The 55,342-nt window shown below is 62.0% G+C and carries 60 protein-coding genes (1 of these 60 running past the window's edge); 13 read left to right on the top strand and 47 right to left on the bottom strand.

The genetic code is table 11. The features are described from left to right. The 3 genes from D1227_RS01385 to rpsO all read right to left on the bottom strand — a co-directional run. Positions 1-111 carry the start of a CAP domain-containing protein gene (locus tag D1227_RS01385; protein WP_119403518.1) on the bottom strand. 717 nt of this gene lie to the left of the window's left edge, so the window shows 111 of its 828 coding nt (coding positions 1-111); its start codon is at positions 109-111; the stop codon falls past the left edge of the window. Between the two features lie 250 nt (positions 112-361). Beyond that, positions 362-2,500: a polyribonucleotide nucleotidyltransferase gene (pnp, locus tag D1227_RS01380; RefSeq protein WP_119375419.1), complete on the bottom strand. Its 2,139-nt coding sequence runs from the start codon at positions 2,498-2,500 to the stop codon at positions 362-364. Between the two features lie 72 nt (positions 2,501-2,572). After that, positions 2,573-2,842: a 30S ribosomal protein S15 gene (rpsO, locus tag D1227_RS01375; protein WP_119375418.1), complete on the bottom strand. Its 270-nt coding sequence runs from the start codon at positions 2,840-2,842 to the stop codon at positions 2,573-2,575. Positions 2,843-3,220: 378 nt separating this feature from the next. Here rpsO and D1227_RS01370 point away from each other — a divergent pair, with 378 nt between their 5' ends. After that, positions 3,221-3,928, top strand: coding sequence for a polyamine aminopropyltransferase (locus tag D1227_RS01370; RefSeq protein WP_119403517.1), 708 nt, complete (start codon positions 3,221-3,223; stop codon positions 3,926-3,928). A 101-nt stretch (positions 3,929-4,029) separates the two neighbouring features. On the opposite strand, the gene D1227_RS01365 is transcribed toward D1227_RS01370, so the two are convergent. Then, positions 4,030-4,371 (bottom strand): P-II family nitrogen regulator, encoded by a 342-nt coding sequence (locus D1227_RS01365; protein ID WP_119376044.1) that lies wholly within the window; start codon positions 4,369-4,371, stop codon positions 4,030-4,032. A gap of 387 nt (positions 4,372-4,758) precedes the next feature. Between D1227_RS01365 and D1227_RS01360 the strand changes: the two genes are divergently transcribed. After that, a complete protein-coding gene (locus D1227_RS01360) occupies positions 4,759-4,941 on the top strand; it encodes a hypothetical protein (RefSeq protein ID WP_119403516.1) in 183 nt (60 codons plus the stop codon). Between the two features lie 118 nt (positions 4,942-5,059). On the opposite strand, the gene truB is transcribed toward D1227_RS01360, so the two are convergent. After that, positions 5,060-5,998: a tRNA pseudouridine(55) synthase TruB gene (gene truB / locus D1227_RS01355; protein ID WP_119403515.1), complete on the bottom strand. Its 939-nt coding sequence runs from the start codon at positions 5,996-5,998 to the stop codon at positions 5,060-5,062. 100 nt (positions 5,999-6,098) lie between these two features. Further along, the gene (locus D1227_RS01350; RefSeq protein WP_119403514.1) at positions 6,099-6,701 is read right to left on the bottom strand and encodes a manganese efflux pump MntP; all 603 of its coding nucleotides are present in this window, start codon (positions 6,699-6,701) and stop codon (positions 6,099-6,101) included. Between the two features lie 96 nt (positions 6,702-6,797). On the opposite strand from D1227_RS01350, the gene D1227_RS01345 reads away from it, so the two are divergent. After that, positions 6,798-8,147: a mechanosensitive ion channel family protein gene (locus tag D1227_RS01345; RefSeq protein WP_119403513.1), complete on the top strand. Its 1,350-nt coding sequence runs from the start codon at positions 6,798-6,800 to the stop codon at positions 8,145-8,147. A gap of 113 nt (positions 8,148-8,260) precedes the next feature. Continuing rightward, positions 8,261-8,743, top strand: a complete 483-nt coding sequence (locus D1227_RS01340; protein ID WP_119403512.1) for a hypothetical protein — start codon at positions 8,261-8,263, stop codon at positions 8,741-8,743. A gap of 183 nt (positions 8,744-8,926) precedes the next feature. Here the strand turns inward: D1227_RS01340 and D1227_RS01335 are convergent, their stop codons facing one another. Further along, positions 8,927-9,886, bottom strand: a complete 960-nt coding sequence (locus D1227_RS01335) for a hypothetical protein (RefSeq protein WP_147373244.1) — start codon at positions 9,884-9,886, stop codon at positions 8,927-8,929. Further along, entirely contained in the window at positions 9,829-10,008 is a 180-nt protein-coding gene (locus tag D1227_RS20435) for a DUF6471 domain-containing protein (protein WP_411710414.1), read from the bottom strand. The genes D1227_RS01335 and D1227_RS20435 overlap by 58 nt, the downstream gene beginning before the upstream one ends. A gap of 176 nt (positions 10,009-10,184) precedes the next feature. Between D1227_RS20435 and D1227_RS01325 the strand changes: the two genes are divergently transcribed. Beyond that, the gene (locus D1227_RS01325; RefSeq protein ID WP_119403509.1) at positions 10,185-10,931 is read left to right on the top strand and encodes a hypothetical protein; all 747 of its coding nucleotides are present in this window, start codon (positions 10,185-10,187) and stop codon (positions 10,929-10,931) included. Between the two features lie 52 nt (positions 10,932-10,983). Here the strand turns inward: D1227_RS01325 and rbfA are convergent, their stop codons facing one another. From rbfA to D1227_RS01155, 34 genes are all read right to left on the bottom strand, one after another. Beyond that, positions 10,984-11,394 (bottom strand): 30S ribosome-binding factor RbfA, encoded by a 411-nt coding sequence (rbfA, locus tag D1227_RS01320; RefSeq protein WP_119375408.1) that lies wholly within the window; start codon positions 11,392-11,394, stop codon positions 10,984-10,986. Further along, entirely contained in the window at positions 11,354-11,944 is a 591-nt protein-coding gene (locus D1227_RS01315; RefSeq protein WP_119403508.1) for a YcxB family protein, read from the bottom strand. Before D1227_RS01315 ends, rbfA begins: the two co-directional genes overlap by 41 nt. 112 nt (positions 11,945-12,056) lie before the next feature. Continuing rightward, on the bottom strand, positions 12,057-14,621 hold the full coding sequence (gene infB, locus D1227_RS01310; protein WP_119375406.1) for a translation initiation factor IF-2: 2,565 nt from the start codon (positions 14,619-14,621) through the stop codon (positions 12,057-12,059). Positions 14,622-14,675: 54 nt separating this feature from the next. Then, positions 14,676-15,347 (bottom strand): RNA-binding protein, encoded by a 672-nt coding sequence (locus tag D1227_RS01305; RefSeq protein ID WP_233349505.1) that lies wholly within the window; start codon positions 15,345-15,347, stop codon positions 14,676-14,678. Next, positions 15,328-17,112, bottom strand: coding sequence for a transcription termination factor NusA (gene nusA / locus D1227_RS01300; RefSeq protein WP_119375404.1), 1,785 nt, complete (start codon positions 17,110-17,112; stop codon positions 15,328-15,330). The genes D1227_RS01305 and nusA overlap by 20 nt, the downstream gene beginning before the upstream one ends. After that, complete coding sequence (gene rimP, locus D1227_RS01295; protein ID WP_119375403.1) at positions 17,109-17,708, bottom strand: ribosome maturation factor RimP; 600 nt, start codon at positions 17,706-17,708, stop codon at positions 17,109-17,111. Before rimP ends, nusA begins: the two co-directional genes overlap by 4 nt. 104 nt (positions 17,709-17,812) lie before the next feature. Next, positions 17,813-18,022 (bottom strand): cold-shock protein, encoded by a 210-nt coding sequence (locus D1227_RS01290; RefSeq protein WP_119375402.1) that lies wholly within the window; start codon positions 18,020-18,022, stop codon positions 17,813-17,815. A 193-nt stretch (positions 18,023-18,215) separates the two neighbouring features. After that, positions 18,216-19,394, bottom strand: coding sequence for an energy transducer TonB (locus D1227_RS01285; protein WP_119403506.1), 1,179 nt, complete (start codon positions 19,392-19,394; stop codon positions 18,216-18,218). Between the two features lie 68 nt (positions 19,395-19,462). Beyond that, on the bottom strand, positions 19,463-19,975 hold the full coding sequence (gene trmB, locus D1227_RS01280; protein ID WP_233349561.1) for a tRNA (guanosine(46)-N7)-methyltransferase TrmB: 513 nt from the start codon (positions 19,973-19,975) through the stop codon (positions 19,463-19,465). Positions 19,976-20,176: 201 nt separating this feature from the next. Next, the gene (locus D1227_RS01275; RefSeq protein WP_119403504.1) at positions 20,177-21,829 is read right to left on the bottom strand and encodes a hypothetical protein; all 1,653 of its coding nucleotides are present in this window, start codon (positions 21,827-21,829) and stop codon (positions 20,177-20,179) included. Then, entirely contained in the window at positions 21,826-22,776 is a 951-nt protein-coding gene (locus D1227_RS01270; protein WP_119403503.1) for a hypothetical protein, read from the bottom strand. The genes D1227_RS01275 and D1227_RS01270 overlap by 4 nt, the downstream gene beginning before the upstream one ends. 14 nt (positions 22,777-22,790) lie before the next feature. Next, positions 22,791-23,435, bottom strand: a complete 645-nt coding sequence (locus D1227_RS01265) for a class I SAM-dependent methyltransferase (protein WP_119403502.1) — start codon at positions 23,433-23,435, stop codon at positions 22,791-22,793. Positions 23,436-23,440: 5 nt separating this feature from the next. Then, entirely contained in the window at positions 23,441-24,493 is a 1,053-nt protein-coding gene (locus D1227_RS01260; protein WP_199288297.1) for a glycosyltransferase family 2 protein, read from the bottom strand. Positions 24,494-24,678: 185 nt separating this feature from the next. Further along, positions 24,679-25,875: a methionine adenosyltransferase gene (gene metK, locus D1227_RS01255; RefSeq protein WP_119403501.1), complete on the bottom strand. Its 1,197-nt coding sequence runs from the start codon at positions 25,873-25,875 to the stop codon at positions 24,679-24,681. Between the two features lie 71 nt (positions 25,876-25,946). Further along, entirely contained in the window at positions 25,947-26,360 is a 414-nt protein-coding gene (locus D1227_RS01250) for a helix-turn-helix domain-containing protein (RefSeq protein ID WP_119375395.1), read from the bottom strand. A gap of 38 nt (positions 26,361-26,398) precedes the next feature. Beyond that, positions 26,399-28,039 carry an apolipoprotein N-acyltransferase gene (gene lnt, locus D1227_RS01245; RefSeq protein ID WP_119403500.1) on the bottom strand — a complete coding sequence of 547 codons (1,641 nt, stop codon included), beginning with the start codon at positions 28,037-28,039 and terminating at the stop codon, positions 26,399-26,401. Then, a complete protein-coding gene (locus tag D1227_RS01240) occupies positions 28,036-28,752 on the bottom strand; it encodes a hemolysin family protein (protein WP_233349506.1) in 717 nt (238 codons plus the stop codon). The genes lnt and D1227_RS01240 overlap by 4 nt, the downstream gene beginning before the upstream one ends. Before the next feature lie 137 nt (positions 28,753-28,889). Further along, a complete protein-coding gene (ybeY, locus tag D1227_RS01235; RefSeq protein WP_119375392.1) occupies positions 28,890-29,348 on the bottom strand; it encodes an rRNA maturation RNase YbeY in 459 nt (152 codons plus the stop codon). Further along, positions 29,345-30,304 (bottom strand): PhoH family protein, encoded by a 960-nt coding sequence (locus D1227_RS01230; RefSeq protein ID WP_119403499.1) that lies wholly within the window; start codon positions 30,302-30,304, stop codon positions 29,345-29,347. The genes ybeY and D1227_RS01230 overlap by 4 nt, the downstream gene beginning before the upstream one ends. A gap of 2 nt (positions 30,305-30,306) precedes the next feature. Next, the gene (gene miaB / locus D1227_RS01225) at positions 30,307-31,680 is read right to left on the bottom strand and encodes a tRNA (N6-isopentenyl adenosine(37)-C2)-methylthiotransferase MiaB (RefSeq protein ID WP_119403498.1); all 1,374 of its coding nucleotides are present in this window, start codon (positions 31,678-31,680) and stop codon (positions 30,307-30,309) included. 55 nt (positions 31,681-31,735) lie between these two features. Then, complete coding sequence (locus D1227_RS01220) at positions 31,736-32,146, bottom strand: Fur family transcriptional regulator (protein ID WP_119375389.1); 411 nt, start codon at positions 32,144-32,146, stop codon at positions 31,736-31,738. An 8-nt stretch (positions 32,147-32,154) separates the two neighbouring features. Then, a complete protein-coding gene (locus D1227_RS01215; RefSeq protein ID WP_158586534.1) occupies positions 32,155-32,637 on the bottom strand; it encodes a GNAT family N-acetyltransferase in 483 nt (160 codons plus the stop codon). After that, positions 32,634-33,281, bottom strand: a complete 648-nt coding sequence (gene tsaB / locus D1227_RS01210; protein ID WP_119403496.1) for a tRNA (adenosine(37)-N6)-threonylcarbamoyltransferase complex dimerization subunit type 1 TsaB — start codon at positions 33,279-33,281, stop codon at positions 32,634-32,636. The genes D1227_RS01215 and tsaB overlap by 4 nt, the downstream gene beginning before the upstream one ends. 9 nt (positions 33,282-33,290) lie before the next feature. Further along, complete coding sequence (locus D1227_RS01205; RefSeq protein ID WP_119375386.1) at positions 33,291-33,893, bottom strand: malonic semialdehyde reductase; 603 nt, start codon at positions 33,891-33,893, stop codon at positions 33,291-33,293. Positions 33,894-33,916: 23 nt separating this feature from the next. Further along, positions 33,917-34,504 carry a NifU family protein gene (locus D1227_RS20400; protein ID WP_119375385.1) on the bottom strand — a complete coding sequence of 196 codons (588 nt, stop codon included), beginning with the start codon at positions 34,502-34,504 and terminating at the stop codon, positions 33,917-33,919. Between the two features lie 70 nt (positions 34,505-34,574). Beyond that, positions 34,575-35,642 carry a hypothetical protein gene (locus tag D1227_RS01195; RefSeq protein WP_119375384.1) on the bottom strand — a complete coding sequence of 356 codons (1,068 nt, stop codon included), beginning with the start codon at positions 35,640-35,642 and terminating at the stop codon, positions 34,575-34,577. A 144-nt stretch (positions 35,643-35,786) separates the two neighbouring features. Continuing rightward, positions 35,787-36,950, bottom strand: a complete 1,164-nt coding sequence (locus D1227_RS01190; RefSeq protein ID WP_119403495.1) for a M23 family metallopeptidase — start codon at positions 36,948-36,950, stop codon at positions 35,787-35,789. Then, positions 36,950-37,609, bottom strand: coding sequence for a hypothetical protein (locus tag D1227_RS01185; protein WP_119375382.1), 660 nt, complete (start codon positions 37,607-37,609; stop codon positions 36,950-36,952). Before D1227_RS01185 ends, D1227_RS01190 begins: the two co-directional genes overlap by 1 nt. 6 nt (positions 37,610-37,615) lie before the next feature. Then, the gene (locus D1227_RS01180) at positions 37,616-38,146 is read right to left on the bottom strand and encodes a hypothetical protein (protein WP_119375381.1); all 531 of its coding nucleotides are present in this window, start codon (positions 38,144-38,146) and stop codon (positions 37,616-37,618) included. A gap of 19 nt (positions 38,147-38,165) precedes the next feature. Further along, positions 38,166-40,367: a S8 family peptidase gene (locus tag D1227_RS01175; protein ID WP_119403494.1), complete on the bottom strand. Its 2,202-nt coding sequence runs from the start codon at positions 40,365-40,367 to the stop codon at positions 38,166-38,168. A gap of 142 nt (positions 40,368-40,509) precedes the next feature. Further along, positions 40,510-41,463, bottom strand: a complete 954-nt coding sequence (locus D1227_RS01170) for an alpha/beta hydrolase (protein ID WP_119403493.1) — start codon at positions 41,461-41,463, stop codon at positions 40,510-40,512. A gap of 63 nt (positions 41,464-41,526) precedes the next feature. Continuing rightward, on the bottom strand, positions 41,527-42,426 hold the full coding sequence (locus tag D1227_RS01165) for a hypothetical protein (RefSeq protein ID WP_158586533.1): 900 nt from the start codon (positions 42,424-42,426) through the stop codon (positions 41,527-41,529). Positions 42,427-42,496: 70 nt separating this feature from the next. Continuing rightward, positions 42,497-44,353: an AMP-binding protein gene (locus D1227_RS01160; protein ID WP_119375377.1), complete on the bottom strand. Its 1,857-nt coding sequence runs from the start codon at positions 44,351-44,353 to the stop codon at positions 42,497-42,499. Between the two features lie 122 nt (positions 44,354-44,475). Next, a complete protein-coding gene (locus D1227_RS01155) occupies positions 44,476-46,044 on the bottom strand; it encodes a long-chain-fatty-acid--CoA ligase (RefSeq protein WP_119403491.1) in 1,569 nt (522 codons plus the stop codon). Positions 46,045-46,163: 119 nt separating this feature from the next. On the opposite strand from D1227_RS01155, the gene D1227_RS01150 reads away from it, so the two are divergent. After that, positions 46,164-47,114, top strand: a complete 951-nt coding sequence (locus tag D1227_RS01150; RefSeq protein ID WP_119375375.1) for a glutathione S-transferase — start codon at positions 46,164-46,166, stop codon at positions 47,112-47,114. A gap of 7 nt (positions 47,115-47,121) precedes the next feature. Here the strand turns inward: D1227_RS01150 and D1227_RS01145 are convergent, their stop codons facing one another. Together D1227_RS01145 and D1227_RS01140 are read right to left on the bottom strand one after the other, a co-directional pair. Further along, complete coding sequence (locus D1227_RS01145) at positions 47,122-48,063, bottom strand: ABC transporter ATP-binding protein (protein WP_119375374.1); 942 nt, start codon at positions 48,061-48,063, stop codon at positions 47,122-47,124. A gap of 46 nt (positions 48,064-48,109) precedes the next feature. After that, positions 48,110-48,751, bottom strand: coding sequence for a glutathione S-transferase family protein (locus tag D1227_RS01140; RefSeq protein ID WP_119375373.1), 642 nt, complete (start codon positions 48,749-48,751; stop codon positions 48,110-48,112). A gap of 120 nt (positions 48,752-48,871) precedes the next feature. Here D1227_RS01140 and D1227_RS01135 point away from each other — a divergent pair, with 120 nt between their 5' ends. Continuing rightward, positions 48,872-49,069 (top strand): zinc-finger domain-containing protein, encoded by a 198-nt coding sequence (locus tag D1227_RS01135; protein ID WP_119375372.1) that lies wholly within the window; start codon positions 48,872-48,874, stop codon positions 49,067-49,069. Positions 49,070-49,084: 15 nt separating this feature from the next. Here the strand turns inward: D1227_RS01135 and D1227_RS01130 are convergent, their stop codons facing one another. After that, positions 49,085-49,894 carry a WecB/TagA/CpsF family glycosyltransferase gene (locus tag D1227_RS01130; RefSeq protein WP_119375371.1) on the bottom strand — a complete coding sequence of 270 codons (810 nt, stop codon included), beginning with the start codon at positions 49,892-49,894 and terminating at the stop codon, positions 49,085-49,087. A 47-nt stretch (positions 49,895-49,941) separates the two neighbouring features. Beyond that, positions 49,942-50,988 (bottom strand): phage shock protein operon transcriptional activator, encoded by a 1,047-nt coding sequence (gene pspF, locus D1227_RS01125; protein WP_119375370.1) that lies wholly within the window; start codon positions 50,986-50,988, stop codon positions 49,942-49,944. A 209-nt stretch (positions 50,989-51,197) separates the two neighbouring features. Between pspF and D1227_RS20000 the strand changes: the two genes are divergently transcribed. The 5 genes from D1227_RS20000 (at position 51,198) to D1227_RS19750 (ending at position 53,209) form a co-directional block, all read left to right on the top strand. Then, the gene (locus D1227_RS20000; RefSeq protein WP_199288296.1) at positions 51,198-51,338 is read left to right on the top strand and encodes a hypothetical protein; all 141 of its coding nucleotides are present in this window, start codon (positions 51,198-51,200) and stop codon (positions 51,336-51,338) included. A 59-nt stretch (positions 51,339-51,397) separates the two neighbouring features. Continuing rightward, positions 51,398-52,093 (top strand): phage shock protein PspA, encoded by a 696-nt coding sequence (pspA, locus tag D1227_RS01120; RefSeq protein WP_119375369.1) that lies wholly within the window; start codon positions 51,398-51,400, stop codon positions 52,091-52,093. A 114-nt stretch (positions 52,094-52,207) separates the two neighbouring features. After that, positions 52,208-52,465, top strand: coding sequence for an envelope stress response membrane protein PspB (gene pspB / locus D1227_RS01115; RefSeq protein WP_119375368.1), 258 nt, complete (start codon positions 52,208-52,210; stop codon positions 52,463-52,465). A gap of 13 nt (positions 52,466-52,478) precedes the next feature. Next, on the top strand, positions 52,479-52,937 hold the full coding sequence (gene pspC / locus D1227_RS01110) for an envelope stress response membrane protein PspC (RefSeq protein ID WP_119375367.1): 459 nt from the start codon (positions 52,479-52,481) through the stop codon (positions 52,935-52,937). A 92-nt stretch (positions 52,938-53,029) separates the two neighbouring features. Then, on the top strand, positions 53,030-53,209 hold the full coding sequence (locus D1227_RS19750) for a hypothetical protein (RefSeq protein ID WP_147372686.1): 180 nt from the start codon (positions 53,030-53,032) through the stop codon (positions 53,207-53,209). 3 nt (positions 53,210-53,212) lie between these two features. Here the strand turns inward: D1227_RS19750 and mnmD are convergent, their stop codons facing one another. Beyond that, on the bottom strand, positions 53,213-55,042 hold the full coding sequence (gene mnmD, locus D1227_RS01105; RefSeq protein ID WP_119403490.1) for a tRNA (5-methylaminomethyl-2-thiouridine)(34)-methyltransferase MnmD: 1,830 nt from the start codon (positions 55,040-55,042) through the stop codon (positions 53,213-53,215). Between the two features lie 96 nt (positions 55,043-55,138). Here mnmD and D1227_RS01100 point away from each other — a divergent pair, with 96 nt between their 5' ends. After that, the gene (locus tag D1227_RS01100; protein WP_119375365.1) at positions 55,139-55,342 is read left to right on the top strand and encodes a CsbD family protein; all 204 of its coding nucleotides are present in this window, start codon (positions 55,139-55,141) and stop codon (positions 55,340-55,342) included.

Raw genomic sequence — 55,342 nt, 5'->3', positions numbered from 1 at the left:
AGAGAGATCGCAGCGGGTTTCGGCGGCGGCGGGCGCGGCCATGAAAGCGCCGCCTGCTACCGCAATGGCCAGCAGCGTCGAGGCGCGAAGAGTGTCATATTTCTGTAACATAACTGCATCATTTGAAATGTGACAGTTATGTGTCAACTAAAATCTTGCGCTGCAGCGCAGCATATTTTTCATGCGTATACGGAGCGAGTCCACCACTATTGGGGATCCGGCGAATTCCCGTTCCGGATGCGAAATGAAATTTCTGGCTGAATCCGTGTGCTGACGGGGCTTCGAAGCTCGTTCGCGGCCACAAAAAAAAGAGCCGCAGCATGTGCGGCCCTTTCGTGACGGTGTTTGTGGAAGGTGGAGCCTATTCGGCGTCCGCGTCAGCCGTTTCGGCTTCCTTGTCCTTGCCGGTCTCCTGGTCGACGGCCTTCATCGACAGGCGGACCTTGCCGCGATCGTCGAAGCCCATCAGCTTGACCCACACGGTGTCGCCTTCCTTGACGATGTCCTTGGGATGGCCGACGCGCTCGTCCGCCATCTGCGAGACGTGCACCAGGCCGTCCTTCGGACCGAAGAAGTTCACGAAGGCGCCGAAATCCTTGATGGAGACGATCTTGCCTTCATAGATCTCGCCGACTTCCGGCTCAGCGGTAAGTTCGCGGATGCGCTTCTTGGCGGCATCGATGGATTCGCGGTCGAGGGCCGAAATCTGGATCGTGCCGTCGTCTTCCACGTTGAGCTTGGCGCCCGTCGTGTCGACGATGTCGCGGATCGTTTTGCCGCCGGAACCGATCACGTCGCGGATCTTGTCGACCGGGATGTTCACGATTTCCATTTGCGGTGCGTTGGCCGAGAGCTCGCCGCGCGAAGCGGCCAGCGCCTTGTTCATCTCACTGAGGATATGGGCACGGCCACCTTTCGCCTGATCGAGAGCGGTTTCCATGATCTCCTTGGTGATGCCGGCGATCTTGATGTCCATCTGCAGCGAGGTGACACCTTTCTCGGTCCCGGCGACCTTGAAGTCCATGTCGCCGAGATGGTCCTCGTCACCGAGGATGTCGGAGAGGACGGCAACGCCTTCATCATCCTTGATCAGGCCCATTGCGATACCAGACACCGGGCGCGAAATCGGCACGCCTGCATCCATCATCGCCAGCGAGCAGCCGCACACCGTCGCCATGGAGGACGAGCCGTTCGACTCGGTGATCTCCGAAACAAGGCGGATGGTGTAGGGGAACTGATCGGCTTCCGGCAGGACGGCGCTCAGCGCACGCCAGGCAAGCTTGCCGTGGCCGATCTCGCGGCGGCCTGCGCCACCCATGCGGCCGGTCTCACCGACGGAATAGGGCGGGAAGTTGTAGTGCAGGAGGAATTTTTCCTTCCGCGTGCCACCGAGGCCGTCGATGAACTGCTCATCGTCGGAGGTGCCGAGCGTGGCAACGCAGATGGCCTGCGTCTCGCCGCGCGTGAACAGGGCAGAGCCATGCGTGCGCGGCAGGAAGCCGGCTTCGGCAACGATCGGGCGGACCTGGTCGAGCGAACGGCCATCGATACGCTTGCCGGTCTTGATGATGTCGCCGCGGACAACCTTGGCTTCGGCCTTCTTGAAGGCAGCCTTGAACACAGACTCGTCCATGCCGTCGGGCTTCTCTTCCGTCGCCACGAGAGCTTCAGCAGCCTTCTCGCGGGCCGCGCCGACAGCTTCCTGGCGGGCCAGCTTCTCGGTGATCTTGTAGGCGGCAGAGAGGTCTGCACCGACAAGGTCCTGAATCTGCTTGAGTTCGCCCGACAGGTCTTCGGCGTCAAACTCGAACGGTTCCTTCGCGGCCTTCTCGGCGAGCTTGATGATGGCGTCCATCACCGGCTGCATCGCTTCATGGCCGGCCATGACGGCGCCGAGCATCACGTCTTCCGGAAGCTCCTTGGCTTCGGACTCGACCATCATCACGGCATCGTTGGTGCCGGCGACGACGAGGTCCAGCTCTGACTCTTCAAGGTCCTGCTCGGTCGGGTTGATCAGGTACTGGCCGTCCTTGTAGCCGACGCGGGCCGCGCCGATCGGGCCCATGAACGGGGCCCCGGACAGGACGAGGGCGGCGGATGCGCCGATCATGCCGATAATGTCCGGATCGTTTTCCATGTCGTAGGAGATCGCCGTGATAACGACCTGGACTTCATTCTTGAAGCCATCGACGAAAAGCGGGCGGATCGGGCGGTCGATGAGGCGAGACGTCAGCGTCTCTTTCTCGGTCGGGCGGCCTTCACGCTTGAAGTAGCCGCCTGGGATGCGGCCCGATGCGTAGTATTTTTCCTGATAGTTGACCGTGAGCGGGAAGAAATCCTGCCCCGGCTTGGCTTCCTTGCGGAAGGTGGCTGTCGCGAGGACGGTGGTGTCCCCATAAGTGACGAGGACGGCCCCGTCAGCCTGACGAGCGACACGGCCCGTCTCGATCGTCAACGTGCGGCCGGCCCATTCCAGCGACACGGTTTGCTTGTCAAACATAAGTCTTCTTTCTCTTCATACGTAAAGCCCGCCAGGACCCCATGTCCGGCGGGCTTGAGATTGGCAGGGCGCCTAGCGGCGGATCCCCAGCTCTTCAATGAGCGCCTGATAGCGGCTCTCGTTCTTCCTCTTGAGATAGTCGAGGAGTTTCCGGCGCGTGGCGACCAGGTTGAGCAGGCCGCGGCGCGAATGGTGGTCTTTCTTGTTGGTCTGGAAGTGGTTGGTGAGGTTGTTGATCCGCTCAGTGAGGATCGCAACCTGCACTTCCGGAGACCCGGTATCGCCTTCGGTCTGGGCGAATTTCTTGATCAGTTCAGTTTTCTTTTCTGCCGTGATCGACATCGTCAATTACTTTCGTTTTCGCCTTGCGGCGGGTTGCACTGTCTCGCCTGTGATGGGCGGGGTTTCGTGAGACGGGTTGCGCCATTCAGCCAGGGCCGGGATGTCGTCCAGCCGGGCTAGAGAGCGGAACGCTCGCCTCAAGGGGGCGCACATCGCACAGAATGCCCCAAAAGGGAAGGGGCAGGGTGTGGTGAAAGGTGTGGTCCAGACCAGGCTTCACCCCACCCCAGCCCTCCCCGCAAGCGGGGAGGGTGCGCAGGCAGCAATCATCGCGCGAGGTTGCCGTCAGCGTTCCCTCCCCTCGGGGGAGGGTCAGGGAGGGGGCGATGTCTGGACACACGGTTTCCGTTCGCGCCGAAATCCCTTTACACCCGCACAATGTCCAAACTTTTCGAAGAACTCGACTATCAGGTCACCGATATAGGGGCCGTCAGCCTGCGCCGGCGGCGCATCCTGTCGCTCGATAAGGATGTCTGGGAAGTCCTGCTCGGTGACGAGCATCTGATGTCGAGCCTGTTTACCGCGTCCGAGGTGGCGCTGGCGCAGCTCGGTCTTGCGGCGCTAGGCGAGGCGCCGGCAGAGGGCTGGGATGTCGTGGTTGGCGGGCTCGGCCTTGGCTATACCGCAGCCACCGTGCTGGAGGATGCGCGCGTTGGTCGGCTGCAGGTGGTCGAGCTGCTCGCCCCTGTCATCGAGTGGCACGAGAAACGCCTCGTTCCGCTCGATCCGCCGCTCGCCGCCGACAGGAGGTGCCGCGTCGTTGAAGGCGACTTCTTTGCGCTGGCCGCCTCTGATGAAGGCTTCGGCGGGCCGCAGGATGCGATCCTGATCGACATCGACCACACGCCGGACTGGCTGCTCGATCAGCGCAGCGGCAGTTTCTACTCTGAAGAGGGCTTTGCGCGCCTCGCCCGCCACCTGAAGCCCGGCGGCCTGATGGGTCTGTGGTCCGATGCGCGTGCGGACGAGGCTTTCGTGGCCCGCATGGCGAAGGTTTTTAGCAACGCCTGGAGCGAGCCGGTCACCTTCCACAATCCGCTGCAGGACAAGCCCTTCACCCAGACCGTCTATCTGGCGCGCACATAGAGCCCCACCCCGACCCTCCCCAGGCGGGAGGGGGTGCAGACAGCTCAGCCGGGTGCAACCTCATCCCCCTCCCCGCTGGGGAGGGTCGGGGTGGAGCCAGCCTACCCGATTGCCAGTTCGTCCTTCTCGCCGGTGCGAATGCGCACAACCTGGTCGAGCGTGTGGACGAACAGCTTGCCGTCGCCGACCTTGCCGGTCGAGGCGACCGACTGGATGGTGTCGATCACCTGGTTCATGATCGCGCTGGAGACGGCGATTTCGAGCCGCAGCTTCGGCACTTCCGTCGTGGTGTACTCTGCCCCGCGATAGAATTCGGTCTGGCCGCGCTGGCGGCCGAAGCCCTTCACCTGTGTCACCGTGATGCCCTCGACGCCCAGCTGCAGCAGCGCCTCGCGCAGGTCGTCATATTTGTGCGGGCGGATGACGGCGGTGATCATGTGCATCGGGTGTTCCCTTTCATAGCGCAGGCCGAGATCGACCAGGCGGCGGATGGCTTCTGAACGCGATGGCAGGTCCGACTGGCCGCGGCGCCACTCATCGACGGTTTTCGAGAATTCACTGGAGGCGACAAGCTGGATTCGCTGGTCGAGTTTTTCCATCGGGACGGTCTCTTCTTGTCTACGCTTTTACGCTTGTCCGGGCCGGGGGATGGCCCTGCCGGGCGCGGCAAATCTGGGCGCCTGGAGCCCTCTCAATCCCACAGAATCGCAAGTTACGCAAATGCGTAAAATATACATGTTGACAAACTTACACATCTTACATATCTTCAGCGTAACAGACGAGGCGAACCGGCCCCGAAAGGCCGGCAAAAAAGCCGAAGGAGAGTGAAGATGACCAAGCTGATCTATCGCGGCCATGTAGTGAAAGACGCCCCTCAGGCCCGCCAGACGCTGGCAGACCAGATGCGCAAGCCGCACCTTGTATACCGCGGTGTCGCCCATGACGGCACGCACCCTGTGGAGATCGAGACCGGCACCCGCCATCTCGTCTACCGCGGACACCGTTTCGCCTGAGCCCATGGCGAAAACCCGAGGCTATCCTCGACCCCATCAGATAGCCCTGACACGGAAAAGGCTGCCCACGTGAGAAGGGGCAGCCTTTTTTGTTGCGTTGCGAGCGCGCGCCTGCGGCCTAAAGCTGGAAAACCCTGACCGGCTGGAAGCGGCCGGCGCGGATTTCGCCCATGGCGACGGCGGTCTCCCCGGCCATGGCGAGGGCGAGCCGGTCCTCCGGATCGGGGTTCTTCTCCGCCCGCCAGCGCTCGACGACATGCGGCATCAGCATCACCTCGCGGCCCTGGCGGATGGCGGCAGCGTCCTCGTCTGAAATCTCGACATCCGGCACATCCTCGAGCACTTCCTCAACCGGCAGCAGCAGCTCAAGCAAGGCCTCGCGGTCCATCGCCTCCAGCGCGTCCAGCGCAATCGCCTCATCCTCATGCATCACGCCGACCCGGATGCGGCGCAGCTTCGAGACGTGGCCGTCGCAGCCGAGCGCGGCGGCAAGGTCGCGGGCCAGCGCGCGGACATAGAAGCCCTTGCCGGACCGGATATGGAAGACGGCATGGTCGGCGTCCGGCATCTCGATCAGGCGCGCCTCATGCACGACGACCTGGCGGGACGGGATCTCGAAACTCTCCCCGTCGCGGGCGAGATCATAGGCGCGCTCGCCATCGACCTTTATGGCGGAATATTTCGGCGGGATCTGCGCGATCTCGCCCTCGAAACGCTCCAGCGCCTGCTCGATGGCCGCGCGCTCGGGGCGGGTATCGGAGGTCGAGATCACCTCGCCCTCGCCGTCCAGCGTATCGGTCGAGCGGCCCCATTCGATGGTGAAGACATATTCCTTGTCGGCGTCCATCGCCCACTGCACGGTCTTGGTCGCCTCGCCGAAGGCAATCGGCAGGATACCGTCCGCCAGCGGATCCAGCGTGCCGCCATGACCGGCCTTCTGGGCGTTGAACAGCCGCTTCAGGATGCCGACCACCTGGGTCGAGGTCACGTCCACGGGCTTGTCGACATTCAGCCAGCCATGAACGGGCAGGCCCTTCTTCTTGCGATTGCGTGCCAAGCTGGCCTCCTTTGCTGCCGCCGGCGGATCGAACGCCGGGCGAAGCGGATGAGAAAGATCAGGCGCCGGAGCTAGTGGCGCGCGGGTGCAGCGTCAACCGTCAAATCCCGTTCGACAGGTGCTGCCAGAGGATCAGCGCGCCAATGGTGATCAGCACCACACCGCCCACCGCTTCGGCATAGCGCCCGAGCCAGACACCCGCCTGCTTGCCGATCAGCGCGCCGAGAGCCGCCATGAGGGTGGTCACAACACCGATCACGATCACGGCGGTGATGATGTTCACGCCCATCATGGCGAGCGAGACCCCGACCACCAGCGCATCGATACTGGTCGCGAGCGCCGCCAGCACCAGCCGGATCCAGGCCGGCCCCTCGCTGCCAAGGCCCGGCGCGGCGATCTCGACATTCTCCTCATGCGTTTCGACGCTGCCGCTGGCGGCTTCGTACAGCATGTGCAGGCCGACCCCGAGCAGCAGCACGAAGGCGATCCAGTGATCGACCGGCGCGACGAGGCTCGCCATGGCGAGGCCGACAAGGAAGCCGATGACCGGCATCAGCGCTTCCATGCCGCCAAACACCGCGCCGATGCGCAGCGCATCGCCCGCCGTGACGCGCTTCATCGACGCGCCCTTGGCGAGGGCGGCGGCGAAGGCATCGACCGACAGCGAGAAGCCGAGGGCAATCAGGGTGAGTAATCCGCTCATGGCCGAGCCTTGTGGCCTGACGGACGGCGAGTCGCAAGGCCCACGTTTCGCAAGAAGGGGGAACACGAACGCTTCCGGACGTGTTATGGGCTCGTCATGGTCCGGATGCTCCTTGCCGCCCTTTTATGTTTCTCTGCCCTGGCGGCCGGCCTCGTGCATGCGCAGGAGGCCCCAGCGCCCGCAGACGAGGCGCCCATCGTCACAGAGTCCGCCAATGACGCCGCCATCGAGGCGCGCCTTTCCGGCATCTACGACCAGATCGACGGGCTGTCCGGCATAGAGGCGAGCGTCGAGCAGGGCGTCGTCACGCTGTCCGGCACCGTCACCAGCCAGGCCGATGCTGCCCGCGCCGCCGCCATAGCCGAGCGGCTGGAAGGCGTCGTCACCGTGCAGGAGCGCATCACCCGCGACCTGTCCATCGACACCTCGCTGTCCCCGGCCATCGAGAGCCTGGAAACGAGCGTGCAGCGCGGCTGGGAAGCCTTGCCGCTGGTCGGGCTCGCCATTGCGGTCTTCCTCGTCATCGCCTTTATCGGCCACCTCCTCGCCGCCTGGTCGGGCCTCTGGCGGCGGATGACGCCGAACCCCTTCCTCGCCGAGATCGTCGCCCAGGCCTTCCGCTTTGTCGCGATCGTGGTCGGCCTCGTCACCGCGCTGAACCTGGTCGGCGCGACCGCGCTGATGGGCGCCATCCTCGGCGGTGCGGGCGTCATTGGCCTTGCCATCGGTTTCGCGGTCCGGGACACGGTGGAGAACTACATCTCCTCCATCATGCTCAGCCTGCGACAGCCCTTCCGCGCCAATGACCATGTCCTGATCAACGAGCATGAAGGCAAAGTCGTGCGCCTGACATCCCGCGCCACGATCCTGATGACGCTCGATGGCAACCATCTGCGCATTCCCAATGCCACCGTCTTCAAGGCGATCATCCTCAACTACACCCGCAATCCCGAGCGCCGCTTCGATTTCGCCCTCGGCGTCGATGCCGGAGACGACCCGATTGCCGCCATGGCGACCGGGATCGCCGCGATCAGCGCGCTCGACTTCGTGCTCAGTGACCCGAAGCCCGATGCCATCATCGAGACGGTCGGCGACAGCAATATCGTGCTGCGCTTCTTCGCCTGGGTGGACCAGACCGAGAGCGAGTTCATGAAGGCCCGCTCGCTCGCCATCCGGGCCGCCAAGGACGCGCTGGAAACCGCAGGCTTCACCCTGCCGGAGCCGATCTACCGCCTCCGCTTCGACCAGGGCGGGGCGCCTGTCAGCCTGCCCGGCAAGCCGGCCGAGCCCCCGGCCCGCCCGAAACCGGTGCCCGTGCCCGACAAGGCGGCCGAAGGCGAGGTTCTCGATGTGCGGCCCGACGAGCACATCTCTGAAAAGGTCGAGGAAGAGCGCGCCCAGACCGGTGAAAAGGACCTGCTCGATTCCCGCCGCCCGGTGGAATGATCCGGCGAAGGCGAGGGCTGCAATAGCTACTGCAGATTGTTAACAGAAAACTGCGTTTCCCGCTTGACGCGAACCGCCCTTGACGCATTCACTTGAGGCGGGAGGGGACGACTATGTGTTCTGAAGGGGGAGGTCCGGAATTCGTGATTGTCGACGGGGAGGACATGATCCCCGTGCCGCGCGCGGCCATTGCGCCGCCGGACATGAATTTCGGCCAGATGCAGCATTGGGAAGGTGAGGGGCACGTGCCGCTCTTCTATTCCTGCGCCATGCACACACCGGTATTCCTTCGCCTGACAGGTGACTGGTTCGCCAGCTGGCGCGAGGAAGCGCTCGCAGACCTTGCCGAAGACGGGCCACGGCCCGGCAGCGCCGAAGCCTACTGGCACCATCTCGGTGCGCTTGAACTCGATGCGCTGATCGAGGCCGACCCGCTGCTCGCCGCACACCTGCTGCGCCCGCAAGCCTTCGAACTCTGCCAGCTCCTCGGCGCCCCGGGCCGCAGCCCCGTGCGCTATTGCATGGTGAGCGTAGAAGACCTGATCATCTCGCCAGCCGTGGTCCGCATGGACGGCGTGGCTGTCCGGGTGGGGTAGCGTCGCGTTTTTCTCGGCCCGGTCAACTTCATCCCGGACGCGCAGCGATCCGGGATCCAAAAAGTGTAGGCTGAGTCCCGGCCTGACCTGCGGCCAGCCGGATCGACGGCGGGAATTCCTGCAGAATTTCGGACTGATGTAGCAAGCGCACCATCGGTGCCGGGTGGCCCCCGTGATTCGGGGCTAGTCGTTGCGCTGGCTGTCTCGGTTTATTCCGTAGTTGTTGGCGGAAGCTCGCCACATAGATTCAACGTGGTCTACAGTGATCATGTCGTAGATGAAGTTACCCTTAGACCCTTTTCCCACTTGGTTGAATGTGAACGGTTGGGAATCTTCTCCAAACGGTGTTTTCCAAGTGAAAATGCCGGAGACATTCACCATAAAATTTTTGCCGGAACGCTTCCACTCAGCGATTTTTGCAACCTCTTTGGGTTGAAGCCTAAGATTTATGGAAATGAGCTTTTCCCCACCCGCCTTAAGCCCAGGCATCAAAACCCAGTGGTGATCTGCGGCGCTGGTATGCCAGAAGTGCTCGACAGTCTCACCAAGCGAGGCCACCAAGACCGCAACTTTTTTAGCGCAAAAAAAGCGGGCTGGGCTTTGCCCGCAATTCTCTACGGTCAGAACAAGTTCGAGCTTGCTGTTCCCTTCAGTGGTTACGAGTTCGCCCAATTCGTAAGTGAGGTAAGGCCGAATCTGAGCCTGCCCGATCTCACGAGTAACGGCGACCGCGTCTTGAGCTGCACGATTTGCGTCATCAGCCTTGGTGATTGTCTGGCGGGTGGCCTTGAGGGTTCTCTGCAACAGGTACACAGCCCAAACGCTCACTATCAGAGCGGCGAGGCTGACCCCAACCATGGCCCATTGCGCCCAACCATCGCCAAGAAAGAGATGATCATTCGATTGGGTATCGCTGTTCTTCTCGGTGTTGCTTGGGCCGTATTTTGCGCGAGAGCCTTCCAACGCCGTGAAGGTATCCGCGGGGCGCTCGTCCTTCGGGGTAGCTTTTTGATTTGCCTGCTGACTTTCGGCTTGCCCGTGATCGGGAATTGGACTGTCCAGTAGCGGCAGATATTTCGATGCGATCAGGAAACAAACCACGCATCCAATAACAATGAGGATGAGCCAACGGCCTCTAGACATTGCAACAGGAACGCCGCTGTGAACTTGCCCAGGCTGAGCTTGTTGCGAATGTTCGCCTCTTTTTCATCAACACCTATCTCCGCCAGCCTGTCGCCTAGGTCATTATAGGTGATTCTCTTCAACTTCAGTTCGGTCTCGCGAGAGGCTGCGGGCTTCTGTCACCCGCGCAAGCGGCGGCCTAGCTATAAAAGTCCAGCAAGTTTGGCGCTGGGTCCCGGATCGCTTTGCGTCCGGGATGACGGTGGGATTTTCGTTCGATTTTCCCACACCCTTCCAACCATCCCCATAATCCCCGCCCATGACCGAGGTGTCCGATCAGAGCAGCAAGGCCGTCCTTGAGCGGGGCTGGGCGCGGGTGGCGCAGCTGCTGGCCCTGCTGCCGGGCCTGACCGGCCTGCTCGCCAGACTGGAATCAGACTCTTTTCATACCGCCATTGGACTCTTTCCGGCCCCGTTCCGGGGCGAGGTGCTGCGCCTCGTCCAGACAGCCGAAGCCCTCACCCGCCGCCTGCTCGGCGTGATGGCGTTTGAACTGGCCCCGTCTCGACCTTCGGTCTCACATGGGCCGGGCTGCAGCCCTGAGCGCGATCCATCGCGAAGCGGGGATCAAAAGCACACACTCTTTGAGCGCGATCCATCGCGAAGCGGGGATCAAACCAGAAAGCCTCGCATGCCGGGCTTCAGCCTGTTCGAATATATCCCGCCGCTCGATGGCGGCACGGAACTGCCGCCCCCTGCTGCAAACAAGGCAGGATGGGGCGCGAGCGCAGGGCCCCGGCCGCCTTCATCCCTGAAGCTTGTGCGGCGGATCGTGGCGCTGCACGGGGTGATGAAGAACCGGCGCCGGGCGGCGCGGCGGCTCGCCCGCTGGCTGGACAAGCTATCGCGCTCGAAACGCCCGCGCCTGCACAATCTTCGGCCCGGTTATCCGCCGGGCCTTCGCCGTGAGGACGATCCCGATGGGAGCCGGGCGAGCGAACTGGGCGATATGGTCCGCGAGCTGGCCTGGGCCCGGGCGGGGCCCGGCCTCTTCCAACCGGCCTAGACACTATCCGGCCTGCACGCGTGGGCGCGGGCGCGTCGGCGTGCGCGCTGCTTCAGTCCAGGTCGCGGCGGACTTCCGGGCGGTTGAAGATGGCGTCCATATAGGCGCCGTCATCATAGGAATGGTCGGCGATGAAGTGCAGCTGCGGGGTGAACTTCATGTCGATCCGCTTGCCGAGCTGGCCGCGAATATAGGGCGCGGCCCGGTTCAGCGCCTTGGCCAGCTCGTCCTGGGCGGCCGGATCGGTCTCGCCGAGCGGGGAGCAGAAGACATGGGCGTGCTTCAGGTCCGGCGAGGTGCGCACTTCGCCGATCGTGACGTTCACGCCCTGAAGGGCGGGGTCGCGGAATTCCTCGCGCATGAAGATTTCGGTGAGGGCGTGGCGGACCAGTTCGCCCGCGCGCAGCTGGCGCTGGGACGGCTCAAGGCTGGCCGGGTCCGGTTTCCGTCGATTGCGCGCCATGGGAGGCTCCTTGCTTCAGCCGCATCTTGAATGCGCGCGCCGCGTTCCTGTCCTTGCCGAACCAGGTGTCCGGCACGATCAGCGGATTGGCACCCTCAAACAGGATCAGCGTGTAGCTGCGGCGGGTGCGCACGGTTTTCACGGCCGACCAGGCGATGCGGGTGTCGACCGCGCCCCTGATGATGTGCAGGCCTTCCGGGGTCAGGTCAATCTCTGTTTCAGCGCTGGTCTCGCCCGCCCGGCCTGAGCGGTGGCGGTAGGACCAGCGCATGAAGATGAGGTACCACACAATCCCCGCCATCGCGGCCATCAGGGAGGAGCCGAACCAGACCCAGTAGTCGCTCACCGGCGTGGAATCGAGCGTGTTGCGCGCCACCAGCGCCATCCCGGCCGAGATCACCGGCGCCGTGACACCGGCATAGTAAAGCGCGGTCGGGCCGATCCGCGATGAGCGGGTTTCGCTGACAAGGCGCTTGGTATCCTTCTCGCGCAGCCGCCCGCTCACGCGGTAGACCGGCGCGGTATCATTAGCTGCGACGGGTTTGGGCATGAAGGGTTGCATGGCTGGAAAGGACCATCGCAACAGAAGTTTAACCGCAGACGAAAAAAGCCGGGAAAACTCCCGGCTTTCTGCATTTTTTTCTCGTTTGGGTAGAGGTGCCTTAGTCCAGCTTGCGCTCGACAATCTCGACCTCGAAGCACTCGATCTTGTCGCCTTCGCGGATGTCTTCGTACTTCTCGAAGGCCATGCCGCACTCCATGCCGGAGGTCACTTCCGGCACTTCGTCCTTGAAGCGCTTCAGCGTTTTCAGCTTGCCCTCGTGGATCACCACATCGTCGCGCAGCAGGCGCACACCGCAGCCGCGCTTGACCACGCCTTCGGTGACCTTACAGCCCGCAACCTTACCGACCTTGGTGATGTTGAAGACTTCGAGGATATCCGCATAGCCGATGAAGCTCTCGCGCTTCTCCGGTGCGAGCATGCCCGAAAGCGTGTCTTTCACATCGTCAATGAGATTGTAGATCACCGAGTAATAACGGATCTCCACGCCTTCCTTCTCAGCCAGTTCGCGCGCCTGCTTGTTGGCGCGGACGTTGAAGGCAAAGACCGGTGCGTTCGAGGACTTGGCGAGCAGGATGTCGCTTTCCGAAATACCGCCGGCAGCGCCGTAGATGACGTTCGCGCGGACTTCGTCGGTCGAAATGCCCTCGACCGACTGCTTGATCGCCTCGACGGAGCCCTGGACGTCTGCCTTCACCACCAGCGGCAGTTCGGAGACTTCCTTGTCATCCTTCATCGAGTTCATGAGCGACTCGAGCGAGGCGCGGGCGGAGGCGACGCCGGTCTTCTGGCGTTCCATCCGGTTGCGGTAGTCGGTGATCTCGCGGGCGCGCGCTTCGCTGTCGACGACATTGAACATGTCGCCGGGCTCGGGTGCTCCGTCGAGGCCGAGGATCTCGACCGGAACGGCCGGTCCGGCATCCTTCAGCTGCTGGCCGCGCTCATTGATCAGCGCGCGAACCTTGCCCCACTGCTTGCCGGCAACCACGATCTCGCCGCGCTGCAGCGTACCGCGATTGATCAGCACGGTGGCAACAGGCCCGCGGCCCTTGTCGAGCTGCGATTCGACAACGATACCGTCGGCCGGACGATCCGGATTGGCCTTGAGCTCGAGGAGCTCGGCCTGAAGCGAAATGGCTTCGGTCAGCTCGTCGAGGCCGGTGCGGGCAGTCGCAGAAACCTTCACGGCCTGCACTTCACCGCCCATGGCCTCTACCTGGATGTCGTGCTGCAGCAGTTCGGTCAGGACCTTGTCCGGATCGGCATCGGGCTTGTCACACTTGTTGACCGCCACGATGATCGGCACTTCGGCCGCCTTGGCATGTTTGATCGCCTCGATCGTCTGCGGCATCACACCGTCATCGGCCGCAACCACGAGGATCACGATATCGGTGACATTGGCGCCGCGCGCCCGCATCGCCGAGAAGGCGGCGTGGCCAGGCGTGTCGAGGAAGGTGATCTTGTCGCCCGATTCCAGCTGCACCTGATAGGCGCCGATATGCTGGGTAATCCCGCCGGCTTCGCCGGCAACAACATCAGTCGAGCGCAGCGCGTCAAGCAGCGAGGTCTTGCCGTGGTCGACATGGCCCATGACGGTCACGATCGGTGCCCGCGGCTTCATGTCCTTCGGATCATCCTCATCGCCTTCGAGGCCGATTTCGACATCGGATTCCGAAACGCGTTTCACCGTATGGCCGAATTCCTCGGCAATCAGTTCAGCCGTATCGGCATCGATGATGTCATTGGCGCGCATCATCTCGCCTTGGCGCATCATGTACTTCACGACGTCCGCAACGCGCTCGTTCATGCGCTGGGCAAGATCCTGAAGCGTGATCGATTCCGGCAGCGTAACTTCGCGGGAGACCTTCTCCTGCTGTTCGCCGCCCTGACGGCGCTCACGCTCACGTTCACGGGCGCGCTTCACGGATGCGAGGGAACGCTGACGATCGCCGTCATCGCCGAGGGCGCTGGCAATGGTCAGCTTGCCCTTGCGACGCTTGTTGCCGCCGCCTTTGCCGCCGGAACCGCCATCATCGAAATCGCGATCATTCTGGCGGCCCTTGCGGGACTTCTTGCTGCCGCCGCGAGCCTGGCTCGGGTCGGGCAGGGGAATGTCCGGGGCGCCGGCCGGTGCCGGGGCGGCGCGACCACCGCGATCATCGCGGGGGCGCTCAGTCTTCTTCTTGGCTTCGGCCTCTTCCTTGGCCTTGCGTTCTTCTTCCTCAGCCTTGCGGCGAGCCTCGGCCTCTTCGCGCTCCTTGTCTTCCTGGACCTTGCGTTCCTGTTCGGACAAGAGGCGTTCGCGCGCAGCTTCCTGGCGCTTTTTCTCGGCTTCGCGCTGCTGTTCGGCTTCACGGCGTTGCAGCAGCACTTTCTGCCGCGCAATCAGTTCTTCTTCCGTGATGCCAAGCTTCTTGGCGGCTTCGGCAAGCTTCGATGGCTGTTTGCCGCCGGAAGAGGACGCACCGGATCCAGAGGCCGGCGGCTTGTTGCCACCGGTCTGCCCGGCGCCGCCGGGGCCGACGACACGGCGCTTCTTCGTCTGCACAATCACCTGCTTCGACCGGCCATGGCTGAAGCTTTGCTTCACCGTGCCGCTCGACCCGCGGGAGACCGTGAGAGGCTTGCGCCCGCCCGTATTGCCTTTGTCTTTCGTATCGCTCATGCGACTCCGTATATCTGCGTTTTTGCCGGCAGGGGCCATCCCCTACCGTTTTTCTTACCCAATCCGACCGGAGAACCAGTCACGTTCCGGTGCTGCCCGAAAGCCTGTCAGCCTCTTGTAGGCTGCATCAAACGAGTCCGACAGCGGGCCTTCCTGAAGCAGGGCATGTATCACACGCTCCCTGCCAAAGGCCATGCCCAATTCAGCAGACGTCAGCGCGCCTGCTGTTCTGGGAGTGTCATACAGCGCCTTGGCGAGAAAATGAACCTTGTTGCGGCCATCTTCGCTGCCATCGGCTGCCTCAATGAGGTAACCGGGCGCTTCTTTCCTTAAATAGTCACGAACCTGGTCGAATCCAATGATCGCTTCACCGGCCTTCTTTGCCATGCCCAAAAGGCCGATACAGCGTTTGGCGAGCTGGCGCTCAATCAGGCCGGCGAGATCGTCGGCCGGTTCAGTCCTCATCTTAAAGGCGCGCGAAAAGGCGCCCTTTTTTACCGCTTCGGCGATGGTGTCGCGCCGGGCTGTGACCCATGCGCCACGGCCGGGAAGTTTTCCCGACACATCTGGCACCGCGATCCCGTCCGGAGACCGGACGAAACGGATCAGCGCGTCCTGCGGGAGGCTTTCACGCGTAACGACGCACTGGCGATGGGGGCCATCGCCAGTGGTCCTTTCCTTGCGCGCCGTCAGGCGCTGGGCAGGCTCATTCTTTCGAGTCGGCATCATCGCCGTCCTCTGAAGAAACGTCTTCAGCGGCCAGAGCATCGAGGTCGAAGATCAGTTCTTCCTCGGCAAGCTCTTCCTGCTCTTCGCTGGCCTTGCCGATTTCGCCGAGCGCCATCAGGGCTCGTTCTTCTTCCGACAGGTCTGGCGCTTCGCCAGCCGCTTCAGCGGCCATTTCGGCTTCCAGCTGTTCGAGCGTTTCCGGCTCGATCCAGCCAGCAGCAACCCGGGCGCGCATGATCAGAAGCTGTGCCTCATCCTTGCGCATCTCACCCTTCTTCAGGATGCCCGGCTGGAAGACTGGCTTGCCATCAGGGCCCGGCTCGCGCCAGCCGGTAATATCGTCCGGCACCAGGCCAGCAACATCCTCGACGCTCAGCACGTCATTCTCGCCGAACTTGACGGCGAAACCGACATTCATGCCTTCGAGCTCAAGCACGCTGTCCTCGACACCCAGTTCCTTGCGGCGGGCATCCTGTTCAGCGGCCAGTTTCTCGAGGTATTCGCGGGCACGCTCCTGGATCTCGTTAGCGACTTCAAGGTCGAAGCCTTCGATCGAGATAAAGTCCTCAGGCGCGACATAGGCGATTTCCTCGACGCTCTCGAAGCCTTCAGAAGCGAGCAGCTGGGCGAGCGTCTCGTCGGCGTCGAGCGCCTGCATGAAGAGCTCTGTACGGGCCTGGAAGTCCTTCTGGTAACGCTCGGAATCGGCCGTCTCGGTGACGAGGTCGATCTGCCAGCCCGTCAGCTGCGAGGCGAGACGGACGTTTTGGCCGCGGCGGCCAATGGCGAGCGGGAACTGGTCGTCGGCCACGACAACCTCGACCCGTTGCTCATCCTCGTCGAGCACGACCTTGGAAACCTCGGCCGGCTGCAGCGCATTCACGATAAAGGTCGCCGCATCATAGTTCCACGGAATGATATCGATCTTCTCACCCGAGAGTTCGCCGACAACGGCCTGCACGCGCGCACCGCGCATACCGACACAGGCGCCGACCGGATCGATCGAGCTGTCATTGGAAATCACGCCGATCTTGGCGCGCGAACCCGGGTCGCGGGCACAGGCGCGGATCTCGATTACGCCATCATAGACTTCCGGGACTTCCTGCGCGAACAGCTTGACCATGAAGTCGGGATGGGCGCGCGACAGGAAGATCTGCGGCCCCTTGGTCTCGCGGGAAACCTTGTAGAGATAGGCGCGAACGCGGTCATTCGGCTGGAAGTTTTCGCGAGGGATGCCGTCATTGCGGCGGATAATACCCTCGGCGCGGCCGAGATCGACGATCACATGGCCGTACTCGACGCGCTTGACGATGCCGTTGATGATCTCGCCGACACGGTCCTTGTACTCGTTGTACTGGCGCTCGCGCTCGGCATCGCGCACCTTCTGCATGATGACCTGCTTGGCCGTCTGCGCGGCCACGCGGCCGAAATCGAAGGGCGGGAGCTCTTCCTTGATCTCGTCGCCGATTTCGAGGTTCGGATCGATCTTCTTGGCATCGGTCAGGGTGACCTGCTGGGCCGGATCCTCGATGTCTTCGTCCGCAACGACAGTCTGGATGCGCCACAGCGTCTGCTCGCCAGTGTCGGCATCGATCAGGGCACGGATGTCATGCTCCTGGCCATAGCGCGACTTGGCGGCCTTCTCGATGGCTTCCTGCATGGCTTCGATGACGATCTTTCGATCAATCGCCTTTTCCTCGGCAACCGCCTTGGCAATCTGCAGGATTTCCAGCCGGTTGGCTGATACGCCGACTGCACTCATCTCGTTGCTCCACTTTCTTCTTCATTATTGTCATCGTCTTCGGTCTCATCGATTTCGAGACCGGAGAAATTTTCGTCGTCCGGCTGCGGCGGCAGGCCGCCGCTGGCTTTTGCGGCATCGATCAGCGCGTCCGTGAGCACAAGGCTCGCCTTGGACATCTCATCGACCCTGGCGACCAGTTCGCTTTCATCATCCAGCTCGATCGCAACGCCGTTTTCGTCTTCTCTCTGTATCACACCCTGGAAGCGGCGTCGGCCCTCGATCGGCATGGCCAGCTCGATTTTGGCAAGGTGGCCGGCCCAGCGGCCGAAATCGCCTTCGCGTGTCAGCGGGCGGTCGATACCCGGCGTCGACACTTCGAGCCGGTAGGGGTCACTGATCGGATCAGCAGCTTCCAGCACCGGGGAAATCGCTTTCGAAAGGTCGGCGCAGTCCTCCACATCGGTCGGCGCACCGCCCGCTTTCTCGGCCATGACCTGCAGGGTCGGACGCCGGCCGCCCATCAGGCGTACGCGCACGATCTCCATGCCGAGACCGTCTGCAACGGGCTCGATCAGGGAGAGAATGGTCTTTTCCTGCTGCGTGAGCGCGATCAATTCCGAGAAATCTCCGGGACAAAAGAAAGCGGCGGACCCGTTGCCGGACCCGCCGCCGATATTTTTCGACTTGGCGCCTAGATAGTATCAGACGCCGTCGATGTCTAGAGAAGTTTCAGGTCCACAGCCGAGGTCTTGCCGCGGCGTTCGTCGGTGTGCAGCTCGTACTGGATCGGCGCATCTTCCGCCAGAGTCCGCATGCCCGACTTTTCAACCGCCGAGATGTGTACGAACACGTCCGAACCACCAGCATCGGGACGGATGAACCCGTAACCCTTCTGGTCGTTGAACCATTTCACTTTTCCGGTTGCCATAGTGGCTACTCCAGTCTTCTCCCCGTGCCGGACCCGCACCGCGCGGACGGTCACGAAGGGTCTCGAAATACGGGGGAAGGAAGTCAGTCCGTCGGTCCGACGGGGTCTTGCATTCAGACCGACCGGTATTCGATAAATTCTATTATGCCAGAAGCGGGACGCTGCGGCAATCGAGATTGCAGGCGGGTTGCTTCTATCGGATCAAGAACCAGACGACGGCCATCATGTCTTTCTGGCTTGTGCTGCAGGTAACGCCGGGTGTGCCGTTCTCGACAATCCATTTCTTTTTCCGGACCGCCTTCAAGGCTGGTTTCTCAAACGTTTCTGCGGGTACAGCCGCTAGGACCTCAACATCGGTGACGTCGAGATCATCGATCGAAATCCGCATGATGACCGACCCGAACGTGCCGGCACGGCCAGCGTTTCGCGGGAAACGTATGTCCGGATTTTCGCTCAGTTTGCCATCGCAGAAGGGCAGGCCATTGCTATCTTCGCTGGCCCAGAAATCCGGAACGAGATCGGACTTGCCCGCATTGGCGAGAATGGCATCTGCCTCTTCGGCGATCTGGTCGACCGATGGTCCGGACACTGCATAGCGGTTGCCGTTCCCATTGTACGCGGATGCAGACCGGTAGTAAGCCGACATCGCCTCTTGCCAGGCCCGGGTCGTATAGGCGTGTTTCTCTAACCATTCGGGGCGTGTTCCCAACGTCCGTTCGAGCTCGACAAGCTCGACTGTGTGGGTGGCCAACCTCAGAATGGCATCTGGGTTGGGGGCGTGGTTGAAGTGCGCTGTCGTAGCGGCCAGAACGGCATCGCTCCAACGTTCACCGATAACCGATCTGTTGGGCGCAAAATGCTGTGCGGCCTCAGCGGCAGAAACGGCGGCGGCGGCCCAATCGCCGGCATTGGAGTCTTCTGTGTAGCGCGTCTGGAAAGCGATAACGCTAAGCGGTGTAGCGCGTACGCTTGCAGACGCGGTCAGAGCCTCGTCCAAAGCCGCGCGGGTCTGTGGGGTGCCCGAGTTCATCCAATCGGAATATGTTTTGAGCAAACCGACATCTGATGTGGAGAGAAGGTCTTGAGGCACCGGACGGTCGGCCGCAAACTTCGCTATCGGACCCGCGCCTTGGCACGCAGCATAAACGCAAAGCGTCTGTCTAGCTTCATAAGCCCTGAGGACGGCATCCGGACGCCAGTCATTCTGTATGATGGCCTGGCCGAGTTCATTGGCGGCAGCAACGCGCTCGGCCACCGTTCCTCCCGACATGGCACGCTGGTGACGCGTGATTGCATTGTCGACATAGAGTGATTGGGCCGATGCCAACGATGCGGCCAACAGGCAGGCAACGATGGCGAAAAAACGCTTCAAAACTTGTCTCCGTCACGAGTGTGGCTACGCGTGCTTTAGCCGGACCACCCGTCAGATCAACCGAAGATTTATGAAGATTTTAGCGAGAACTCGTAGAACACAGGTGCGATGTCGCCCAGATTCTTGGACTCGTAGCGCGTGCGGACATGGTCTGTCGGCGGGCGGCGCCAGTCGTCGGCTTTCTCGGCGAGCCAGTCGAACTGGCCGTGAGCCAAGATCTTCTGCAGCGCCTCGTCGGCATAGGAGCGAACATCGGTTGCAAACCGGAGGTGTGCGCCTGGCTTCATGATGCGGGCGAGGCTGTCGAGGAAGTCTGGCTGGATGATGCGCCGCTTATGATGCTTTTTCTTCGGCCATGGGTCCGGGAAAAGGATAAAGACACGGTCGAGGCAGCTATCAGGCAGCCGATCGATGAGCTGGCGGGCATCCTCGGTCCAGAAGCGGACATTTGAAAGGCCCTTTTCCTCTACAGCCGTCAGGCACTTCGCAACCCCTTCAACAAAGACTTCACACGCCAGGTAGCCGACATCCGGGTTGGCTTCTGCCTGCGCGGCAACATGCTCACCCCCGCCAAAGCCGATTTCCAGCCAGAGACGATCGGGCCGCGCCGGAAAGGCGGCGAGCGGGTCACCTGTCTCCGGGATTGCCAGCGCCGGCAGGCGCTCATCAATCAGGCGCTGCTGGCGTGCAGAAAGCGGCCGTCCGCCTGTGCGACCGAAAGACCGGATCGGAATTGAAGCCTTGTTCTCAGGCAGCGCCGCCTCCTGTCAGCTGTTCAGGCTTCAGGGCTTAGCGGCTTCGTCTCCGCGCTCAAGGGGGCAGACCAGCCACAGGCCGTCATTTGCCTCGAAATTCGTCGGGATTCGCTCGCAGGTTTCGCTCCGGCCGATCAGGTTTTCGCGCATGGCGAGCCGGCTCAGCATCCGCTCGCGGCCGGTTTCGCCCTTGCGTTCGAACATCACGGCATAGACCGGCCGGTCCGAGGCCCACAGCGCGTCGCGCAGGAGCGGACGGTAGTTTTCCAATGCCGGCCTGAAATAATCCTGCATGACAGCATGGCCGAAAGTGGCCGAGGCCGGGAACTGGGTGGCGAGGAAGGCGCTCGGATCGTCACCCGTGAACAGGATGAAGGCGTCTTCGAACCGCTCCGGACCTGGAATGTCTGCCGACACATAAGGCTCGCCGAAGTCGCTCCAGGCGGCGCGGCGAAGGTCCATCGGCCCCGTGAAGGCAAGTAGCGGGACGGCGGCGGCCAGGCCCAGCATGCGCAGGCGATGAGAGACCACCGCTTCGCGCGTCAGAAACAGGACGAGTGCGAAGACGAGGACGGGCCCAAGCATCCAGCCGGCAATGTAGTAGCGCAACACCGAGAAGGCCTGCATCCAGGCGAAGAGGCCAATGAGGAAGGCTGCGGCCAGCGCGAGGACCAGCCGTGCACCGGGTCTGGCGGACTTGTTCAAGCGGTTGCGGGCAAGGAGGCCAAGCAGGGCGATGGCGCTGACATATCCCAGGAGGAGGCGCACATCGTCGAGATCGGTCGAGCCAATGATCTCGGAATTGAATGTAAAGACGAATGGAAAGACCAGCAGGCCGAGCAGGCCATCCGGCTTGCGGCGGGCATAGGCGTCATAGGCGTCCGGTCCCAGCGGACTGTCAAACAGTCCGTTGGCCATCGGAAAGACCGGGTTCGCGAACTCGGTCCAGAGGATCCACGCATAGGGAACGGTCAATAGGGCAGCCGATATGAAACCGCCAGCTGCGCAGATCAACGCCGCGTTCAGGCGCGCGCCATGTCCCCCGGCGAGGATCAGGACGAAGCTCGCAAAGGCAAGCGTATAGGGCAGGTTCGTCCCCTTCATGCCGAGCACGGCGCCCATGATCAGGCTGGCCACGGCCAGGCGTTTCCAGCCGGCCAGCGAGCCGTCTTCACGAACGGAGAGCGCGAGCGCGCCGATAAAGGCAGCCGCCCCCCAGGCATCATTCCGGATGGATGCAAAGAGCGAGAAATGGCCATCTGCCAGGAAGCCGATAGCGGCGATGAAAAGACAGACATTGCGCGTGGCCGACCCGGTCAGCGCTGTCGATATGGCGCGGGTCAGATAGAACAGCCCGGGCAGGATAAGCGCCTGCGGGAGCGCGAGGACGGCGCTAACGAGCGGGCCGGGCAGGCGCTCGATCAGCCACCAGACAAAAGCGTTGTAGGGCGGGTTGATGAAGCTGTGCATGTCCGCCGGCGCGAAGTCATGATGGATACGGTCGTTGAGCAGCGCCCAGCCATTATGGATCTGGTAGTGGGCCACATCATAGCTGACATCGCGCGGCAGGAAGGCTGAAAAGGCCGCAAAGGCGAGGACCCAGACCAGCCAGGCCTCTATCGGCACCGCGCGCGACTGCGACTGGCCGATTTCACGGCTCATCGTGTGCGTGAGCGTCATGATGGCGTCCCCAATCCTGAAGCCCGGCCATGCAAGCGATCACCATTGCCCACAGCGGGCTTGACGAACGCGGCAGCGCCGAGGGCGAGCAAGCCGTCGCCCAGCACGGTGACAATCCTGAACAGTGCGGCCAGGGCGAGTATGCTAGCCTCACCGGCGCCCGGAGCGAGAATGATCAGGAGAACGCTTTCGCGAACCCCAAGCCCCGCTGGCGCGCCCGGCGTAAGGAAGCCGGCCAGCCAGGCCAGCGCCATGGCACCCATGGTGGCCGCAAGGTATCCGCTGGCATTGTCGCCCGCGATAAGCGCAAACAAGACGTACCCAATGAGTCCGCTCGCGGCGAAAAAGACAAGGTAAGCGAGCCCGGCACCCATAAGCGGCTGTCGGGCCGATTTCAGCTTCCGCAGTATTCCGCCGACACGGTCACGCTGCCACGCAAGGACAAGTGCAAGGCCAGTCAGCATGCATGCGCCGGCCGTCATCCAGATTGCCGGCGGCAGGGCGATCAGCCCGGACAGGTAAGGCAGCGCCAGCATGGCGACGATTCCGGCTGAAAAAACGAGGAGCCCAGCCTCGGCTAGAGCGGCAAGGACCAGCGCCCGGTGCGAGGCCCCCTGGCGCTTCGCGAAACCGTGGCGGCCGGCGAGGTGGAATACGTTTCCCGGAAGGTATTTCATGACCTGCGTGGTCGCGTGCAGGCGGACCTGCCCATGGTCCTCGCCCGTGAACGCACCCGCCAGCCATGACCACGCAAAGGCGAGCAACAGGCCGAGGCACGCGTAAACCAGCGCCAGTGCGGGAGCCGCAACCAGCAGAATGGGCGGTAGTTCGGCTGGCAGGGAGGACCAGTCTGCCAAGACCAGCCGCCAGACAAACCACGCCGTCAGCGCGCTCGCGGCGGCGATGCCGGCCCAGCGAAACAGCCTGGATATGGCCTGTCGGATCATCTGGTCGCGCGCCTTCAGTCGCACCGGCAAAGCAGCATCGTCCAAGGCAGGGGTCGGCGGGTTGCGACAATGCGGGCGTGCCGGGAGACCAGGGCTTCAAACCCGGACGCCGACCAATGCTGAATATGGCCGGGCGTGTTGCCGAGCTGGCCGAGATACTTGCCGCGCGCCATGTTCATCGCGCGCCAGACCGGTTCGCGTGGCACTGAAACGAGCAGCCAGGGTTGCGCAAGCTTCGTCAGAACATCGAGCGCCCGATCTGGGTCCGGCACGTGTTCGAGCACCTCACAGCTGACGACAAGGGGCGCGCCATGGGTGGCCGGGTCGAGCGTATAAAGATCGGCGACATCGAATTGGGCGGCGGCGCCCTCGTCGCTGGCATTGGCCCGGGCTTCGGCGATGGCGCTTTCTTCTAGGTCGACGCCGCGCACGTTCAGGCCTGCGCGCTCAAGACGGAGTGACAAGTGGCCTTCTCCGCAGCCGGCCTCGAACGCTTCAGCCGCGCCCGACTGGGCGGCGAGCGTGTCAAATGCGCTGAGAAATCCATTCATAAGCCAACGGGCAATTGGATTGCCCGTATTGTACTTGTCGTAGTGGTTCCCAGCGACATTGTCGTAGGCGGCGATGGGGGTGTTGGAGAATGTCTGGCTCTGCGGCATGGCGTTTATCCTGCTCGCGACTGGAGGCCCGCGGGACGCTGGGCGGGATCGGTTTCAGCAAGCTCCTGGCGGACCTGGTCAAAGCGGGCGCGCTGCGAACGCGTCTCCTCACTTGCCAGTTCGGCTCGCAGCAGCCGCAAACGAATGTCTTCCAGCAGGTTGCGATTGGCGGCCTGAAGCTCGGCGATGACGCCGACGGCGAAGGATACGAACGACGCCATGGCCAGCACGCTGAGCAGGATCAGCGACTGGACCTTGCCAGCCCCGTCTCCTGTCATGAAGGCCCACAGGAAGCGCAGGCCGAGTGCGGCGGCGCCAAGCGCAAAGACCGATCCGACCGTGAAGCAGGCCCGGAGCGGCTTGTAGGTGATGAAGACGCGCAGGATGGTGACCAGCGAACGCTGGACATAACTTGCAATGCTCTTGACCAGCCGCGACGGGCGCAGATCCTCGTTGGTGCGGACCGGCACGGACGTAATTCGCATATTCTTGCGGCCGGCCTGGATGATGGTCTCGAGCGTATAGGTGTACTCGGAAAAAACGAACATCCGCATGGCGGCTTCGCGGTGGATCGCGCGGAAGCCTGAGGGGGCATCCGGGATGGACGTATTGCTGGCCACGCGGACTGCGAAGCTGCCCAGCCGCTGCAGGAACTTCTTGATGCCGGAGAAGTGCGGTGTGTCGTTGATCGGGCGCGCACCGACGACGATCTCTGCCTTACCCTCGACAATAGGAGCGACGAGGTCGGGAATGCAGGACGCGTCGTACTGGTTGTCGGCATCTGTATTGACGATCGTGTCGGCGCCCAGCTTCAACGAGGCTTCAATGCCCGCCATGAAGCCGCGGGCGAGCCCCTGATTGTGACGCAGGGAAACGATGTGATCGACACCGTGTTCACGCGCAACGCGGACCGTATCGTCGGTCGAACCGTCATCGACGATCAGCCATTCGACGGTGTCGTAACCGGGCACCTCTCGCGGCAGGTGGCTGAGCGCAATCGCGAGGGTCTGCTCCTCGTTGAAGCACGGAATCTGAATGATCAGTTTACGGAACGCCACGACACTCACCACGCTTTTTCGGACTTTGTTTGCCCGCACGGTACTCGGCAGTGTTTGAAAAACCGTTACGCATGGCCGGTTTGCCGGCTTGCTGGCCTTGTCGGCCAAAAGAAAAGACGGGCCGCGAAGGGCCCGTCTTCGTATTGTTTGCTGGCCAGAGAGCCCCTCTGGTCCTGTCGGCAAGCCTAGCTGACAAGGTCCTTCAGACTGTCGACCAGATCGGTTCTCTCCCAGGAGAATCCGCCCTCATTGTCAGGCTGGCGGCCGAAGTGGCCATAGGCGGCCGTGCGCGCATAGATCGGCTTGTTGAGGCCAAGCGTCGTGCGAATCCCGCGCGGGGAGAGGTCCATGATTTCCATCAGGCGCTTTTCCAGGGCTCGCTCGTCCGTATTGGCGGTGTCATGCAGGTTCACATTGATCGACAGGGGCTGTGACACACCAATCGCGTAGGAGAGCTGAAGCGTGCAGCGTTTGGCGAGCCCGGCGGCGACCACGTTCTTTGCAAGATAGCGCGCGGCATAGGCGGCGGACCGGTCGACCTTTGTCGGGTCCTTGCCGGAGAACGCACCGCCACCATGCGGAGCAGAACCGCCATAGGTGTCGACGATGATCTTGCGGCCGGTCAGCCCTGCGTCGCCATCGGGGCCGCCGATGACGAACTTGCCGGTCGGGTTGACGTAAAGCTTCTCTTCCTTTGGCAGCCAGCCGTCCGGAAGAACTTCCTTGATGATCGGGCGGACGAGTTCGCGGACATCGCCAGCTGACAGCCCGTCGCGGTGCTGGGTCGAGACGACCACGGCATCGACTCCGATCGGCTTGCCATCGCGATAGGCCATGGTGACCTGGCTTTTCGCGTCCGGTTCGAACTCGGGGCGTTCGCCGGAATGGCGAAGCTCGGCCATACGCTTCAGAATGCGGTGGGAGAAGGAAATCGGGGCGGGCATGAGCTCGTCTGTCTCGTCGCTCGCATAGCCGAACATGATGCCCTGGTCGCCAGCGCCTTCGTCGGTAAAGGTGCCGGTGCCTTCGTCCACGCCGGCAGCAATGTCCTCGGACTGGCCGTGCAGCCAGTTGTGGAGCTTCAGATACTGCCAGTGGAAGCCGCTCTGCTGATACCCGATATCCTTGATGGCATTGCGAACGACGTCTTCGATCATTTCGTGCGTGATCGTGTCGGGGCCGCGCATCTCGCCGAGCAGGGCGACCTGGTTGGTCGTTGCAGCGGTTTCGCAGGCAACGCGAACGCGCGAGGTATCGTAACCCGCCTTCAGCGCTTCCCGGAAATAGAGGTCGACGATTTCGTCAGAGACGCGGTCACAGACCTTGTCTGGATGGCCTTCAGAAACACTTTCACTGGTGAAAAGAAAATCTGCTGGGGTCAAAATAGTATCCGCTCGTTAGAGTGAGTGATCTTGCCCTGTTATAGCCTTCGGGAGGCCCCGGCTAGGCTCCTTCAGGAATTTGGTGCACTGGCTGCGGCCGCTGCCTTAATAGTCGACAGAAGGGACTTGCGAAGCTCCTCGTCCGCAATCTGCTGGAATGCGGCCAGAAGCTCCATTGCTTCCTGATCAAGCTGCGGCAGGGGCCCGGCCGGCTCGTTGTCTTCCCTTACATTTGCGGGCAAGGCGAGGTAGTCCTCAGCGCCCTCATAGAAGTACAGGATCGGGATATCGAGCACGGTCGACATCTCGTAAAGCCGTCCTGCCGAAATTCGGTTCACGCCCTTCTCGTACTTCTGGACCTGCTGAAAGGTCAGACCCAGCTTTTCGCCAAGCTGTTCCTGGGTCAGCTTCAACTCCCTGCGCCGCCAGCGCAGGCGCTGGCCGACCAGATGGTCAATCTTGCTGGGAAGTTTGCTTTCCGACATGCTTGAAATGTCTGCCTTTTACTCGACCAACGGTCTGTCTAGCGTCGCCATGAGACAAAGGCCAGAACAACAAAGCCCGTCAGGGTCAGCCAGAACAAGGCTGGACCATATCTCTGATAGGGGGTGACGGGCATCGCGGCAGGAAGCGGCGTGCGAACGACAGACGATACCCATCCGGCCGGATCGCCTGTCACGCGCTGGCCGCGCGCCGTCTCCCGTCCCAGGCCATCAACCATCGCCGTAGCGCCGCGGCTCGCCACACGGGCCATAGGCAGGCCGCTCTCGATCGCGCGATAGCGGTTTTGTGCATAATGCTGGGCTGGCCCCATGCCCGCCCCGAACCAGGCATCGTTCGAGATGGTGACAATCCATCTTGCTTCTTCGCGCTGCGGACCGGCGTTCCGGGTGATCTCGGGAAACAGCCCCTCATAGCAGATGAGGGCGACGAAAGGCGGCAGGTTTGCCGGGAAAAGAACTGTCGGTTCGCTGCCCGGTTCGAACCCGCTGGTCGCGAGCTGCTGCATCGCGCTTGGCAGGAAAGCCGACATATATTCGCCGAACGGGACGATCCGGCTGGCGGGCAGTTCGCCAAAGGGCACCAGGCGATGCTTGTCATAAAGGGCGATAAGCTCGGCGCGCCCGCTTTCTGTCTGCAGAACGGCGAGGCTGTTGTGATAGACACCGTCGCGGCCATCGAAGCTGCGTCTCGTCGTGCCGACAATGAGCGAGCGCTGGCCGAGATAGGCGGAGATGACGTCCAGCGCGTAATTATTGGCCAGCAGCTCGAATGGCAGGGCGCCTTCCGGCCAGATGACGATGTCATTCGGGTCGCTCTCAATGTCGCGAAGGAATTCGCCATAGCGTTCGAGCACGGCTTCACCACGGCCATTATACTTCTGCGCTTGAGGGATGCCGGCATCCATGAGCACGACGGTTTCTTCGCTCATCGCGGATGGCTGGGCGATACGCTGCGCACCCCAAGCCCAGCCAAAGCCGATCAGTATCACGGCCATGAGGACGGGTAGCGCCCGGCCCATGACGCCGCGCGATTCGCGCGTGTCGACCATGGCGGCTGGCGCAGCGCTGATGAACAGGGTGAGAAGCGTCAGCCAGTATACGCCGCCGATTGCGGCGGCCTGTGACAGCGCGTCCCCGGGCGACCAGGTCGTGCCAAAGATGTTCCACGGGAAGCCGCCAAAAAGGTGTCCGCGCGCCAGTTCACTGAGTGCGAAAAATATCGAGAAGATGAAGACACGGGAGGGCGATGCAGACCAGAAGGCCCCGGCCAGCGCCGCTCCAGCGCCCCAGATCAGTGCCATGCCGCCCGGTAGCGCGATCAGCGGCATCCATAGGAAGACAGCATGCTTCTCAGGTTCGATGAGAAAGGGTGAGGCGGTCCAGTGCATGCCAATCAGGAAAAAGCCGAACCCGAAGGCCCAGCCCCGCATGAACATGGCGCGGCCCCAGCGGATCATGCCGCGGGCGCCATCCATCATCCAGATGAGACAGGTTACGGAAACGATGAGGGCAGGTGTGAGGTGGAACGGCGCGAAGGCCAGCGCCGAAAATGCACCCAGCAGGGCAGCAAACCCCAGAGCACGCCAGCCAATCAGTTTGGCGAGCGCTTCGTGCAGGGGGCCAAGGGCAGTGAAGCCGTGGCTGCGAATGGCGCTGCTCACGCGGTTCCCTCGGCCGGAAGGTGCCTGACGATCAGCCGTTCGACCCGGCGGGCGTCGCCATCCAGAATTTCGAGGTCGGCACCCGACGGGTGTCGCAGCACTTCGCCGCGCAGCGGAATCTTGCCGGCAATGGCGAAGGCCAGCCCGCCCAGCGTATCCACTTCGACATCAAGGTCCGGTATGTCGAGATTGACCCCCGTCTTCTCCATGAAATCGGAAATCTCCATTCTGGCGTCCGCTTCCCATGCGTGGCGGCCACGGCGCACAACCATGGCAGGTTCTTCATCGTGTTCGTCCTCGATGTCACCCACGATCTCTTCCATGAGGTCTTCGAGGGAGACGAGGCCGTCTGTACCGCCATACTCGTCCACGACGAGCGCCATGTGAATCCGGCTCGACTGCATTTTCACAAGAAGATCAGCCAGGCGCATCGATGGCGGCACGAAAAGGATGTCGCGCCGCAGCCGCTCCAGCGGACGGTCCATTCCGTCGCCGCCACGTGCGATTTCCCCCACCACGTCCTTGATGTGAACCAGGCCGATCGGATCGTCGAGCGTTTCCCGGTAGACGGGCAGGCGCGAATGGGATTCCTCGGCATAAAGCTGGATCAGGGCCGGCAGGTCTGTGCTGAGTTCGACGCCGACAATCTCCGCCCGCGGTACCATCACGTCGGCAACGCGGCCCTGTTCGAATTCGGCGAGGCGAAGTCTCATCTGCTGGGACGTATGCCGCAGCGGCCGGGCCTCCGGCGACGGCGCGTCTGGCTCAGGATCGCGCCGCCTGCGGAAACTGAATATCCGCGGACGGCGCCGTCTCTCTCGATCAGTGCTGTCGTTCATTTCCCTACACTTCAGGATTGCGCCGAGTATGGATCAGCGATGCCGAGCGTGGCAAGCGCGCGAATCTCGAGCGCCTCCATTTCACGCGCCTCTGTGTCTTCAATGTGATCATGGCCAATAAGGTGGAGGTAGCCGTGAATAACAAGATGGCTGAGATGATCTTTGAGCGAAATTCCGCGCGCCTGTGCATCCCGGCTCGCAACGCCGAGACCAATCGCGACATCTCCAAGAAATGGCGCTTCAAGCGGATCGGCCGGGAATGACAGAACATCGGTCGGTTTGTCCTTGCCGCGCCAGTCGCGATTGAGCTGGTGCATTTCAGTATCGTCCGTCAGCAGCAGGTCGATCTCACCGGCCCGGCCTGTGAGGGCGTGGGCTGCCGACAGCGCGGCATCGCACACGCTCGCGGCATCGCCCACCGCCTGGCTCCAGCCTTCGGCTTCAATCCGTAAATCCAGGACGACGCTCATCGGCTTGTTTCAGCGTCCTTGTCATACGCGCGAATGATGCGCGAAACGAGGGCGTGACGGCGCACATCATTGGCTGAGAATTCGACGACGCCGACGCCTTCGACGCCGTCCAGGATCTTCAGCGCATGGGCAAGGCCGGAAGGCGTCTTGGGCGGCAGGTCGACCTGTCCGGGGTCGCCGGTAACGACCATGCGGGAATCGCGGCCAAGGCGCGTCAGCACCATCTTGGTCTGGCCGACCGTGGCGTTCTGCGCCTCATCCATGATGACGAAGGCATTCTTCAAGGTGCGCCCGCGCATGAAGGCGAGCGGGGCGACTTCGATGATTTTCTTCTCGCGCATCCGGTCGACCTGGTCGGGCCCGAGCACTTCGTTTAGCGCATCCCAGATCGGACGCAGATAGGGCTCGACCTTCTCTTCAAGGTCACCCGGAAGGAAGCCGAGATTCTCGCCTGCCTCGACGGCCGGGCGCGTGATGATCAGCCGTTCCTTGGTTTTCTTGCGAAGCTCTGCGGCGCCTGCCGCCACGGCCAGGAAGGTCTTGCCGGTGCCAGCCGGGCCGACACCGAAGACAAGGTCAGTGCCCGGACGGGTCAGCTTGTCGATATAGGAAGCCTGGGTCTTGGTCTGCGGCATGATCGGCACCCGCAGCCCGGACAGCGACCCATAGCTTTCTGCCGGCGCCCGTGCCTGGTCGATCGCACCTTCGAAAGCATCTTCACCAGCGGACGGGTTGGCCTTGAGCATGCGTTCAAAGGCCGCAAGCGTGGCTTCCGCCATCGCAACAGCATCGGGTGAGCCGGATAGCTTGATACTGCCGCCCTGGCTTTCAGCTTCAAGCTTGCCATCGATCAGCGCCATTTCCAGCTTCATCAGGTTGCGATGCTGAGGGCCGCAGATAGATGGGAGCTGTGACGGATTCTCGGGCGTGTAGAGGCGGGTGATCGTGCCTTTCAAGGTCAGGCAACCTCTACCGCGGCCACGTATTCGCCAGCGAGCGAGTTCAGCGTCGCGCCGGCGACCTTCACATCGACGATCTGCCCCATCAGGGATTCAGGCGCATCGAAGTGAACGGCCTGCATCCAGGGGCTGCGGCCATGCAGCTGGCCGGGATTGCGGCCTTTGCCGGTCACCAGGACCGGGATGGTCTCGCCAATCTTGGACGCATTGAAACTCGCCTGCTGGTCGCGCAACAAGGCCTGCAGGCGTTGCAGACGCTCGTCCTTCACCTCTTCGGGCACATGGCCGAACATATCGGCTGCCGGTGTTCCGGGACGGGCTGAATACTTGAACGAATAGGCAATCGCGTAGCCGACTTCGCGCACAAGACTCATTGTGTCTTCGAAATCCTGGTCGCTTTCGCCCGGAAAGCCGACGATGAAATCGCTGGCGAGTGCCATGTCGGGCCGCGCATCGCGCATCTTCCGCATGATGTCGAGATAGTGCTCTGCCGTGTGGCCACGGTTCATCGCCTTGAGAATGCGATCCGAGCCCGACTGGACCGGCAGGTGCAGGAAGGGCATCAGCTGCGGTACCTCAGCGTGCGCCGCGATCAGGTCATCATCCATGTCGCGAGGGTGGCTGGTCGTGTACCGGATCCGGTCAAAGCCGCCAATCCTGGCAAGGTGACGGGCAAGCTTGCCAAGGCCCCACTCTTCGCCGCCCTCAAGCTTTGGCGCGGCGCCGTGCCAGGCATTGACGTTCTGGCCGAGCAGCGTGACTTCGCGCACGCCTTGCGCAGCAAGGCTTCGGGCTTCGAGCGTGATGTCGTCCACGGGGCGGGAGAGCTCGGCGCCGCGCGTATAGGGCACGACGCAGAACGTGCAGAACTTGTCACAACCTTCCTGCACCGACAGGAAAGCCGTCGGGCCGTCAGCTTCGCGCGCCTTTGGCAGGGCGTCGAACTTTTCCAGCGTTTCGAATTCCGTCTCCAGGCGCTCACCCACGGCGCGGCTCGCCCGCGCCACCATTTCCGGCAGCTTGTGATAGGCTTGCGGGCCGAGGACGAGGTCGACCGCGGGCTGGCGGCGCATGATCTCGGCGCCTTCTGCCTGCGCGACGCAACCTGCCACGGCGATTGTCATCTTGCCGCCGGCGGCCTCTTTCAGCTTCTTGATCTGGCCAAGCTCGGAATAGACCTTTTCCGTCGCTTTTTCTCGGATATGACAGGTGTTCAGCACGACGAGGTCGGCATTGTCGGCCGTATCGACCGGCTGGTAGCCGAGCGGGCGCAGCACATCGCGCATGCGCTCTGAGTCATACACATTCATCTGGCAGCCATACGTCTTGATGAAAAGACGCTTCGGCTCGGGTCGCGAAGTCTGGGTGGTCATCCGCGCGCTTATGACTCAAAAGCGTCTTTCAGGCCAGAGTCAGGTGTAAGTGACATCAGTCCTTCTTGAGCGGTACGCCGTAAAGCTCAAGGCGGTGGTCGACGAGCTTGTAGCCGAGGCGCTCGGCGATCTCGACCTGCAGACGTTCGATCTCTTCAGAGTGGAACTCGACAACGTCGCCGGACTTCACATCGATCAGGTGGTCGTGGTGCTCGGTTGGCACTTCCTCGAAGCGGGCGCGCCCGTCGCGGAATTCGTGACGTTCGATGATGCCGCTCTCTTCGAACAGTTTCACTGTCCGGTACACGGTTGCGAGCGAGATGGAATTATCCAGTTCGTTCGCCCGCCGATGCAGTTCCTCGGCATCCGGGTGGTCGTCCGCGACGGACAGCACGCGCGCGATGACGCGGCGCTGCTCCGTCATTCTGAGGCCTTTTTCGGCGCAAAGTTTTTCAAGCCGATCCATAGCGTCCTTCATGCCTCCGATTCATTAGCCTGTCCAGCAATTGAGCGCGACATGAGCACGGCGTCCACCTGTGTCCCGTCGCTGCGTTCATAATAGTTCCTGCGCCGGCCATCGGCGAGGAATCCGCTGCTTTCATAGAATGCTGTCGCGGCGCCATTGTCAGCGGCAACGTCGAGACAGAGCCGGTTGACGCCATATGGACCAAGCAGGCGGACCAGTCCATTGAGCAGGTCGGTCGCGAGGCCGGCGCGGCGATAATCCGGATCCACGCACATGGTCAGGATGTCTGCGTCAGGCGGAGTCTTCTGGGCCAGTATCATGCCGGAAAGTCGCTCGCCCGCCTCTGTTGCGAGCCCTATCGTTGTCGGCAGCGCAAGCGTGTCCCGGAAGGACCAGGCGCTCCAGGCCTCATCGGGCGGGAAGCAACGGGCATGAAGCGCGTGCACGCCAGCGGCGTCCTCGCGCGTCAGGAGCCTGACAGAGTGGGTCACGGGCGCTTTCCGCCGGGCAGGGCGGCATCCGGCGCGCGGACATATACAGGGCTGGCCTTCATCTTGTCCGGGTCGGCCCGGAGCGCGATCGCTGCGGCGCGCGCGGCTGTGGGTCGGGCGGGATGGATATTGGCGCCGCCGAGGGCGTCTTCCAGTGCAACCAGCCCGTCGCCATAGACGAAATGCGGATGCGCTTTCAGTTCTGCTGCGAGGGCATCCAGTCCAATCTCTTCAGGTTCGGTTACCGCGTCGCCGGACCGGAATCGCTGCGCCCAGTAACTGATGTCCGGCGGACGGCGCTTTGCTGGCAGGAGTACAATGGCCGACCCCTGTTGGCCGGTGGGCAAGGCTGCTTCGAGACTGGTGACGCCGATACAGGGTTTGCCCAGTGCCAGGGCGAGGCCCCGGGCGAAGGAAATGCCGACACGCACGCCGGTAAAGCTCCCCGGCCCGGTGACAACGGCCAAACGGTCAATATCGGACAGAGTCACACCAGCGGCGCGCACAGTCTCATCGACGAGGCCCGGCAGGCGCGCATCCTGTCCGCGCACCATTTCATCCTTCGCCTCAGCCAGGACGGCCTCGTCTTCCACGATGGCGACATCGCAGGCTGGCCCCGATGTATCGATGGATAGGACCAGCATGATGAAAAATCAGATGATCTGGCAGGCGTCTTCGAAGGAAAGCCGCGGGCTGCGCGGGAAGATGGTGCTTTCGTCGCCATGGCCGATCGAGCAAATGAAGTTCGAACGCCAATGGTGGGTGCCATCCTTCTCGGCGAAGAATTCAAGGTCGACGCCATCCTGGTTGAAGCCGGACATCGGGCCGCAATCGAGGCCGAGCGCCCGCGCAGCGAGCATCAGATAGGCGCCCTGAAGCGTGCCGTTCCGATCGGCGGTTTCGATCCGCTTGTCCTTGTCCTTGAACCAGTCCTTGGCACCGGGATTGTGCGGGAACAGCTCTGGAATCTTTTCCTGGAACATCAGGTCATTTGCGATAATGCAAACCCACGGCGCCGTCAGGACCTTGGTCTGGTTGCCTTCGGAGACATGTTTCGCCAGCCGTTTCTTGCCGTCTTCGGAGTGAACGAAGACAAAGCGGGCCGGACTGCAATTGGCGCTGGTCGGGCCCATTTTAGTGAGGTCATAGACCGCGCGGATCAGGGTTTCGGGAACGGGCTTGTCGAGCCAGCCATTATAGCTTCTGCCTTTGCGCCAGATCAGGTCCAGCGCGTAGTCATTGACTGGATCAGCCATTCAAAACCTCCGAATTCATTCTCCTAAAGCGCAGCTTCTACAGCATTTACTTCCGGAATATAGGCCTTCAACATGTTTTCTATGCCCTGTTTAAGGGTCATCGTGGAAGAAGGACACCCCGCGCAAGCGCCGCGCATCGACAGGTGGACGATGCCGCTGTCGGAATCAAAGCGCTGGAAGATGATGTCGCCGCCATCCTGAGCAACGGCCGGGCGGACTCGCGTCTCGATCAGCTCAAGGATCTCCTCGACGATCTCGGCTGTCTCACCTTCATAGTCGGCCGCACTTGTCACGCCGTCTATCTCTGCTGACGCAGTGACCCCCTCGTCGATGACGGGAAGCCCGGCGACATAGTGGTCCATGATCGCGGCCAGCACCATCGGGCGCACATGTTTCCAGTCGGTCGCTTCCTCCTTGCTGACCGACAGGAAGTCAGCGCCGAGAAACACGCGCGTGACACCTGAAACGGAGAACACTGCGCGCGCCAGAGGGCTGATGCCGGCTTCGGATTCGCTGGCGAAGTCGAACGGGCCAGCAGAGCCGGCTACGGTTTCCCCTGGCAGGAACTTGATCGTGTCCGGATTCGGGGTCGGCTCAGTCTGAATGAACATGGGTCTGCCTGCTTTGGTCACTGGAGGCAGAAATGGACCGTCGGGACCGTGCTTTCAAGCCGGTGCTGTCTCAGGAGTCAGTGGCGTCGGCGCTCTCGCCGGCTTCCTGTTCGGCCTGTGCAGCCAGTCGGGCTTGTTCTTCCGACAGCAGGGCCGCGCCCAGTTCTCGCGTCGAGTCGCCGGCCTGACGGAGGTAGAAAGCCATCATGGCGAGATGATCGGCCATGAGCCGGGCGTCCCCCGCCTGATTCGAGACAAAGATGGGATCAAGCTCTGCGGCCCGGCGCCAATAGGCCTCGATCTGGTCGAGGCGGGACTCGACCGAATTGCGAACGGCGATGTCCGGCTCAGACACGAGGCTTGCGGTCAGGATCTGGCTGACAACCTGGGCACGGGCGCGCGCCTCGAAAAAGACCTGGATGTCTTCCTTTGACGCCGGCCATCCTTCCCGGGTGCCGATCCGCTGGCTGAGCCGCTCATAGGAGTTGTCTGCCCAGCCGGAAAACAGCGCCAGCTCATCGACGATGTCGGTGACGCCAGAGGGCCTTGAGGCGAGATTGCGTTCGAGCCGGCCTTCATAGCGCGCCAGCGCTTCAGCAGCAGCCGTCAGCCGGGGGGTCTGGTCCAGCCCTGCTTCCGGCATCAGAAGCCTGGCCGCGGCAGACAGGTCAGGATCGGGATTGCCATCCGGCGTCTGGGATTTTCCGGCCATGAGCCGCGAGAATTGGCTGAGAGAGGTCGCCAGAGCGTTTTGCCAGGCTGGCAAAGCAGTCAGGCGCGCCTGGGGATGCCAGCCAGGGCGATCGGCCGCCCAGCCAGGACCTTCTATCTCGCGGCCGATCAGCGTCACGACGACGCCGGTCTCCGGCGACGCCCATGGCGATTCTGCCGACAGGATGACCGGACTGTCATTGATTTCGTGCGATGCGACGATGAGCGCCGGGTAAAATCCGACAAGAGCCAGCACAGCGAGGACCTGAAGGGTTTTCACGAAACGGCGCCACCAGAGCGACGCCGTGTGCATTAGCGGAGAGGGTTCTGCTTCGTCGAGATACGGGGCGGGTAGATCCGTTCCGATCAGCGTTACCGACTTGCCCTCATGGCGCGGCTGGACGGGCAGCTTCTCCACATTACTCATGGCTGTTTTACTCGATCCTGCTACGCGCCCCGCAGTCCAAAGTGTTGCCGCACAGCAACATCTTAGCAAGCGGTTAACGCATTAAAATTCTTTCAACAGCAGGACTGCACGCAATTCATGCGCCAGACCCGGGCCGGGAGCTGCTTATTCCGGGTCCGTCACCAGCTCCGGATCGGGCATGACGAAAGCCTCCGTGATAACCGGTGCATCCGGGCCTTCCAGCGCAGGTGTGGTTGCGGCCGCCACGGCGACATTCGGAACAATTTCCTCGCCAATCCCGCTTTCGCGCCTTTCATAGGCCGCGACGAGCGAGGTGTATGGCGGAACGTGAACCCAGCCGCTGTCGGCGGTGTTCTGCAGTAGCTCGAAATGCAGGTGGAAGGTCGTTGCCGTGCCACCAAAATCATTCGAGACATAACCCAGCGTCTGGCCTTTCGTCACCGTATCGCCTTGTGAAACCTGAAGCGCGCGCATGTTCATGTGCATGTACTTGTAGATGCGCGGCCCGGCCCGGAGCGTGACGGTATAGGTGCCGATAGACTGGATGATGCCGTCCTCGGTCGCGACGACTTCATAAAGGGCGCGCTCGGCCGGCGCCGTACGGCGAAGCTCGTTACAGCCCTCTGCCGTACCGACACGAATGTCCTGACCCTGATGTATCCGGCTGACCGGGCAGTAGGGTGAGTTGCGGTTGGACGAGCGTGTTTCGCAGAAATTGTCGCGCCATGGATACTCATAATTGCGCGGATCGCACTGGTCTCCGCCTTTCATGCCGCCACCATAGCCCCAGACCTGGGACTGCAGGAAAGCGGGCGCCGACTTGATCGGAAATCGCATCTCAGGAGAGAACACCGCTTCGGTTTCCTGCGTGCCGGTGCCGGAGCCTGGCTCGAGTTGGCCCGGTTCGACGAAGGAGAATACGACGACGGGCTCGGGCTCAGGGTCCGGTTGCGGGTCTTCGGGCTGCGGGTCCGGATCAACCGGATCACTCGCATCCGGCTCGTCAGATGAGTCCGTACCGTCGCTGTCGCTGGCGTCGCTTTCATCCGGCGTGTCGCTTGAGGCATCCGGATCCGGACTGTCCGGTGTCTCTGTATCCGGCTCATCAACCGTGACAGGTTCGTCGCTGTCGCCAGTTCCGTACGGATCGTCCACGGGCTGGCTTGGCGGTGCCGGGCCGGGTGCGCCGGGCGGTGTTTCCGGCTTGTATTCATTGTCACGTCCGTCACCCGGATACCGGATAGCGTCGCAAGCCGCTGTTGCCAGCAGGATGAGTGCCAGCATGAAACTCCACAAGAGTCGTGTCATCACTGAGTCCCCGAGATCACGATTTCTTCTGCGACAGCCAAGGCTTCATCTTCGGTGATGCAGCTGCCACCCTCTTCCCCCGAGCCCAGGCATTCGAATTCGACCATATAATCAGCGCCATAGCGTGAGAATGAGACGATGGCGCCGGTTGATGTCTCGACATATCGCATGTCTTCCGACTCACCGTCACCCGGCGAACCGCCCGGCACATTCGTGACCTCATTGGTGCCATTCACGATGAGATTATAGTCCTCGCCGGGATAGACAGCGAAATAGCCGTCCGGGACCGGCCGGAATTGTGGTTGCGGCCCGCCAGCGCTGGCCGTGCGCACAGGGCCTGATGGCAGGAGCACCGGCACAGGCGGCGCCGATCCGCCGCTCTGAATGTTGAATGTGGTTTCGCGCTCACCTGAGGCAGCAAGATCCCGGCGGGCCGCTTCCCAGTCGATTTCGCTCTTGGCCGTGACCGATGCCGGCTTGACCGTGTCGGCCTCGACCGGCGTTGCCTCTGGCGGGCCCGCATCGGTTTCAACGGACTCGACCTCGGCCGTCCCGGATGGCGGCGGAGATTCTGCAGGCTCATCACCCCATTTGAGGTCGCAGCCCGCGACCGCGATGCACAAAGCCGCCGAAAGCGCGATTCCCACCCGTTCAACCATGACCTGCTAGCCTTCCTTGCTGGGTTGTGCCGAATAGTCTGGCTCAACATAGGCGACATTGTCCATCGCCTCGATGGCCGCGATGACGTCTTTCATGTCCCGTGATCCCGATCCGGTCAGCACGAGTTCACCGGAATAGCTGGCACGCTCTAGGGTGAGGCCGCGCAGGGCCGGCTTGTCAGCCGCCCACGCGCGGAACTTCGCTCGAGTCCCGTCGGGATCCTTGCGAAAGGTCTTTCCGAGGTCGGCGATTTCCGGCTCGTTGCGGAACTTCACGATGATGGCGAACGCCGCGGTCGCGGCCAATGGCGATGATTGCGCGGTGAAGACTTCGCCTTCCTCAGGCACCGGTGCGTCGTTGGCCTCGGACGAGGCGGTGGACGTCTGAGCGGGCGCGAATGAAGAGGCTGTCGTGGAATTGTCGCCTCCGTTCAGCCAGGCCACGCCACAGGCCGCACACAAGGACACGCCGACAGCCGCGATTCCAATCTGGCTGCCGGGCCAGTTTTTCGATGGAGTGTCCTTGCTGTCGGTCAATCGCTTTGTCCTGTCCTGACTACTCGTCCAGTTTGATATTGCTCAGATTCAGCATGCCGCCGCCACACGGGCGCTTGCACAGATCGGGCGAACCCTCGATCGGCTCGGCCCCTGGATACTGAACGCACAGGCCGGAACATTGTTCTTGGCTGCGGGGTGTCAGGGCCGACATCAGCACATCGGACAAGGCATTGCCGCTCAGCGACGGGCGCTTGCTCTTGATCAGGGCAAGCGCGGCCGAGACGTGCGGGGCCGCCATGCTGGTGCCTTGCTCATAGGCGTAGAAGCAATCGTCGATACTCTCATTGGTGACCGGGTCGACACAGTCATGCGCTGTCTTGGTCGACAGGATGCCATCCGGCCGGCCGTCACCATTGTCGTCGCGCGTAAGATCGCCGCCCGGCGCGAGGATATCGACTTCCGCACCATAGTTGGAATAGGGCGCCATGATGCCCCGCGCATCGCCCGCGGCAACCGAAATCACATTGTTGCAGCCGCCGGGCGCGTAATACTGCGTCGAGACCTTGTCGTTTCCGGCTGCGGCCACGACGACCACGCCGCGCTCGACAACCTCGTCGATGGCGTCCTGCATCGAGGCAGGGCAGAAGCGGAAAATGCCTATGGACAGGTTGATGATATCGGCCGGATTGTCGTTCCAGACCTCGTTGCCGAGTTCGTCATATTCGGGAATGAGCCCACCCGCCCAGCGGATGGCGTCATTGATGTCGGAGAGACGGCCGCCGCATTTTCCGAGTGCGCGGACCGGGACGATTTTCACGTTCCATGCGCCACCGGCAACGCCTGCGGCATTGTTGGTCACGCTCGCACCGACCGTGCCGGCCACATGCGTGCCGTGATAGGTGTTCTCGTAAACGAATTCCTCCGGGCATACGTCGCCGGGATCGTTGGGATCGGGGTCCCTGCTGTCGCCGTCATTGGCCATGTTTATGTCGGTAACCATGTCCCAGCCCTTGGCGAGGTTGGGCGAGTCCTTGATATCGGGGTGATCCATTTCGAGGCCCGTATCGACCACGGCGACAACCACTTCGCCGGAGCCTTGTGTCGCCTGGCTCGTCCAGAAATCGACGAAGCCTGCGCCGCCTTGGGATTTGCCTTCGCCTATGCCCTGACCAAGAAAGTTCCATTGCAGGCTCCAGAGCGGATCGTTCGGCGTAATCGTGGACGTCGTCGACGGGCCGCCATTCTTCGGACGCCGGATCATCTGGTGATGATAGACCCAGTCCTTCTCGACATATTCGAAATCGCCGCTGTTCTGCAGGTCCCGGATGACGCAGACCGTTGCCAGCCGCGGGTCTGCCTGCAGTTGCTCGGCGGTCGGGTTTTCAGGGCACTCCAGACCGTCATCCTCCGCGATAGGCGGGGCCAGCTTGTCATTGGCGTCGTACCGGGTCGGGCTCATCGCACGCGAGCCGACCTCGATGACCATCTGGCCGGACCGTGAGCGCTGGATATTGGCAGCAAGGCCATAGCGTTGCGCCGTTTCGATCATGCGCGTCTCGGCTACCATCTGGGACGACATCGCTGCGCGCGGCATCATCAGGCGGCGCTCCGCCAATTTGGGTGGAAGAGGCTCTTGTGGTGCTGCGGCGCCGCCATCTGGCGACACGTCGGCTTCGGGTATCGAGAGTGTACGCTCCCCGAGCGGGGCCCTGAGCGCCTTGGAATCCTGAATGACTTCCCTTGATACTATCCCGCCAGACGCTGAGAGGTCGCGCGATCGCGGATCGATGGCGATAATGCGCCGGCTGCTCGTGGCCGAGCGGCTGATCGATCTCGGTGCCTCGACGCTGGCGGCCACGGACTCGCCGGATTCCATCATGGCGAGGTCCTCTTCAGAAGGCACGACAATGACGGCGTCGGCTTCATCGCCGGCGACATAGGCGTCGTAGTCAGCCATGGTGGGGACGTTGAGCGAGCGGGATGCAGAAGCCGGCGGAGGCATGTCGCGTGGTTTCGCGACGATTGAGCCGACAACGAATTTCTGCGGGGCGGTCGCGCCAGGCAGGACGGGCGAGGCTTCGAGGATTTTTCCGGCAAGGGCCCTCGCCGAGACTGGCGCTGATTGCATCGCATCGCGCTCTGCACCAGACCCGCCGCCGAGCTGGTCGAGCACGCCGCGGCTGATGTCCTCAAGGCGATCGACACGTTCGTCGGTCCGATCGCAGGCGGCCAGGCCGAGGCATAGTCCCAGCCCGGTCATAGCGGCCACCAACTTGTTACGGAAAATCATCGTCTTGCTATCCCTGTCACTCAGGCCACCCCCGCATTGGCGATGATAACCACATGTTAACCGAAATTTCGAGGCCCGCGCCGATGTGAATTTGAATGGCCTGGAGCGGGCGTCAGATTGCCCCGAGAGCGGAGCCGACAACCTCGCCGGCTTCACGGATCGCCTCGCGGGCCGGCATCGAAACGGCCGTCAGGTTCATGAATCCATGCACCATGCCGGGATGCTCGCGGATTGTAACAGGAACGCCGTGGGCCGCCAGTTTGGCGGCGTAGGCCCGGCCCTCGTCCTTGAGGGGGTCCCAGCCGCAAAGGACCAGATGAGCCGGCGGCAGGCCCCGGAAAGACGCATCATCGGCGAACAGGGGCGATACGCGCGGATCCATACGATCGGTATCGGAGTGGATGTAGGCGTCCCGGAAATAGTCGAACAGGTTCTGCGAAATGAAGAAGCCTTCCTGGAAGCTGGATTTCTTCGACCGGATGTCGGCAAACTGGACCAGCGGGTAGAGAAGCAGCTGGAAGGCCGGCAGCGGACCGCTTGCCCGGTTCATCTCCTGGGCGAGGAAGGCCGACAGGTTGCCGCCAGCGCTGTCGCCTGCGACACAAAGCCGATCCGGGTCCATGGCCAGAACATCCGTACGCTGGGTGGCCCATTCCCAAGCGGCGACCGCATCTTGATGGGCCGCCGGGAAGGGGTGTTCGGGTGCCAGCCGGTAATCGACTGAAAGAACGCGGCACCTCGAGGCAGCGGCCAGGCGCCGACATATCATGTCATGGCTGTCGAGATCGCCGAGGACGAACCCCCCGCCATGAAAGAAAACGATGCCCGGACCCGGTCCTATGCCTGCGCCCAGAGGCGTGTAGAGCCGACCTCTCAAGGCCCCATCGGCGCCATCGACCGGCAGGGTCGAGATTTCTGCAAGTTCTGGCGCATCGCGCTCGACCGCCCGGCTGGCACGATAGAAGCTCTGGCGCAGGCGATCGGTCGACTGTTTCCAGTCGAGCCGCGAAAAATCGGGCAGCTTGAAACGGTCCAGGAAGGACTTGATGGTCTCGTCGATGGCCATGAGCCGCACCCTACTGCTGTTGCTTGCGATGCGTAAGACTTGGGGAGGGCAAAAATTGGGCGGTCAGTAGCCGGTGTAGCGGTAAAGCGTGTAGCGCCAGCGCCCGCTCGACACCTGGTACAGGGCTTCCGCCCAGAGCCTGCCCCGCGTTTCTGCCGGCAGGGCTTCGACCTTGTCGAGAATATCGGTTGTCAGCGAACAGAAATTTGTATCAGCCAGAACCGAATCCATCTCGCTACGCGTCTTTCCCTCCGTCGTGAGCAGCATCACGATCTGCGGATGGGTCACAAGGGCCAGGCCAAGCGCCTGCAGGGACTGTTGATCGTCATGGGTAAGAGGACCGTAGGACTTCGGCGAGGTGCGTGCATCCTGAATCGCATTGAGCAGGATGCCATTCACGCCAAGCGCATATTCATAGAGACCGGCGCCGTGGCCCACCCGGTCAAAGATGGCGCGATAGAGCTGCTGCTCTGAAAGGCCCGCAAACATCATGAGGTCATTGCCCATGCAGTATGGCGCGCCAGACCGCTGGAGGGCATCGAGCTGTGCCTGCGAGAGGTCGACGATGGAATCGAAATAGCGCACATCCGCCCTGGCCAGACGGTCGACGCTGCCAGCGATCTCCTTCACCCCTGCCTGCAGTACGATCAGGCCAAGCTCGACCTCGTCGGCATCCCGGCGAAGCGCCCGTCGAATGCTGGTTTCAAGATCGGCTGCCGCCGATGGGAAAGTGCGCCTCAGTTTGCGGATATAGGTGCGCGTAGCCTCATCGCTGAAGGCGCTGTCCAGCACGCTATCCGACGGCGTACTGGCGCTGGCTTCGGCTTCGACTACGGATTTTCCCGGGCCGGTCAGGGACGGCGCGTACAGCGCGCCGAAGAATAATGCGGCAACGAGGCCGGTTACACCGAGGCCGAAGCCCAGGCCCAGTCCCTTCTGCGTGCTGCTTCGCGCGTCAAACATGACGGTCCGCTCCGGTTCTGCACTCATCAGCAGACTAAGTGTAGAACGGAAAATCCTGCAAACCGGTTACTCAGGGTTCGACGACGCCCGGCCCCGGCGGATCAGTGTAAATGCTTTTGACCAGATCCGTCCGCCGGTCGATGACGGCGCGCTGGTTCACATAACCCTTGTCCGTGATTTCGCCTGCGTCGATGGATGGCGGTTCGGTCATGACAAGGAACCGCTTGATGCGCCTTGAAGACCCCTTTTCCTTCGCATTGAACGCGCGAACCTTCTCCGTCAGCTCGCCAGTCAGCCGGATGAAGGCCTTCTGCATGTCACCGCCCGCTTCCTTGACATAGGTCTCGAAGGTCGCCTGCGACGGCCAGAACATCGCGCCAGCGAAATCCTTGTCCTGTCCGGTCAGAACAGCATCGAAGACCAGCGGCGAGCAGGCCGCGACAAGGTCCGGCCGCAGCGTGCCAACGCTGACCCAGGTACCCGTGGACAGTTTGAAGTCCTCGCCGACGCGTCCGTCGAAGATGATGCCCTTGTTGGGGTCATTTTCGTCGACCATGATCGCCGCATCGCCGAGTTTGTAATAGCCTTCCTCATCGAAGGTCTCGGCATTCTTCTCGGGCATGTTCAGATAGCCGCTCATCACGCTCGGGCCTTTGACGCGCACTTCCATCTTGGAGCCATTCGGCACCAGTTTCAGCGTCATTCCGGGCAGCGGCAGCCCAATCAGGCCGACGCGGTCGACGACCCAGTGAACGACCGTGATGCCCTGGGTCTCCGTGGCGCCATACATGGTGACAATCGGAATACGCTTGCCCGTGGCCTTGATGGCGAGAGCCTGCAGCCGGTCATAGAGGTCGTCTGACAGGGTGGCGCCGCCATAGCCGATCGAGCGCATATTCTTGAAGAAGGCTTCCAGCAGGTCGTCATCATGCTCCATGGCATCGGCCAGCATGGACAGGGCGATTGGGGCTGTCCCGAAACTGGAAGGGCTGACTTCCCGGATATTGCGGATCGTTTCGCCAAAAAGCTGTGGCGTCGGCTTGCCGCCATCGATCCAGAACGTCGCGCCATTCCACAGCGCACCATTGAAGTTCACGTTCGACCCGGAGATGTGGTTCCAGGGCAGCCAGTCGAGGACGTCATGCACTTCGTCCGGATCATAATCCGGGTCGCGCTCGTCGTCGCGCAGGCCGTCCTGCCCCGCGATCATCGAGCACATGGCGCCCTGCGTCGTCGGCACAGGTTTGGGCATGCCAGTCGAGCCGGATGTGAAGAGGTATTTCGCAACGCTGTCATCGTTCAGCTTCGACATGGCCTCGGACACGGCTGCCGTGGGCTCAGTCGCAGCCAGTTCGTCGAAGGAGCGGATCTCGTTGGTCGCACCTTCCTTGGCGAAGACCGTGCAACCGTGATCGCCAAGCGCGTCGAGCGCCGGTTTGAACGGCTCCACCTGCTGCACAAAAATCGCCTTGGGCTTCACCGCACCAAAGCAGTGTTTCAGCTTCCCGAAGTCGCTGGACATCGTGGAGTAGGGCACAGAGATCGGCGCCGCAGGTGCCCCGATCTTCTGGGCCGCCAGGATCACGAGTGCGCTCTCAATCGAGTTGCCTGACAGGATCATGACCGGCGCATCAGGACCAGCGCCCATGTCGAGGAGTGCCTGCGCCAGTGAATCGACCTTTTTCTTGCCTTCGCCATAGGTCAGGGCGCGCCATTCATCGGTCTGCGGGTCGCGCTGCTTCAGCCACACCCGGTCGGGATGTTCGCTTGCCCGTTCATCAAGACAATGCGGTATGGTTTTCGGACGGTCGCCCGGTGCCTGGCGTGGTGTCAGATAGATCGTCCCGTCCGGCTTGCGGACCATTTCGATGTCCGGCTCTTTCTGCGGCAGGGGGCGGAAGGGCGGCAGCGCCTGTCCGTCGGCCATGGTGGTCTCCCTTCGATGTCGTGTTTTGCGGAATAGTACCCGTGGCAAAACCAATTCCAAGCGAAACCGGAATATGACCTTGCGTCACGCGCCGCCGACCCTATCGAAACTGACAGGGAAAATTAGCTGACGCGCCGGTCAGTGCCTTCCCAGTAGGGCTCGCGCAGGTCCTTGCGGAGGATTTTTCCTGACGGATTGCGCGGCAAGGCGTCCGCGAAGTCGACCGATTTCGGACATTTGTAACCGGCGATCTTTTCGCGCGTCCAGGCGATGATGTCCTTAGCGGTAGCTTGCTCGCCTTCTTTCAGGACGACAATGGCCTTGACCTCCTCGCCCCACTTTTCGCTTGGGATGCCGATCACAGCAACGTCGGCGATGGCAGGATGACCAAACACGGCGTTCTCGACCTCGGCCGGGTAGACGTTCTCGCCGCCGGACACGATCATGTCCTTGATGCGGTCATGGATGTAGAGAAAGCCGTCCTCGTCAAAATAGCCGGCATCTCCCGTATGGAAGAACCCGCCTTCGAGGGCCTCGTCAGTGGCTTCTTCCCGGTGCCAGTAGCCCTTCATCACGAACCCGCCCTTGATGACGATTTCGCCGACCTCGCCGGTGGGAAGCGGTTTGTCATCGCCATCGACAACTCGAACCACTGATGTGGGATAGGGCACACCGCAAGAGCGCAGTTTGCCCCATGAAGGATCATGCGCTTCGGGCGGCAGATAAGTTCCAAGGCCGACCGTCTCCGTCAGGCCGTAAAGCTGGGTAAACTTCGCGCCGAACAGGTCCACCGCGCGTTTCAGCAAGTCTTCCGCAATCGGCGAGGCGCCATAGGAAATCGTCTTCAGGCTTGAGAAGTCGCGATCATCCACACCCGGATACTGGCTCAGCATCAGGATCACGGCAGGCACCCAGAAAGTGTGGTTGACCTTGTGCTCTTCCGCCAGGTCCAGGATGACCTTCGGGTCGATTTCGCGCAGGACCACCGTCTTGGCGCCCTGCGCTGTTGCGAGAATGCCGATATTGCAGCCTGCCACGTGGAAAAGCGGCATGGCGTTCATCACCACCTCACCTTCTTCATAAGCTGACCAGGCCAGCTTTCCGGCTTCCTCGAAGACGGCGCGGTAGTTGTCATTTGTCAGCATCACACCTTTGGGCAGGCCGGTCGTGCCGGAGGTATAGAGCTGGATGACATCGTCACTGCCTTGCGGTGAGATGCCCGGCGCATCCGTATTCTGGCTGTCGCGCCAGTCTGCGTAGGCAGGCCATTCCTCATGTCCGCCATCGATCGCGATAATCTGCTTCAGCTCCGGGCATTGGCTCGCAATCTTCGTCGCTGCCTCGTAAAAATCAGCCGAGACGAAAAGGATTTTCGACTCGCTATCGGAAAGAATGAACTGCATTTCCGGCGGAGCGAGACGATTGTTGATGCCGGTCATGGCGGCGCGCGCCTTGGCGCAACCGAAAAGCATCTCGTAATAGACCGCCATGTTCTTGCCGAGATAAGCGACGCGGTCGCCAGGCTGTACACCGAGTGCAACAAGACCATTGGCGACCTGGTTGGCGCGCGTGTCGAGTTCGCCGAAAGTGGTGGTCTCACCTTCGAACCAGAAAGCCGGCTTTTCGGGTATGCGTCCGGCCTGGACGCGCGGAATGTCGGCAAGATGCGGCATCGCAACGGGGTCGAGCATGATCTGGGCTTCCTCTTGTGCTTCTCTGTATATCGTTTACCGCATGAAGGCGTTTTCACTAGGTAGGGCAAGCCCTCGAAACTGACAGGGCCTTGAAAGCATAGGGGTTGATAAAAGATATGGCTGGTCCGCAATCGATTATCCTGCACCATTATGACCGGTCTCCGTTCTCGGAGAAAGTCCGGCTGGCCTTGCGTATGAAGAACCTTGGCTGGGCGGGCGTCGAAATCCCGAACATCATGCCGAAGCCACTTCTGATGCCGTTGACCGGTGGTTACCGGAAGACCCCTGTGATGCAGATCGGCGCGGACATTTTCTGTGACACCGCCCTCATCCTGCGCGTTCTGGAAGAACGCTTTCCCTTGCCAGGCATCGAGCTGCCCGGCCATGAAGGCCTGTCCAGCATGATCGGTTCATGGGCGGATGGGAAGTGGTTCCAGACGAGCGTTGCCGTGATCTTCGGAGCCCTGGGCGACCAGGTGCCGGAAGACTTCAAGAAAGACCGTACGGCCATGAGCGGCCGGGAATTCGACACCAAGGCCATGGCCGCTGTCGCTCCGATGCTGCGCGATCAGTGGCGTGCCCAGCTGATGTGGGTAGAAGAACGCCTGCAGGGCGGACACGGGGCAGGTGGCGGTCAGTGGATCATCGGCATGAAACCTGGCCTGGTCGATGTGCATGTTCACATGAATCTCTGGTTCATGGAACAGAACCTGCCCGACTTCCTGGAGACCTGTCTCCAGTCCGCGCCGCGGACCAAGGACTGGTATGAGCGCATGAAGGAAATCGAGGGGCAGGCGCCGGAGTCGATCACCGGCGAGCAGGCCATCGAAATTGCACGCAAAGCGGCGCCGCGCCTCAAGGCGGCCAAGACCGATGGCGAGCTGCAGGAATTCGAGCCGGGTGAGAAAGTCGCTGTCGCGCCGGATGATTATGGCCGCGACTGGGTTGAGGGCGAGATCGTCATTGCGGCTGCGGACCGGATCATCCTGCACCGCCATGACGACCAGGCCGAAACGATCCATGTTCACTTCCCGCGAACGGGCTTCATGGTCCGGCGTGTCGACTAGGCCCTGATCAGGCCGGCTCGCTCGTCATCGCGACGAATACGTCTTCCAGGTTCGGCTGGTCGGTCGACAGATCGGCCACGCCGACCCCGGCTTCCCGCACCTGTTCAAGCAGCCGACCGATGCCGGTCTCGCTGTTGCGATAGGCAATCTCGAGATCGCCGGAATTCAGCAGCTTCGCATCGAGATGGCTCAGGCTTTCCGGTATGGCGTTGAGCGGCTCGCGCGGGGTCACACGCAGGATACGCTGGTCGAGGCGTTTCAGCAGCTGGCTGGTCGGCTCGCAGGCGATGATTTCGCCATGGTTGACGATGGCGATCTGGTCGCAGAGTTCCTCGGCTTCTTCCAGATAGTGAGTGGTCAGTATGATCGTCGTCCCGGCGTCATGCAGGCGGCGGACATATTGCCAGAGCGAGCGGCGAAGCTCGACATCGACACCAGCGGTCGGCTCGTCGAGGATCAGCACCGGCGGATTGTGAACGAGAGCCTTGGCCACCATCAGGCGGCGCTTCATGCCGCCTGAAAGCTGGCGGACATAGGCATCGCGCTTGTCCAGCAGACCCACGGCTTCAAGAATTTCATCCGTCCGGCGCTCACCCTTCGGAACGCCGTAAAAACCCGCCTGCAACTCAAGTGCCTCTTCGGGCGTGAAGAAGGGGTCCATCGTGATTTCCTGGTTCACGACGCCAATCGCCGCCCGCGAGGCCCGCGGATGCTGATCGATGTCCATGCCCCAGATCTTCGCCTTGCCGCCCGTCTTGGTCACCAGCCCGGCAAGGATGTTGATGAAGGTCGACTTGCCCGCCCCGTTTGGACCCAGCAACCCAAAAATCTGCCCGCGCGGTACTTTGAGATCGATCGACTTGAGTGCGCGCTTCTCGGGCATCTTCCCGGAAGCAGCGTAAACCTTCTCCAGCCCTTCGGCCTCGATGGCATAGTCAGGTGCGGACATGTAGCCTCCATGATCACGTCGAGCGCGTCATATAGGACGCCCAATCCTAAACCTGAACCACCGGGGTTTCTTTTTGCATGTTCTGCGCGCGGATAAAGCCAGGCCGTTCCCGCAGTCGGTCGAGATAGGCTTTGCAGGTCGGCGTGATGCATGGTTCCAGTGGCGGCAGGACGGAGGCCAGCAGGATCGCATATCCGATTGCGATATCGGCCATGGTGAAGCGGTCCGCGGCGATCCACTTTTTGTGCTCGAGCCGCCGCTCGACATGGGTCAGCCGGCCAGAGAACCACATACGGTAGTCGTCTGCCACCTGGGGCTGGCGCCGCGATTTCGGCTCAAGCATCTCGTAGCGCAGCACCAGCGTCTGCGGGAACGTCAGCGTCGCGTCGGAAAAGAACATCCAGTTCAGATAGGCGCCATACTCGGCTTCATCGGGTTTCACGACGAGATCGGTCGGCCCGTACCTGTTGCCCAGATACTCGCAGATGCCGGTCGATTCGGTCATCTTCGCCTGGCCGTCATCGAAGAAGGGGATGGTGCCGAGCGGGTTGATATCGAGATAGGGCTTGTAATGCACGCGCGGCGGGAAAGGCAGGACGATCAGCTCATAGTCCATCTCAAGCTCCTCCATCGCCCAGAGCGGGCGGAAGGAGCGTGCATTGCGGCAGTGGTAGAGTTTCGGTTTCATCGGTCCTCCCGGCATGGCGCCGCGCCGGTGCCCTCGCCAATTGACGTGCAGGCGCGACAGCGACTACCTATGCGCCAAGCCTCTTTCAGGCAATATTGTCATCGGGGAAGCAGGAACACCATGTCGACAAAGCCACTGCCGGACGCACCGGAAACCATTGTGACCGACGAGCATCGCGTCGCCTGTGATGGCGGCAACGGTCCGCTCGGCCATCCGATCGTCTGGTACGAGATGGGCGATGATGAAATGGTCGAGTGCGGCTATTGCGACCGGCGCTTCGTCCTGCGCGGCGGCCGTTATGATCCCGACGCCAAATAGAACACGATCGGCTGCCTAGCGGCTTTCGGCGCGCTCTCGGCGCTGGCGCCTGTCAGCGAGCCAAAGCGAGAAAATCTTCGGACCATCGATAATGTAGCGCTTCGCCATGCGCTGGGGTTCATTGGTCAGCCGGTGAAGCCACTCAAGCCGCGCGCGGCGCATCCATTCGGGGGCGCGCCGGCTCTTTCCGGTCAGGAAGTCGAGGCTGGCCCCGCAGCAGATACCAACGCCCGTGACGGTGCCGAGCTCGCGAGCTGCTGTCGCAACCATTTCCTGTTGCGGCGAGCCAACACAGATAAAGTGGAAGCGCGCCTTGTTCGTCGCCATGAACTCGGCCGCCTTGCGGATGGCTTCGGGGTTTTTCCGCAGGCCCATGGGCGCATCGTGCCAGCGCACATCGGATAGTCCGAATTTGGCTTTGAGTGCGGTGATCTCGCTTGCTGTGCAGCCCACGACCACGACGGGCTCTTCCGGATCGATCTCGCGTTCGAACAGGGCCTGCACCACATCGGCGCCCGGCGAGGCGGGCAGATCCAGCTTGTCCCATTTCGCCAGGAGTTCGAGAATCCGGCTGTCATTCAGGATCATCCCAGCGCCATCATAGAGCGAGCGCAAGTCGGGCTGGCGCGACAGCCGGACCATGTGGTCGACATTCGGGGTGACGACATACCAGAAGCGGTCGGATTCCAGTGTATGCGCAGCAATCTGCCGCGCGGCCTGGCGAGTCTGCATGGCCTGGAAAGGCAGGCCGAGAAACTCGGTTGAATCGCGGCGCGGCTCGGGGGCGCCGAGTCCTTGCTGAAGAGCGGTCCGGGAAGCCTGCATGGTGAACTCCTTTGCAGGTTGGGATTAAGAAAACGCTGTCAGGCCCGTTAGTCGTCGTCCGGTTTGCCCGGTTTCTTTCCGTAATCGTGTTTCCGCAACAGGCCCCGAAACTGGTGATAGGTCAGTCCAAGGTCTTCAGCGGCTTTTCCCTGATGACCATCATGTGCCGCAAGGGCGGCATCGATCAAGGCGGTTTCAAAAAGTTTAGTCTGCTCGGAAAACGGGCGGCCGAGCTCAGGTTTTGGGATTGAAGGGCGAGCGCGCTCAGGTGGGGCTTCTGGCGTATCTTTCAAGTCCGCAGGCGGACGGAAGGGCGACGCGAACGGATCGAGCGCATCCGGATCGAAGCGGATGGGGTCAGGCGACGGTGTTGCCAGCGCTCGCGCGGTCACGCGCTGGGCGAAGTTTCGCAGCTCACGGACATTGCCCGGCCAGGTATGCGCCTCGATGGCGGCGATGGCCGACGGCGCAAAGCCTGGGAAGTCCTCCATCATCTCGCGCGCCATGCGACGCGCGAAAAAATCGGCCAGCAAGCTTGCATCGCCCTTGCGATAGCGCAGCGGCGGCAGAGTAATGACATCGAAGGCCAGCCGGTCGAGCAGGTCTGCGCGAAACCTGCCGCGCCTGACGGCTGAAGGCAGGTCAATATTGGTTGCGGCCACCACGCGCACATCGGTGGACAGGACCTTCTCACCACCGAGGCGCTGGAACTCGCCATATTCGATGACCCTGAGCAGCTTCTCCTGCACGCGCTGGGAGGCGGTTGCGATCTCGTCGAGAAAGATCGTGCCCCCATTTGCCAGTTCGAACCGGCCCTGACGGCGATCGGTTGCCCCGGTAAAGGCGCCGCGCTCATGGCCGAAAAGTTCGCTGTCGAGAAGATCATCGGAAAGCGCTGCGCAGTTCACTTTCACATAAGGGCCGTCCCAGCGCCGGGACAGGAAGTGCAGCCGCTCGGCGATCAGCTCCTTGCCTGTGCCGCGCTCGCCGATGACCAGCGCAGGCCGGTCAAGCGGGGCGAGCCGCGAGACATGCTCAAGCGCCGACAGCCATTCCGGCGCCTCACCGACAATTTGGGGTGTTTGACCAAGCATGCAGTTAAAATAGCTAAATTATCGGTCGATTCAACCAACTAAATTCGTCAAAATAGCTAATATTTCTCAAGCCAAAATTTGCTGAATAAAAATAAATAACGCAAAAACAAGGTTTTAATTGGTTACGACCAAACTGGCACGGTCCTTGAAATAGGAATGGCATACAGGCGATGGGCGTCGCCACAACCGACTGAAGGACTGACAAGAAAATGACCGACCACCATTATGACACCCGCTACCAGGAAGCCCGCCACGAAGGTGGCCGTTTTGGCCGCTGGCTGGCTTCGCGTCCGGCCGAGTGCTGGATGTTCTTCGCTGCAGGCGTCTTTCTCGGCGGCCTGTTTTTCTAAGCCCTGTAAGAGGCTGTCGTTTCCTCCCCCCAATTCACCGAGACTGAAAGGATAATAAAATGGGACTGTTTTCCCGCCTCGGCGACATCATCAACTCCAACATCAACGCGATGCTGGACAGCGCCGAAAACCCAGAAAAAATTGCACGTCTGATCATCCAGGAGATGGAAGACACGCTGGTCGAGGTTCGCACCTCTGCCGCCCGCGCCATGGCCGACAAGAAGGAAATGGAGCGTGAGATCGAGTACTACACCCGTGTCCGCGAAGACTGGGAAACCAAGGCCGGCGTCGCCATAGACAAGGGCCGCGAGGATCTTGCCCGCGGTGCACTGATTGCCAAGCAAAAAGCCGAAGGCGAGATCGATCGCCGCAAGCATGCGATGGTTGCCGCTGAAGAAGCCTTTGAGAAGCATCAGGACGACCTGTCCAAGCTTCAGGCCAAACTCGACGAGGCCAAGGCCAAGCATCGGGCGCTGATGATGCGCCGCGAAGCTGCCGAGCAACGCATCCGCATGCGCTCGCAGACCTATGACGGCAAGGTGGACGATGCGCTCGCCCGCTACGCCAGCGTGGAACGCAAGGTCGACGAAATGGAAGCCTATGCCGACACGATCAAGGGCCGCGAGCCGAGCCTTGAAGCCCAGTTCGCCGAGCTTGAGCGCGACGAGAAGGTCGAGAAGGAACTCGAAGCCCTGAAGAAGTCGCGTGCCAAGTCGGCATCGAAAACCTCGAAAACAGAAAAGAACGAGGAGTAAGAGACCATGATTTCCTCCCTGATCGTGCTTGCCGCCATTCTATCGGTTATCATCGTTCCCGGCCTCATCCTCCAGCGTGTGGAGAACCAGGCTGAGACGAAGGAAGGCTAAGGTATGGACCCCGAATTTATCGTCGCGATCGTTGCGGTCGTTTCCCTCTTCATCGTGTTTCCGGCAATGGTGTTTCACTACATCACCCTCTGGCGGAAGCAGAACAGCCTGGAGCCGGATGATGAGCGGATGCTGGAAGACCTGTGGCGCTCCGCCAAGGCCATGGAACGGCGCATCGAGACACTCGAAAAGCTGACAGACACACAACCGGACGACGAGATTCCGGCCCCCCGCCGGCCTCGCTCTTCCTTCGACCAATAGGACAAAACTTCAAATGACCCATTCTTCTCACCATCGCCGTTACCGCGACCGTGTGCACGGGGCTGACGAAGACGACATGTTCCGCTCGCGCAACCCCAAGCGCCTCTACCGTTCACGCCATCACCGTGTCTGGGCCGGGGTCTGCGGCGGCATCGCAGAGCGCTTCGGATGGGATCCGATCGTTGTGCGCCTGCTGGCGGTTGCATCCTTCTTCCTGTTCGCCGGTCCGCTGATCTTCATCGCCTATATCGTGATGATCCTGATCGTGCCGAAAGCGCCTCGCGGGTATTCGCACCTGCAGCCTGACGAGGAGGCTTTCTGGCGCGGCGTCTCCGACCGGCCGCGGGCGACCTATTCGGGCCTGAAGTACACCTTCATGGACCTTGAGGACCGCCTCCAGAACCTGGAGCGGAATGTCACCTCCGACGAGTGGCGCCTGCGCCGCGAGTTTCGCAACCTCGAAAAGAACTAACCATGTCGGCTCTCATCCTTCACATGCCCGAACCAGTCCGGCGACCAAGGCCAGAGCCGATTTTCACCAACCCACAAATTCAGGGGTCACAAATGACTAGCAGACTCAGGACAAGCGGAATGATCGCCTTCGGCGCTGCGCTTGTCACCCTTGCAGCCGTCGCCTTCGCAAGTTTTTCGGGCGGGCTGCATATCGAGGCCGGCGGTGTGCACATGACGATGCAGGCCGATCTCGAACGGGGCGTTCAGGTCATCTTCGCAGCGGCTGGCTGACAGCTAGCCGCCGCGCTTCAGGCGCCGCAGAACCTGTCGCATGGGCGATACCGCCCGAAGCGCTGACTGCGTCGCCGGGGCCGGTTCATCAAGGACCAGCCCAGCCAGGATTTCCCCAGCCCAGGGCCCCCAGGTGAAGCCCCGCGAGCCGAACCCGCCAGCAATCAGCAGGTGGCCGGCGAGCGGGGCATCGTCTTTTGGGGATTGCCCATGACGCACACCGTCAAAAACGTCGATCGCCCTCTCATAATCTGGAAGACGTCCGATCAGGGGCAGACGGTCCGGTGTCGTCGCCCTGACGCTGGCCCGGCTCGTGACCTGTCCTTTCCGCGCCTCATGCCACCAGTAAGGTGCCAGCGCGTCCAGGGCATCCATATTCGAAGCGCGCGCCGTTTCGCTTTCCTCAATCGAGCCACCCTCCCAGCGCTCGAACGTCGCCCCCCAGACACGCCTTCGCCCAAGCGCGATGGCGTAGTCTCCCGAAGCTGTGGCCGATGCGGGCGCGTCGACCTCAGTCTCTACGCACTCAACCTGGCCAAGCCGCCCTTCGATATCGAGCCACTTCATGAAAGCGCCAGCCGAGTGACCGGTCGCCAGAATGGTCGGAATATCGTCTTCGAGACCTTCCGGTTCGAGCCTTGTGTGGAATCGGCAATCTGCCCCTTCCAGCAGCGACGGTAGGAGCACATCCGGCTGCAGGATCAGCGCGCCCTTGTGCAGCAGGCCGCCGCCGGCCAGCGCTTCCAGATTCTCAAGTCCCAGAGGCGGGTCGGCGAGGACCTTCGAAATCCGTTCGGCTTCCTTCTCATCTTTCGGCCGGTGGGCCACCGTTGTCTCCCAGGCGCCCGGCCGTCCGGCAAAAAAGCGCCTGGCAGCGAGGTAGGCATCCACCAATAAGCGGGCCTGCACCGTGTCGCCTGCATCAAGCCGCGGCATGACGAGGGCGAGCGGGTTGCCGCTGGCGGCCTTGGCGGGACCGGGGGCTGCATCGATGACCTCGACCGCGATTCCACGGTCGAGAAGGATGCGGGCCGCGCACGCGCCAGCGATGCCTGCCCCGATAATTCTAACCTGCTGGGGCGCCTGACCCATGGGCCGCAGCCCATGGCTGTCGGCAGGCCGGTCGATATCGGCGGGCGCGCGCACTTCAAGGCGTTCGCGCTTGCGCCCGAAACCGGGTTTCTTCTCAACCTCGAAGCCTGCTGCCGACAAGCCGCGCCGAACGCCGCCAGCCACCGTGAACGTCGCCAGAAGCGCGCCTTCGCGGCAACGCTCACGCACATGCGGCCAGAGCGCTTCGCTCCACATGCGTTCATTCTTGGTGGGCGAGAATCCATCGAGGAACCAGGCGTCGGCGTGCAGTTCAGACTGCGGCAGTGTCTCGCAAATATCGCCGGTATGCAGCGTCAATGTGATCCGGTCCTCGGGCCAGACGATCCGCTGGACGCCGAACGCACGCTCAGGCCAGGCGTCAATCAGCTTGTCGCTGAAGGTCCGCAATTCCGGCCATGCGGCCAAGGCGCGGCGGGCATCCTCGGCATCCAGGGGAAAGCCTTCGAAGCTGACGAAATGAAGCCATTGATGAGGGTTTCGTGTCTGCTGCCAGAGCTGCCACGCCGCAAGGAAGTTGAGCCCGGTACCAAACCCAAGCTCGGCAACGGTGAAATTCGGTCGTGCGAGCCATCGTTCGGGCAGGCCGCACCCTTGAAGAAAGACCGCTCGGGTTTCTTCCAGGCCGTCGTGGCGTGAGAAATAGACATCCCCGACCCCGTCATCGGCAGGCGTTCCATCCTCTTTCCAGCTCAGCTTTGGTCTTGGCGGCAATCTGGTCATGGCCAGCCACCTAGCATGGCGAATGAATCTCGCGATAGCCGGAACCCGCCGCCCATCTGACCCGTTGTTGTAATTAGAATCGAAAGGAGGCCTAAAATGGCCAATGAAAAAGCCAAAGGAATTGGTAAGCAGGTAGAAGGCAAGATCAAGGAAGTCGCCGGCGTTGTAACCGGCAACCGGAAGCTCGAGGCTGAAGGCAAGCTCAAACAGGCCGAAGGCAAGGGCCAGGAAGCTGTCCAGGAGGTCAAGGACGAACTGGGTCTGTCTTCTGACGAAAAGAAGAAGCAGGACGAGGCCTGA

Origin of the sequence: Henriciella mobilis (assembly GCF_003576315.1) — a bacterium.
In the GTDB taxonomy this organism is placed as follows: domain Bacteria; phylum Pseudomonadota; class Alphaproteobacteria; order Caulobacterales; family Hyphomonadaceae; genus Henriciella; species Henriciella mobilis.
The sequence above is the reverse complement of the archived record's forward strand: the minus strand, read 5'-3'. Positions and strand labels throughout refer to the sequence as shown.

Bases quoted from the DNA above. Each gene is read 5' to 3' on its own strand.
- D1227_RS01350 (WP_119403514.1), bottom strand. From the start codon at position 6,701: ATGAGCGGATTACTCACCCTGATTGCCCTCGGCTTCTCGCTGTCGGTC.
- D1227_RS01325 (WP_119403509.1), top strand. From the start codon at position 10,185: ATGACCGAGGTGTCCGATCAGAGCAGCAAGGCCGTCCTTGAGCGGGGC.
- infB (WP_119375406.1), bottom strand. From the start codon at position 14,621: ATGAGCGATACGAAAGACAAAGGCAATACGGGCGGGCGCAAGCCTCTC.
- D1227_RS01305 (WP_233349505.1), bottom strand. From the start codon at position 15,347: ATGCCGACTCGAAAGAATGAGCCTGCCCAGCGCCTGACGGCGCGCAAG.
- D1227_RS01360 (WP_119403516.1), top strand. From the start codon at position 4,759: ATGACCAAGCTGATCTATCGCGGCCATGTAGTGAAAGACGCCCCTCAG.
- ybeY (WP_119375392.1), bottom strand. From the start codon at position 29,348: ATGAGCGTCGTCCTGGATTTACGGATTGAAGCCGAAGGCTGGAGCCAG.
- D1227_RS01170 (WP_119403493.1), bottom strand. From the start codon at position 41,463: ATGGCCATCGACGAGACCATCAAGTCCTTCCTGGACCGTTTCAAGCTG.
- D1227_RS01315 (WP_119403508.1), bottom strand. From the start codon at position 11,944: ATGCCCAAACCCGTCGCAGCTAATGATACCGCGCCGGTCTACCGCGTG.
- D1227_RS01130 (WP_119375371.1), bottom strand. From the start codon at position 49,894: ATGCAGGCTTCCCGGACCGCTCTTCAGCAAGGACTCGGCGCCCCCGAG.
- D1227_RS20400 (WP_119375385.1), bottom strand. From the start codon at position 34,504: ATGTTCATTCAGACTGAGCCGACCCCGAATCCGGACACGATCAAGTTC.
- D1227_RS01100 (WP_119375365.1), top strand. From the start codon at position 55,139: ATGGCCAATGAAAAAGCCAAAGGAATTGGTAAGCAGGTAGAAGGCAAG.
- D1227_RS01155 (WP_119403491.1), bottom strand. From the start codon at position 46,044: ATGCTCGACCCCGTTGCGATGCCGCATCTTGCCGACATTCCGCGCGTC.
- tsaB (WP_119403496.1), bottom strand. From the start codon at position 33,281: ATGCTGGTCCTATCCATCGATACATCGGGGCCAGCCTGCGATGTCGCC.
- D1227_RS01175 (WP_119403494.1), bottom strand. From the start codon at position 40,367: ATGACCGGGCTGGGACTATGCCTCGGCCTGGCCGCCTGCGATCGGACC.
- D1227_RS01195 (WP_119375384.1), bottom strand. From the start codon at position 35,642: ATGAGTAATGTGGAGAAGCTGCCCGTCCAGCCGCGCCATGAGGGCAAG.
- D1227_RS19750 (WP_147372686.1), top strand. From the start codon at position 53,030: ATGACTAGCAGACTCAGGACAAGCGGAATGATCGCCTTCGGCGCTGCG.
- D1227_RS01205 (WP_119375386.1), bottom strand. From the start codon at position 33,893: ATGGCTGATCCAGTCAATGACTACGCGCTGGACCTGATCTGGCGCAAA.
- D1227_RS01140 (WP_119375373.1), bottom strand. From the start codon at position 48,751: ATGAAACCGAAACTCTACCACTGCCGCAATGCACGCTCCTTCCGCCCG.
- D1227_RS01145 (WP_119375374.1), bottom strand. From the start codon at position 48,063: ATGTCCGCACCTGACTATGCCATCGAGGCCGAAGGGCTGGAGAAGGTT.
- D1227_RS01340 (WP_119403512.1), top strand. From the start codon at position 8,261: ATGTGTTCTGAAGGGGGAGGTCCGGAATTCGTGATTGTCGACGGGGAG.
- D1227_RS01370 (WP_119403517.1), top strand. From the start codon at position 3,221: ATGTCCAAACTTTTCGAAGAACTCGACTATCAGGTCACCGATATAGGG.
- pnp (WP_119375419.1), bottom strand. From the start codon at position 2,500: ATGTTTGACAAGCAAACCGTGTCGCTGGAATGGGCCGGCCGCACGTTG.
- D1227_RS01265 (WP_119403502.1), bottom strand. From the start codon at position 23,435: ATGCCGCAGAGCCAGACATTCTCCAACACCCCCATCGCCGCCTACGAC.
- D1227_RS01160 (WP_119375377.1), bottom strand. From the start codon at position 44,353: ATGGCCGACGGACAGGCGCTGCCGCCCTTCCGCCCCCTGCCGCAGAAA.
- mnmD (WP_119403490.1), bottom strand. From the start codon at position 55,042: ATGACCAGATTGCCGCCAAGACCAAAGCTGAGCTGGAAAGAGGATGGA.
- rpsO (WP_119375418.1), bottom strand. From the start codon at position 2,842: ATGTCGATCACGGCAGAAAAGAAAACTGAACTGATCAAGAAATTCGCC.
- D1227_RS20000 (WP_199288296.1), top strand. From the start codon at position 51,198: ATGACCGACCACCATTATGACACCCGCTACCAGGAAGCCCGCCACGAA.
- pspA (WP_119375369.1), top strand. From the start codon at position 51,398: ATGGGACTGTTTTCCCGCCTCGGCGACATCATCAACTCCAACATCAAC.
- D1227_RS01250 (WP_119375395.1), bottom strand. From the start codon at position 26,360: ATGTCGGAAAGCAAACTTCCCAGCAAGATTGACCATCTGGTCGGCCAG.
- D1227_RS01190 (WP_119403495.1), bottom strand. From the start codon at position 36,950: ATGACACGACTCTTGTGGAGTTTCATGCTGGCACTCATCCTGCTGGCA.
- D1227_RS01335 (WP_147373244.1), bottom strand. From the start codon at position 9,886: ATGTCTAGAGGCCGTTGGCTCATCCTCATTGTTATTGGATGCGTGGTT.
- D1227_RS01185 (WP_119375382.1), bottom strand. From the start codon at position 37,609: ATGGTTGAACGGGTGGGAATCGCGCTTTCGGCGGCTTTGTGCATCGCG.
- D1227_RS01345 (WP_119403513.1), top strand. From the start codon at position 6,798: ATGGTCCGGATGCTCCTTGCCGCCCTTTTATGTTTCTCTGCCCTGGCG.
- D1227_RS01220 (WP_119375389.1), bottom strand. From the start codon at position 32,146: ATGGATCGGCTTGAAAAACTTTGCGCCGAAAAAGGCCTCAGAATGACG.
- D1227_RS01290 (WP_119375402.1), bottom strand. From the start codon at position 18,022: ATGGCAACCGGAAAAGTGAAATGGTTCAACGACCAGAAGGGTTACGGG.
- miaB (WP_119403498.1), bottom strand. From the start codon at position 31,680: ATGACCACCCAGACTTCGCGACCCGAGCCGAAGCGTCTTTTCATCAAG.
- D1227_RS01270 (WP_119403503.1), bottom strand. From the start codon at position 22,776: ATGATCCGACAGGCCATATCCAGGCTGTTTCGCTGGGCCGGCATCGCC.
- pspB (WP_119375368.1), top strand. From the start codon at position 52,208: ATGGACCCCGAATTTATCGTCGCGATCGTTGCGGTCGTTTCCCTCTTC.
- nusA (WP_119375404.1), bottom strand. From the start codon at position 17,112: ATGAGTGCAGTCGGCGTATCAGCCAACCGGCTGGAAATCCTGCAGATT.
- D1227_RS01275 (WP_119403504.1), bottom strand. From the start codon at position 21,829: ATGACGCTCACGCACACGATGAGCCGTGAAATCGGCCAGTCGCAGTCG.
- pspF (WP_119375370.1), bottom strand. From the start codon at position 50,988: ATGCTTGGTCAAACACCCCAAATTGTCGGTGAGGCGCCGGAATGGCTG.
- D1227_RS01150 (WP_119375375.1), top strand. From the start codon at position 46,164: ATGGCTGGTCCGCAATCGATTATCCTGCACCATTATGACCGGTCTCCG.
- pspC (WP_119375367.1), top strand. From the start codon at position 52,479: ATGACCCATTCTTCTCACCATCGCCGTTACCGCGACCGTGTGCACGGG.
- D1227_RS01135 (WP_119375372.1), top strand. From the start codon at position 48,872: ATGTCGACAAAGCCACTGCCGGACGCACCGGAAACCATTGTGACCGAC.
- D1227_RS01365 (WP_119376044.1), bottom strand. From the start codon at position 4,371: ATGCACATGATCACCGCCGTCATCCGCCCGCACAAATATGACGACCTG.
- rbfA (WP_119375408.1), bottom strand. From the start codon at position 11,394: ATGGCGCGCAATCGACGGAAACCGGACCCGGCCAGCCTTGAGCCGTCC.
- D1227_RS01240 (WP_233349506.1), bottom strand. From the start codon at position 28,752: ATGAGACTTCGCCTCGCCGAATTCGAACAGGGCCGCGTTGCCGACGTG.
- D1227_RS01165 (WP_158586533.1), bottom strand. From the start codon at position 42,426: ATGTTTGACGCGCGAAGCAGCACGCAGAAGGGACTGGGCCTGGGCTTC.